The organism is Paenibacillus oceani, assembly GCF_014705615.1.
Taxonomy (GTDB): domain Bacteria; phylum Bacillota; class Bacilli; order Paenibacillales; family NBRC-103111; genus Paenibacillus_AB; species Paenibacillus_AB oceani.
The window spans coordinates 1-57,671 of sequence record NZ_JACXJA010000053.1 but is presented as its reverse complement, the minus strand read 5'-3'; the positions used below and the strand labels follow the sequence as shown (position 1 = coordinate 57,671).

Sequence of the window (57,671 nt, the reverse complement as noted above, 5' to 3'; positions counted from 1 at the left end):
AGGTCGCCTCCGGAGGCAGTCTCCTCGTGTACAACATTCTGTTCCATGCGTCCTTTCTCGAAAACGAGCTGCAAACACTTTCCCTCGTGACGCCGTTTGTCGACTTTTTCTACGTAGAGCCGTTTCTGCGCAAATCGGTTCAATTCCAGTCGCACCTGACGCTGGATACGCATCAGCGGATCGAGATGAAGCTGCTGCTTGACCGGCTGACCGCCGAATACAAGGACAAGAAGCTCGGTTATCGGATTCTGGTGAAAACCCGGCTGATCGAGCTGTTCGTTTACTTAAGCCGCTGCTACGAGCTGCAGCTGCACCGTCCGATGACGGCCATGGCATCGGAAAGCAAGGTGATGGAGCGGGTATGCGAATTTATCGAGCTGCATCATTCCAGTCCTCTGTCGCTCGCCCAGGTGAGCCAGATGTGCGGTATGAGCCAGTCCGCGTTCATCACCAAGTTCAAGCAATATAACGGCAAGACGTTTATCGAATACCGCAACGAGATCCGCATCCGCATCGCCAAGGAGCTGCTCGCCGGCACGGACGGCAAAATATTGCATATCGCCCAGGAGGTCGGGTTCGACGACCTGAGCTTCTTCAACAAGCTGTTCAAGCAGCTGGAAGGAGTCTCTCCGGGCAAATACCGTCAGCAGATCAGACGGTCCTGAACCGGCAGACATCCTTACTTTAGCTGAGCCGGACAATGGTAGGCATGGAGCGATTTCGCACTGTTATTAGATTTTTTACGTCCGGTTTTGAAATGCCCGGGGCGAGGTTCCTTCGAATTTTTTGAACACCTGATAGAAGTAAGCGTACTCCTTGTATCCGACCATTTCACCCACTTCGCCCACCTTGTACTTCGGGTCGCGCAGCAGCCGTTTGGCCGCTTCGATTCTCGCCTTGGCGACCAGATCGACGAACGTATCGCCCGTCTCCGACCGCAGGAGCCGGCTGACATAGCTCGGATTCAGTCCGCAATGATCCGCTACCGAGGTCAGAGTGAGATTGCCGGAAAAATGACTGTTGATGTAGTCCAGGAGGTGCCGGACCTGCAAGCTGTACTCTTTGCGCCTGCCGCTCAGCTTTATGCGTATTTCTTCCATCAGCCTGTGCAGGTAGGAGGACGCCTGGGCCAGATCCGGGAGCCCCTCGATATCGTCGAGCATTTTGTCGATGCTGCGATCCAGCCCGAATTCGTTGCCCGTCACCCGATAATAATGGCGCGCGATGGCGAGACACGCTTCGGCGATCAGCCCTTTTGCGACACGGATGCTGCCTTCGCTGTACATTCGGACCCGCTCCACGAACCGGTCGATCGGCTCGGTCAGCGGCTGGACGGCGGCCTGGCCCAGCATATGATGGAACTGCTCCAGATCGCGGATGATCGAGAACCGTTTGGCCTTGTCCTTGGCGCCCGGAATCGATTCCGGAAACAGCAGCTTACCTCCAGCGCCAAAAAAACCGGCGTCCAGCATCGCCTGCAATTGCTCGAAGGCGGCGGCCGTTTCGCCGATCCCTCTGTACGGGGCGGTGACTGCGGTTACGAAATCGAACGCTTACCACGACTCATCCCGTCCGCACAGCCCGCCGGCAAAGGCTGTGACGATCCGCCGCATCTCCCGCTCCGACGCGCCCTTCGGCAGCAGCAGGGCAATGATCAGATCCTCCTTCGAGCGGGCCTCCGCGAGATCGATCCCGTACTTCTCCTTCGACTGCTGCGCCTTTTGGGTGACCTGGGCGTACAGGTGATTGAGAAGCTTGCTTCGCTGAGCAGCCTGCAAAGTCCGGTCCAGCCGGCGGGGGCGCATGCCGAGCAGTTGCAGACGACCGTCCCTTAGCTCCAGCCGGGCCATCGCGTCCCGGGCTTGCTCGCCGGCCACTTCGCCCGTCAGCAGATCCGCTAGCAGCTTGCTGCGGAGGAACGGGATCGAGTCATGGATCTGATGCTCCAGCTCCCGGTACATCGTGGCGAGCTTTTCCTCCTCATGCCGCCGGGTTTGCGCAGATTGCAGCACCGTTACCGCCTTCCTGACGATCTGGGCCAGTTCCTCGTTGCGGATCGGCTTCAGCATAAAATCCAATACCCCCAGCTTCACGGCGCGCTGCGCATACTCGAATTGCTGGAAGCCGGTCATAAGAATCGTCTTGGACGAAGGAGACACCTGGTGCATATGCTCCGCCAGATCGAGACCGCTCGGTCCCGGCAGCTTGATGTCGGTTATTAAAATATCGGGACGAAGCTGCTCGATCAGCTTCTTTCCCTCAAAGCCGTTATCCGCCTGCCCGACGACCTCGCAGCTCAGATTGTTCCAATCCATCGTCTGAATAAGCGCTTTCCTGATAATCGCCTTGTCGTCGATTACGACCACCCGGTATGTCATAGCCGAAGCCCCCCTTGAATGCGCATTGGCAAACGGATTCGAATCGTCGTGCCTTCGCCCGGACGGCTGTCGATGACGAGGCCGAACGGATCGCCGCACAACATTTTGATTCGTTTGCTGACGCTGTTCACGCCTACCTGCGTATGTTTCGCCGGCTGACCGTCCTCCTGGACGCGGTCTTCCGTCTGCAGCAGGTGCCTGACGACTTCCTCCTCCATGCCGATTCCGTTATCGGTTACCTCAACGATCAAGTCTCTCGTGTCCGCCTGACACCGGACCCGGATGACGCCCTTGCCCGGTTTCGCCTCGATCCCGTGCACGATAGCGTTCTCCACAATCGGCTGCAGCACGAACCTTGGCACCTGAACGTCCATCAGCGAAGGGTCGATCTCGTAGAACACCTCGATCTTGTCGCTGTCGATCAGTTGGTGGATCGATAAATATTTACGGATATATTCGACCTCCTCCGACAAGGAAACGAAATCCCCTTTCTTCGCAATACTTTCCCGCAGCAGATTGCCGAGCAGGCAGATCAGCTCCCCGATCTCATCCTCCCCCTTCAGCTTCGCCATACTGTGGATCGATTCCAGCGTGTTGTACAGGAAATGGGGGTTCATCTGAGCGAGCAGCGCCTTGTATTCGAACTGCAGCGTCCGGTATTCCGCCTTCTGCTTCGACAGCTTCTCGGCGTAGACGGTATGGATCAGCTCGTTGATTTTCTCCGACATAAAGTTGAACTTCTCGGCCAGCATCGCCACCTCATCCCTTCCTTTGGGAACGACCGCCTTGTGCGTATAATCTCCGGAAAACTGCCTCATGCTCTGGAGCAGCCGGCGAATGTTCTCGGTAATGTTGCTCGCGAGAAAAGCAGCGATAAGGAACGCCAGGAACAGCGCGATTACGCAAGTCGTCACTGTCCAATAGGCGATCGCCTCCGTATCTTGGGTCAGCTCCTTCACGGAGATCAGGTGCAGCACCTTCCAGCGGTCGTTGGAGATCGAGATCATCGTCGATAGGAACGTGCCGCGCTCCGAGCGGATGCTCGTGTTGGCAGCGAAGTAGCGCTCCTTCAAGCTTTTCGTTATAAAAGCCGGATCAAGACCGTTCACGCTGCGGCTTGGAAGGAGCAGCTCGTTTTTCTCATTGACGATATAGATGTCCCCGCCGCTCAGCGTATCGATGCTGTCGTAGATTTCACGGATGTAGCCGTCGTAGACGCCCAGCACGAGCACGCCGAGAAATTTCGTCGACCGGACGTCGTACAGCGCTTTCTGCATGTAGACGATCCCGCTGTCTCCGGGAACCCACATCGCCCGGCCCCAGTTGTCCTGGACCTCCTGCGGGTTCAGCAAAGACACCAGCTCCTGCATCAGCGAGCCGTTGCGCTCGACGTAATTCGCCCTAGGACCGGCGGTCCCGGATGGGGTCCACAGGTAGGCGGAGTGGAGGTAAGGCTTTGTATGGATGAAATCGTTCAGAAAGTTCAACATCATCTTGCTTTCCATCACATTAAATCCGGCTGAGTCGCTCCCCTCCGCCATCAGCTTGTCGGCGACCTCCGACATCCGGAATTGATTAAAGGCGAAATCTTCAACGTCTTTTGTTTTTTTCTCCAGGTTATTGGCGATTTGTTCGATGAGATAGGAAGAGAAGTCGGTTATTTTGCTCTTGATGGAATTGACCGACGTATAATACGTAACTGTTCCGATGAGGAGAACCGTGAGGAGAATAAGCACAACATAAGTAAGCAAAAACTTGCTGCGAAGCTTCATGTTCAAAAACCGGTTCATCAAAAACGCCATAGCACCACCTCAAATTCATGTTAAGCGCTTTCAACGTTTATCGTAAAGCCTGCCGGCTTCCCGCTTTCAGTTTACCCCGAAGTCGGCTTCGGGACTTGGAGCATCTGCCAAACGGTTAAGGCGATCTCCCAAACGAGTATGGGGAAAATGCCGGAAAAGGCAATAAACCCGCACGGCGTCGCGCCGTGCGGGCTCCAGACTTTTTTTAAGTTATGTGTAACTTCGGCCGTCTGCGAAGGCGAATCGCCACCCGGGTCCGTACCGCTTCCGGTTTACAGTCACTCGGCAGCTCCAACCGAACACTTCTTAGAAACCGGCCTTGTTCCGGTACCGAATCCACTGGTAACGCACAAAACATCCGACGCAAAACCCCATTATCGCGACAATCGCAGCCAAAGCTACCATGGCTGTAAAGGTATAGGCAATCGCCGTCCATTGCAACGAATACGCAGCCAAGGCGATCAGCAGAAAGCTCGCCGCCAAAATCTGATTGAACCGCTGCTCGGCCTTATCCTCCGGAATATAGGCGGAAGCAGGTTTTCGCAAAAATAGCCTGGCCAGCCTCATGATCGGGTTGAAATCGAACAGCACGCCCAGCGCACCGGCCAGAAGCGGAATGACCAATATCCAGTACACTCCGGTGATCCAGGTTGCCAGGACCGACAATACGATCACCCACTGATTCGTCCGGACTAGCGGCCTCGGAATGAATTCGGGCTCATCGCTCATTCCAATCCCCTCTTTTCCACTCGGTTTATATGATGATTATACACCGATAGCGGATTTTTGGGAACACTCCATGCCGCCCTGAAGCCACTACATTAATCCCTTACCGCGGAGATCATAAGGAAAATCGGGCGGCGCATTTCATCCCGCATATCGGGGTTCGTCTCCAGCATTTCTTCGGTCGGCTTCGGTTCGGCCACGCTTCGAATCGAAAATCCCGATGCGATTAAAGTATTCATATACGTCGCTACCGTTCGATGGTATTTGATCACATCATGCTCCAGAAACCGCGCCTGCCGGGAGCCTTCCTGATGATAGCCGTCGACGGGCCAGTGCAATTTCTCGCCTTGCGGTCCGTAGTGCCAGTCTTGGGAGGCGAGCGCGGTGAAGACCGGGTGCTCGACCGACAGCACGAAAGCGCCTCCGGGCGCGAGAGCGTGATAAATGCGCCCGCAGAGGATATCCAGACGCTCGATGTAGTGCAGCGCCAGCGAACTGATCACCACATCGAATTCGCCCGCGCTAAAGTCGATATCTTCGATCGCCAGCCGCATATACTTGATCCCGGGATCGTCGGTCATCGCTCTGGCGCGCTCCAGCATATTCTCGGACAGATCCACGCCGACCACGGAACGGGCCTGCTGCTCCCGCGCATACCGGCAGTGCCAGCCGAAGCCACAGCCCAGATCCAGTACTCTTTTATCGTGCAGCTCGGGGAGCATCGCGCGAAGCTCCTGCCACTCTCCGGCCGCATTCAGTCCCCCGACCGAACGGGGCATCCGGCTGTAATTCGCAAAAAAATCGGATTCGTCGTATTTGTTCTGTTTCATGGTCACAGCATCCTAACGTTTATTTCTTGGTTAGGTATGGGGCTCTATAGCAAAATAAGAGGCTTTGGCACCTCCTATTTTCGGCCTATTCGAAAGAACGAAGCAAATACAGGCGGTTTGTACCCCTTATTCCATCCAACGGATGAGGTCTGCACGCTTTTCGCCGATATTAGCAGCTTCAAACCGCTCTTATTTCCCCATTTAAGCGGGTTTCGGACAAAATAAAAGCTGCAAACCACTCTTATCCGGCACCGTCGTCCTGCCTTGAAGCGGGCACAGGGCCGAGCAGGTACGCTCCATTCCGTTCAGCTGACCTTACTTTTCAGCCTGCGGATCTCATCGGCCAGAGCCAGATGCAGGGCGGCTTCCCCGTACTTGCTGGCCAAATGCAGTTTGCGGAAGTAGTCCTTCGCGTGGATGTGGTTCATTTGCTGGAACGCGAGGTTCAGCCCGCCGTTAATGACCGCCCCGGCCACCGGCACAATCATGCCAAGCTCCTTCTGGGTAATCACGACGCCCAGCCGCTCGGCCACCTTCTGAATGAGTCTGATCAAGCCCGGGCACGACTTCTCGGCAAGCTCGGCTGTTAATTCGCCCGACATGCCTTTGGCAAACTCCGTTACCGCCCGAACCTCGGCGAACGCCGCCGCTTTGGCGGACAAAAATCCTTCATCCGACGACGCAGCCGCAGGGGCCATCGCTGCCAGCACATGCGGGATATTCATCGAATCGACGGGCGTATAGCCGTACGAAGCCGCAATCTGGCATATATGCCGGGACATCAGCGTCATCGACGCGGTCACATCGGCCGCTACGGTCGCCGGGATGAGCACGCCTGCGGATAAAGTCGTCACCGCCCCCATAACGGCGCCCTCGGCCGTTACAAAAAAGCCGTTGCTGACCTCGAACGTATCCGCTACGATATCCATCTCCTTCAGAGACAGCTGCCGGATTTCTTCCATCTGCCCGATCTCGATCCGGTGGTTTTTGCGGTACTCCTTGCGAACGGCATCGTCGCTTGTCATTCGTTTAGCTATTTTAATCGTTCCCCGCAGCGACTTCTCTATCGTCGCATCAATCGAAGACACCGCTTTTACGACATATTTGTTCGTAGAGGAATGAGCCGCCTCCATCAGCTTGGCCACAGGTTTTCCCATCAGTTCAAGCGTTGCCTGAACGGGATTGGTCGAAATCGCGTTTCTCGCCATCTCTTGCAGCACGAACTGTTCATATTCATTGAAGGTTGTCGTCATTGGCGCTCCTCCATCCGTATGGTAGTTCTATCGTACTGATTTCCCGGCGTTTACACAAGAGCAAGCGCTATTGAAATCATGGAGTCATCATCCGGCGGTATAGCTAAGAAACTTGGCGATCGTTATCGGAGCCCCATGCGGACGTTTGAATTTGCAACGAACTCTTGTATCGTTATTCCCGCAGATCTGGTCGTTTTTTTCCGCTTTCGGCTCGATAACGATGCCCGGATTCGTTAGCCTGGAAAAACATCGCTTCTCCGCCCATAAGCACGATACGATTCGTTAGCCATCGAACCCCCTGAATGGACCGGGGCCCCAGTAACGACACTTTGCCCGCTTCTGAAAAGCCGCTCTCTGCTTGGATACATTAGCGAAGTTAAACAGTGAAACTACTTTTCTGTAACGCCGAAAAAGACTCCGGCGCTTTTCTGCCGCACCGGAGCCTCTCCCACCCACTCTATTCAATTTGCGGAAGCTATCCCGTCCATGCGTTCCCGGTCGATCCGGTACAACCGGTACCTTTCCATCGTTCCTTCCGGCACGCACTCCTGCGGACGGGATTGCGCCCACTTGTCATACGGCGTGTCCTTGACCGTAAACACATAGTCAATCCGCCTCTCGTCGAGAAATTGCCAAAATTCATTCTCCGACTGCATCCTTAGCTGGTACACGGTATGCTGGAACCGGTTGCCGAAGAACGGATAAGCAAAATCGCCAAACTTGATTGCAAACCGGGTCCCGTCCGGAACCTTGTCGATGAACGCGTAATCCGGATTAAACAACCGTCCGAACGTCCGCTCCTCCCGGGGCAGGCTGGCGGCCTGTTGAAGCAGCTCGGGGTTGTACGCCTGGTGCTGATAAAAAACCGATACGGCCACAACCGCCACGAGCGCTCCTTGCAGCAGGATGGCCGCCCACCGCTTCAGCTTTTCTGACAACAGGACGAACGAGGCTGCGCCCAGCGCGACGAACGAGATCGTGTAACGCGACCACCAGGCGGCCGGCTGGGTCACAAAAATGACGATCAGCGGGAGGCAGAGGAGCAGAAACGCCCGCTGCCGCTTCCAGGCGGCCAGTACCGTGAACAGCACCAGAGCCGGGAACAAAAAGACCGGCCACTGCAAGCCAAATCCGCCCAAATGCTGAGAGTAAACGACCGTCTGTGCGGGCTGCATCCAGGCTAACCAGATCTGCTCCCACCACGGGAGCCCGAGCAGCTCCGGCGGCGTATTCGGCACCATGATCATATCATGAACCGTCCCTTGTCCCGGGAACAGCGGATACCCGAGAACGTCGATGCGGAACGGGTGCAGCGGATTGCCGTAGGTCAGCCAAGTGCGGATATACCAGAAGCTCCCGAGCAGCACGATCGGCACTACCATAAGCAGATGTAGATGAACCGCCTGCTTGACGCTCATTCGTTTCCCGAACACTTCCCATACGCACCAGATGAACAAAATGAGTCCCGTTACTCCGACGCAAGCCAGCGCGGACGACTTGATCCCAAGGGCGATCCCCCCGGCAATGCCGGACAGCAGCAGATCTCCCCTATGCCGGCCGCGGATGAAGCGGAGGACGAACCAGAACGCCACGAGAAACATCGAGGCCAGCGCCGTATCGACATAATCGGCCGTTAACTGGGCGAGCACGATCGGCGTCGTGAGGAACAGACACGCGGCCCCGGCAGCCCCGGCCCGGCCCGCGCCAAAACTGCGGGTGATGCCGGCGACGGAGGCCGCTCCCGCTATGGCGAACAGAAACTGTCCCGCATCCACGATGATATCGTCCCGCAAGAATAAAACGAGCCACGTATAGATCAAATGCGCATTTTGCGGATATACATTCGTCCATACGGCGAACGGGGTGATCGTGATCTGCCGCTCCTGCATCCAGTAGGCCGGAGACACCAGATGATAAAACAAGCCGTCCCAGTCATTCGCAGGCAGCAGGCAGATCAAATAAACGCTCCATCCGAGCGCCCAAGCGGTGATCAGGATCAGGGCCAGCCATGCCGGGGCATGCAGAATTTCCCGGAGCAAGGAGCTCCACCACAGGTGGTTCACCGCTTGCTCCCGGTCTCCGATCCGGTAATAGAGGATGCCCGCAACCGCCGTTATTCCTGCATTAAGCAGCAGGACGACAGAAGGAACCAGCATTTCCAGAAAAACGCCGGCCGCGAGCAAGGAAACGATAATTTGCGCAAAGCCAAGCACCCACCAAGCCGCAAACTGACCGATCGCTCCCTGGATATGGAGACTTTTCATAAACCAATACGCGCCGAAGCCCACGATCAGCGTGGCCGCGATAAATAATCCGATAGACACAGGGGCACCTTCCAATGGCATCATTAGCAACAACCCATCCAAAGACCGGCGTTACTACTGCAAATAGCGGAGAATGACAAACACGGACAACCCGTACAGCAGAACCGTGATCAGCATGGGCTTGTCCTCGAGCAATATTTTTTCGGGGCTCCCGCCCTCATCCTTCATATAGATCAAGTACAGGTATCGGAAAATGCCGTACATGACAAACGGAATCGTCCACATCATATGGTAATTGCTGCCCGACGTAAAGGTAAACAACGAATAGCTGATGATCGTGGACGTCGTAACGATGCTGATCAATTGATCGAGCAGTTGCGTCGAATACAGCTTCAGCACTTTACGGCGGGAAGCTTTGTCCGGCATGCTGATAAATTCGTGTCTCCGCTTGCTGACCGCCAGAAACAAAGCGAGCAGCATCGTGCATACGAGAAACCACGGGGTCAACTGGACGCCGATAATCAGGCCGCCTCCTACCGAGCGCATCACGAACCCGGCCGCAATTATCATTATATCGAGAAGGACGACATGTTTGAGCCAGGCCGAATACGCTACATTCATCAAGAAATAGGCGATCAACAGCAGCCCGAACATGAGATTTTTGGAGAGCGCGAAGGCGAAGCTGGCTCCCAGCAAAATCAGACCGAATGTTAGAGCCGCGTTTGGAGGTATCCGCCCTGCCGCCATCGGCCGGAATTTCTTGACGGGATGGGCCCGGTCTTTCTCCAGATCGAACCAGTCGTTCACAATGTACACCACACCGGATGTCGCGCAGAACAGAAGAAATCCGAGGAACGCGTCCACTCCGGCAGATAGGCTGATCTTGTTCAGGGAGAAGAGGAACGCGGCGAGGACCAGCACATTTTTGGTCCATTGCTTCGGTCTCAGGCATTGGATGAACGGGATGATTGAATGTACCATGAAGAACGTAACGACTCCGTTTGCAGGGATATTTTGGTTGAACTTAATATAGACGGTTGATATCGACATTTGGTTACAAGCAATTGCAGAAAATTCATTATTCCGACAAACTTCGGAACACGGCAAAAACCCGCACACGACGGTGCGGGTTCCTCAGTCTTATTGCGTTTCTTACTCCGCGGCTACTAACGGCGCGTAACCGGCAGCCTGATAGATCGATTCGGTCAATTGGATGACCTTAAGTGCATACTCCCCCGGTACGAGCAGCTCCTCGCGTCCCAGTATGGCCGCGACGAAGTTCCGGTCCGGGTCGGTCGTCTCCGCAGGCAGTTCCGGTGTTACCGGCTCTTCTCCATTACGGCGCAGCGTGATTTTACCGTTGTCGTAGAAAATGCCTCCGTCTTCGCCGACAAACCCATACGTTTCCAGAAAGCTCCGTTTCGGCGCTTTGCCGATAATATTCAGGCCCGCCACCGGGCCCTCGGCAAACCGGATCGCTGTGAAGGTGTCGATCTCGACCGGCGAGTCCTGACAGCTCAACTGGGTGACGACCGATTCCGGCGTCAGCCCTGTCGTCCATAACAACACGTCGATAATATGACTACCCGAGTCCATCAGCATCCCGCCTCCGGATAAAGCCGCGTTTTGTCTCCAAGTACCCGTCTGCGCATCTTTCCAATCCTGGTACAGGGTAGCGGTTATCGAGGTAAGCTTCCCGATCTGTCCCGCGGCGATCGCGGAACGGATATACATGAAGTGCGGCGCACAGTGGCGCTGATACGACACCTGCAGCAGCTTGCCGGTTTCCTTCGCGTGAGCGATCAGCTCCTCGGCTTCATTCGATGTGCACACCATCGGCTTCTCGAGCAGCACGTGCTTGCCCGCCGACAACGCGTCCCATGCCTGCTCGAAATGAAGCGTATGCGGCGAGCAGATAATCACCGCATCGATATCGCCGCGCTTCAGCATCTCCGAATAGTCGTCGTATTCGTCCGCTCCGTCCAGCGCGAACTTCTCCTTCAGCGACTTTCTACTTCCCGCGCTCGGATCAGCCAGCGCTACGATAGCCGCTTCCTGGGCTTTTTTCAGCCGCGTGGCATGCGAGTGGGCGATGTTGCCCGTCCCGATCATGCCGATTCGGATTGTTGTCATTGTCAATTCCCCCATATCCTGTCGTACTGGTTTCTTCCTTGCCTCCAGTATAGGGGGGCCGCACCCGGGTGTATTTGGCATTTACGGTTGAAAAATTGTGCCATTCCGGTTTTTTACCCGTTCCGGCCGGCTCATTTATGCTGCGGCCGCTCGCACGAACGCACATATTCCGAAGGCGGGACGCCCATCGCCTTTTTGAAAGCCCGGCTGAATGTATGGATCGACTCGTACTGCATCATCGAAGCAATCTCCGTAATCGTCCGGCCGCCTTCCTCCAGCAGCCCGACCGTTTTATGCCATTTCCGTTTGGCATAATATCCCCTCAGGCTGTCGCCCGTCACTTTGGCGAACAAATGCGACAGATGAGACAAGCTGTAGCCGAGCGCGTCGGACACTTCCTTCAAATCCTTGATCGACAACAGCCGGTCGTCAATATAAGCGACCGCCGAATAGACAGCCCGCTGTGCGGAGCGTTCGCGGGATTCCCCCGGATAGTCGGCCTGCCAATCGGAGAAATAGTTCCGGTACGTCAGCACGAGGAGCTGCTCCAAATACATGCCGGTCATCGATTGCGAGTATTGGGCTTCGCCATTCAGTTCCTTCAGCGCATGGACGAATGGCACCGTAACGTCCAGCCGGTCCTTGCACCGCAGCGGCCCGGCATGCTCATCCATCGCCCGGCGGATCGGCAGCAGCGGATCGTCGACTCCCGCCGCCTCGTCAAACCGGAAGCCGAAATAATAATAACGGAACGGGTCGCGCCCGTCCACGCCGCCCTCGTGAATGTCGCCGGGCCGGCACAGAAACAGATCGCCCGCCTGCATCTCGTATCTTTTTCCGTTAACGGAAAACCAGCCTGCGCCCGATACGACGTAAGAGATCTCGTAGCACGACTGCTTGTGCGGATGCAGCGCAAATCCGGAGTCGCAGCTCAAGTCTCCGAGCTGATACAGGTGGATAGGACCGTACCGCTTCAGCTCCGGAGCATAGACATAATCATAATGAAAGCGCTTGAAACCGGGCTTGCTCGAAATGTTCGTCGACAAAGAACCGGACATGTTCGCCGCTCCCTTCAAGGCATATGAATCCCGTTCCTCTTATAAGCCGATAGGATATAGGTTGAAATCACTCGTCAATCAACCCGATTATAACACAGCGCCCCCTGACGGAATATCCGCGAAATCACGACAGATTCGCCGCTCCGGCAGCAAAAAAGCCGCGAAATGGCGGCTTTCTGCAGTCGGTCTGCACCCTATATGCGCTTGTCACGCCTCTGCCTCTGCCTTGCAAACTACCCCCGCTTCAGCAGGTCGTCCCTGAGCGGCGTGAAGGCGTCTAGCAGCGCGCTGGGCTCCAGCGCTTTGACTCCGTGCTTCGCCCCTCCGGGGATAATAATCGTATCGCCGGCGCGAATGACCGTTTTTTGCCCGTCGATCGTAAATTCGATCGTTCCTTTCAAACAATAAGACATCTGCTCGTGAGGATGACTGTGCACATAGCCTTCAGCCCCTTCCTCGAAATGCACTTCCATCATCATCAGCGCTTGGCCGGGCTCGAATATTTTGCGCTTGACGCCGGGCTCCGCCGGCTCCCATTCTCCGATCGGACTCATTATTGAAAAGCCTCCTCTGTCCAAAGGTTCGCACTTTCTCCAATCGTACCATACGATTCGACGCTTGTTTGAACTTATTTCGGTGCGCGATGTCCGGCCCCCAAAAGCTTACCTGCTCTTGATCAGCAGCTCCACCGCTTCCTGCACGAGCTTGCCCGTATCGTTGCCGGCTTCGCGTTCCTCCACGATACACTTCTCCAGATTAACCGCCACTACGTAGGCCATCGCTTTATCGACGGCGCTGCGAACGGCGGACAACTGGCTGACCACGTCCTTGCAGTCTTTCCCTTCTTCCATCATCTTCAGGATGCCGCGGACTTGTCCTTCCACCCGCTTCAGCCGCCGCTTGATATCGTCATCGTAATCCATCGCCATGAGCGCCAATCCTCCCAAAGTTTGTCCGGCCGATCAAGCATTGTCGGACACCCTGTTAGTAGTTATAGATCTATTATATCGGAATAGGAGGAATTCGTCGCATCGTAGTTATTCCGACATCCTCGATAGACGGCAGCTTATGGACCGGACAACTGAATTAGCGCGCCAGATTCAGTTTGAGGACGTGCCTGGCCCGTTCCTTCAACCGTTACGTTTACATCCTGCCGCTCGAATTCATAATCAATTGTGGGCGCCACACGTCGAGCTGTCACTGTCCTACATCGCAAGCGGCCCGTCCCAGGACGTAAGGCCGCCCGTCAGATGGGTTACGTCCGTATACCCTTGCTTGGCCAACACTTTGCCTGCTTGTTTGCTTCGCATCCCGCTCCGGCAATACAAAAAAACGGGCGTCTCCTTCGGAATATCCGCGAAGCTGCGCCCGAGCCGGCCGAGCGGAATGTTGACCGCACCCGGCAGATGGCCCTGTTTATATTCGTGCGGCTCTCTCACATCGATCACTTTCGAGCCTTTGGCCGCTTGGCGAAACTGCCGAGCATTCATATTCTTCAGCCCCTTCACTGGGGCAAATTGCTTATATACAAACCATACCGCCAGAGCAATGATGATCACATATCCGATCTTATCCATCCCGGATCAGCTCCTTACCTGCTTTTGATTAGCAAATCAACGGCTTCCCGGACGAGTCTGTCCGTATCGTTGCCGGCTTCCTTCTCTTCAATGATGCATCGCTCCAGATTCGTCGCTACGATATAAGCTATCGATTTATCGACCGCACTGCGTACGGCCGACAGCTGGCTGACCACATCCTTGCAATCCTTCTGCTCTTCGATCATACTCAGCACGCCGCGGACTTGTCCTTCTACACGACGCAGCCGTTTCTTGATCGCATCGTCATACATCGCGTCCCCCTCCTACTACATATATGTGAACGGCGCCCTGGAACATGCCCTTCCTAATAATCGGCAGCCTCCCGGATATCCACCAGCTTCATTCATCGCCCGTATTCGGTAAAGATTGCATATCAGATAACGCTACATACGTAAGACCGGGAACCGGCCGTAATCTCCAAAATAATAAGCCAACTACGACGATTACCATTCCGCCAAACCCGTATACCAACCGGATCGCCTCTCTCCTCTACAGGGGGACCAGGGAGGAACGCTTTTGCATTCCTCCCTCCCGTCCCGTTCGGTTATCCTTTTCTTACGAGAAACGTAAACACTCCGTTATTTTCCTTCGCTTCGACCATTTCGTTTTTCGTTTGGCTTACCCAAGCCTGGAAGTCGTTCATGGAACCTTTGTCCGTCGTTTCCAGTTGCATCAGCTGACCCGGCTGAAGCGAGTCTATCGCTTTCTTCGCTCTGACAATCGGCATCGGACAAGCCAATCCTTTTGCATCAACTACGATATCCGCCATGATGTATCCCTCCCCTCCCTTACTAGTATTTTCGCGCTAATGGAGATTAATCTCGCTCCGTAGAACCCTGCCACCCCGACATGCCCGGCACGACATTGTATACGTTCGCGAATCCCCGCTCCGTTAGCGTCTGGCATGCCGCATCGCTCCGGTTGCCGGTTCTGCAGACGATGTAATACTCCTGATTCGGATTCAGTTGATCGAGACGCCGCTCCAGCTCGCCGATCGGCAGGGAGATCGCTCCCGGAATGCGTCCAAAGGCGTATTCCGCGGGCTCGCGAACGTCCAGCACCTGCACGTTGCCGCCGGATACCAGCTTCTCCAGCAGCTGTTCGCTGCTGATTACACGGGGATATTTGACCTCCGGCTTCGTCTCCTTTTCGTTAGACTTCCGGATGAAATGCCGGTATACCCCCTGATCTTCCTTCATGCCGACGTATTGGTGGCCCGTACGACCCGCCCAGCTTTGCAAATCCGCTACAGATCCTTTGTCGGTAGCCCGCACCTCAAGCACTTCGCCGGCTTGCATCTCTTCCATTGCTTTTTTGGTTTTCACGACCGGCATCGGACAAGCCAGACCTTCGCATGCCAGCACGCGGTTGGAATGAATGTCAACAGTCATAACTGCGCAGCCTCCCTTGTTTGTTTGATAGACCTCTGAAATCCTGCTTTACTTTCCGTACTCTACCTGTCCGTCCCAGCTCATCATGCCGCCCTGCATATTGATCACGTTGTACCCGATCGACTCCAGAAACTCGCAAGCCAACCCGCTGCGGTTGCCGCTTCGGCATACGATAATCGTCTCCTGCTTGGTGTCGAGCTCTTGATGTCTTTCGTTCAAAGTCCCCAGCGGGATGTGCCTGGCCCCCGGAATATGCCCGGACTCCCATTCGTCCTGCTCGCGCACATCGATGATGGGGAAGCTCTCCCCTCGCTCCAGCTTTTGTCTCACTTCGTGCGGTAAAATATCCTTCGAATATTGACCTGCCATAATAGAATCACTTCTCCTTCAAGTTATAAGGTTCACGTCCGCATTCCATTCCTCTTTGGAAGCAGCGGTAACGTCATTCATCTAAAGCTGCGGGTGCCTCTTGCTGATTAAACTTCCCCGTCCGTCCGCCATACATGCCTGCGCATTAGGAAACGACCAGGTTATTTATCGTGTACGGCGCACCGGTTCGGTCCAAGCTCCATGTTCTGCTGCTCTTCCTCGCCAGGAGTCAGCCTCCCCATATTCGTCTGCCGGATTTCCTGATACGCGTTCGGCTGCGGCGGCAAATGCTTCGTAACCGCCGCGCGGAACAGCTCGTCGTCCTGTACGTTCAGACCGGGGTTGGAGCGGTATAAATCGCCCAAACGGGCCGAAACGACTCCATTCTCTCCAAGCTCCGTCATTTTGCCGAAGTGAGCCGGAAGCACGATAAGCTCCTCCGGAAGCGCCCGGTAAGTCGTATACAGCGAGGTCCGCAGATCCCCCACCCAATCCTCCGCTTTGCCGGCGAGATCGGGACGGCCTATAGATTCGACAAACAGGATATCACCGCTTAACAAATACTTCCCGTCGACGATCAAAGACGTGCTGCCTATTGTATGTCCGGGTGAATAGATCGGCTGGATCGCAATTTCCGTGCTCCCCACCGTAATCGAACTTCCCTCTTCGAGGGGAACGTAATCGAACGTTACTTCCGTCGCATCTTTCGGGGGAAGCCAGTAGGCAGCCAAAGCGTTAATCGCAAGCTTTCTCCCTCCGGATATATGATCCGCGTGGAGATGCGTGTCGATCGTATGCTTGATGACAACCCCTCTTTCCTTCGCATACCGCTCGAACACATCGGTCATTCGCACGGCGTCGATGACAGCCGCCTCCCCGCCCGAGATCACCATGTACGAAAGACAGCCTTTTCCGATCCGCACGAACTGGATCAGCTCGCCGCCGTCCTTCAGATCCCCTACCTTAACCGGCTCCAAATACTCGCTCCAGGCTTTCATCCCGCCTTGCAAATACGAAACGCCAGTCCTCCCCGCTTCGATAAGCTGCTCGGCTACATAGATCGAAGAGCCTTCCTTGGCGCATACGACCAAAAGCTCTTTTCCCGGCGGAATAAGCTCAAGCGCCGGCTCGATGCTGTCCAGTAGATCGAAATACGGGATGTGGACAACTTCGACCCGCCCGCCTTCGATCCGCCAGTTCTCATAGTCGGAAGTATTGCGGACATCGAGGATCATCAGCTCCTCCCGATCTAAAATCTTCTTCGTCAACTGCTGTGCTGTCATCGCTGTTAAGGATGATGTTGTCATCTCTTATATCCCTCCCTGAATGGATCCCGTTTTAAAGGTCATATTCAATATCCAATACCCATGGGGGTATTGATTTGAGTAAAAATATATACCCTTACAGGTATACGTATATATTAATCGTTTTGAATCGGGATGTCAACCTTGCGGGAAGCTTCCAACAGTTTCTTGCATGTGCGGCAGGTTCGTTATGAAAACTAAGGAAAAACAAAAAAACCGGCATCGCCGTTTTTGGATATCAAGACGGCAACCCGGTTCCCTATACCTCTATAAACGATTCCAAACGAAACGGCTGCCCGCTCTTTTATTGCCGGCTGAAATATTAGCTGCCCGTCCGGTCGCCAGCCTGAATTAATATCGATTTCATCCTGCTCATATGCTCATTAAGCTCCATAAGCTCGTTTTCATCCAGCAAATTCAGCATGCTCTTGATCCGGTCGGAGATGATCCGGTGGTATTCGGCACACACTTGATCTCCGGCCTCGGTTATTTCCACGTATACGGAACGGCGGTCGTTCAAGCATGGAAGCCGGGTAATCAAGCCTTGCTTCTCCAGCCGATCCAGAAGAGGGGTCATATTCGGCCTCGAAATGTTCAGCTTCTCCGACAGCTCGGATACGATGGAACGCCGGACTTCGCGCAGCAGCACAATAATATGGATGCTGGAACCGGATAACTGGATCTGGGGCATATCGCATTTCGGAAGCGGATCGAAAATTTTCCTTTTCAGCAACGGCATCAGCAACATGAAGTTTTCTACAAAATGCTCAAGCAGCAACTCTCTTTCTCTCATGACCGCACCTTCCTTATAATTATAGTTTACCATAACGGTGCCCACTTTTCGATTGAACGGAATTAGTTATTATTTTATAATTACCACGTATATAGATAAAGGAGGAGAAGAGAAATTGAATTCCACTGCTGCTTCAAGCCCTGCGGCTCCCGTGGATGTGGGGAACGTCAAGAGGCTTCCTATCTTGATTTCGCTTATTATCGGGGCATTTTTCTCGATTTTAAATGAAACATTGCTGAACATCGCCTTCCCGCAGCTGGTGATCGAGCTGAATGTGTCGCCGTCGACACTGCAATGGCTGGCCACCGGCTACATGCTAGTGGTCGGAGTGCTCGTGCCCGCCTCTGCCCTGCTTGTGCAATGGTTTACGACCCGGCAGATGTTCCTTGGGGCGATGATCTTGTTCGCAATCGGTACGCTTATATGCGGGATCGCGCCGGGGTTCTCGTTCCTATTGGTCGGCCGTCTGCTGCAAGCGGGCGGAACCGGATTGATGCTGCCGGTACTGATGAACACCATCCTCGTGCTGTACCCTCCGGAGAAGCGGGGAGCCGCTATGGGAAGCATCGGGCTGGTTATTATGTTCGCCCCTGCCATCGGCCCGACCTTATCCGGACTTATTCTGGAGTCGCTGCAATGGCGCTGGCTATTTTTTCTCGTATTGCCGTTTGCCATATTTTCGATCGTGTTCGCATTTATTTATTTGAAAAACGTATCGACGCCTACGAAACCGAAGGTGGACGTCCTATCTATCGTCCTGTCTACGCTCGGCTTCGGCGGCATCGTATACGGGTTCAGCAGCTCCGGCGAAGGACACGGCGGCTGGTCGAGCCCGCAAGTGTACGGCACCGTTCTGGTGGGCGCGGTCGCTCTGCTGCTGTTCGTATTCCGTCAGCTGCGGGTGCGGGAGCCGCTTATGGACCTTCGGGCATTCCAGTTCCCGATGTTCTCCCTGACCACCGTTCTGCTGATCATCATGATGATGACCTTGTTCTCGACGATGTCTTTGCTGCCATTCCTGTTCCAGGGCGCTTTAGGTCTCACCGTATTCGCTTCGGGCCTGCTCATGCTGCCGGGCAGCTTGCTGAACGGATTAATCTCGCCGCTCACAGGCAAACTGTTCGATAAGTTCGGGCCGCGGGCGTTAGTTATTCCCGGAACGGCTTTCCTGGTCGTGATTATGTGGTTCTTTACCCAAGTGTCGGTGGAAACGCCCAAGACGACGTTCCTGATCCTGCACATCTGCATGATGGTCGCCATCTCGATGATTATGATGCCTGCCCAGACGAACGGCCTCAACCAGCTGCCGCCTCGTTATTATCCGCATGGCACGGCGATTCTGAATACGCTGCAGCAAGTCGCCGGCGCGATCGGCGTCGCATTTTTCATCAGCGTCATGTCTTCGGGGCAGCGGCGTTTCCTGGAGCAGTCGGCCAATCCGACCTCTCCCGCACAGGTGGCGGAAGCGATGGTGGCCGGCGTCCACAACGCCTTCATGATCGGCTTCGGCTTCGCCGTCGTCGCGCTGATCCTGGCTTTGTTCACGAAGCGTACTCAAGCGCCGAAGCAGTAACAGCCTGCGGCCGCAACAAAAAGAGGTCTTCCCGCATTTGGTGCGAAAGACCTCTTTTAACGTTCGCCTGACGCTAAGCTTAGCGGCACACGTTGCTCGTCGAACCTGATTCAAGAGCGATTGCCCGGGTCCTGACGCTGCTCTTTAAGCAAGTCCCGGATCTCGGCGAGCAACTGCTCCTCCTTGGACGGGGCCGGCGGCGCAGCCGGCTTCTCCTCTTCCTTGCGCTTGAGCAGGCTGAGTCCTTTGATGAACATAAAGATCGAGAACGCTACGATCACGAAATCGATGACCGTCTGCAGAAACGCGCCATACTTCAATTCCGCTCCGCCAAATTTGAAATGGAGTGCCGATACATCAAGCCCTCCGAGCAACAGTCCGAGCAACGGCATCAACAGATCGTTAACAAGAGAGGCCACAATTTTGCCGAACGCTCCCCCGATAATGACCCCGATCGCCAGCTCCATAATATTCCCTTTGAGAGCGAACTGTTTAAATTCCTTCATCATTGCCCGCACGCCACATGCCTCCGCTTCTAATCTCGCTTACACCGCTTCGGGAGGTACGTTCCGGCTCAAGACCGTGCTTGTCCGGCTCCCCCCGCTGCGATGCTTTTTTTTGCGAATAATCCGCTATATCGTGAAGCATACCATAAAAACAGACGATTATGTATACCCGAAAATAACTACGTTTGCATGCCTCCGGTCTTGTCAGCCCTGCTTTCCGCGGCCCAGCGAACTCCGTGATGAACCTGCCGCCGCCGGGTTTATTGACAGGGATCGCAATCTCAATCCGATACTTGCGGCAGGTCCGTGCGCTTCTTCACCCTGTACCAGTACGTGTAGATTTCCTGAAAGTTCAGCTTCTCGTATAGCCGAACCGCCGGTAGATTTTGCTGCACCACGAGCAGATAGCACCTTGCAGCGCCCTCTCTCCTGGCCCATTGGAGCATGTGCAGAATCAACTGCTCCCCGTACCCTTTATTCCGTTCATTCGGGTTCGTGACGATATCATACAATCCGATGTCCCCCTGCTCGATCACGCCAAGGCCGCAGGCAACCGGCTTCCCTTCCTTGTAGAGCGTAAAAAACCCTTTCTTCAAACAAGAGGGTTGCAGCAGCCGGGCCGTGATGCCTTGATTCGTCTCGGACAAATGCTGAAAAGCCGCCATCGTCCGCAGCCAGTCCGTGCTTAACGTTTCTTCGATGCGAATCTCCGGCAGGCTTGGTTCCCTGAGGCCGGTTAGCGGGGCCGTCTTCACGCTGGTGGGATCAACCCGCTCGTAGCCGCGTTCCTCCAGAAACGGGTCCAGGTCGCCGGGAGTAATGAACGGAGTTATTTTGAAAATCGTATCCAACCCCGCACTGGTGTACAGACTCTCGCACCGCCGCACTTTCCCGCTTATAGAACCGGATTGCATCTCCGGAGCATACAGAGGCTGGATCGAATTGGATCTCTTCGTGTATCCGTCCGCGAATCTCAGCAGCCAGCCGTCGTACAGAAATGTTTGTAGGGCGGGCCAGGCGTTCAATGAACGTTCTTCGATTTGCTTATGCATGGACGTACTCCTTTCCGTTAATGAATTTAAGAGTTAATATACATAAATATGAATATTTATTCAATATGTTTTATAAAATCGTCCTCTATCCGCGTCCGCGCCTCACCGTTTCTGTGGCCTTTCGCTCCTCTTATCCCTCTTTCTGTACCGGTACAGATTCCGATTTTCCATAGCGAACGGCTCGTTAAAAACAGGTACAATGAGGGTATCGCACTCCACTACGAAAAGAGGTACTTCCCATGACAGCGAAACGAAATGCCTACATCGCCGCGATCGTGTACGCCATGATCATCGGCCTGTCCTTCCTGTTTGTCAAACAAACGCTCACCGTCGCCTCACCGCTCGATACGCTGGCACACCGGTTCTCGATCGCATGGCTGGCGGCCACCGTCTGGCTGCTCGCGACGAAGCAATCCGTACGGGTGACGAAATCAGATTTGCGGACGATCGCTCCTTTAGCGGTTTTATATCCAGTCCTCTTTTTTGCGTTTCAAGTATTCGGCTTGCTGTACAGCTCCTCTTCGGAGGCCGGCATTATTTTGGCGACCGTCCCGATTTTCACTCTCGTATTCGCGGGACTTGTATTAAAGGAGACTTCCACACCGAGGCAAAAAATCGCGATCGGCCTGTCCGTGCTCGGCGTCATTTACATTTTGTATATGAACAGTGCGGGAACCGGCACAAGCGGCAGCATACTCGGAAGCGGACTGCTCGCCCTGTCGGCCGTCGTCGCCTCGCTGTACAACGTGCTGGCCAGAAGACTGACGCAGCGTTATTCCTTATTTACCTTAACGTATGTGATGTCTTTTTTCGGATTTATCACGTTTAACGTACTGGCGCTCTCCGATCATCTGATTCGGGGCACCGTCCATCAGTTTTTCCAGCCTTTCCTGCACGCCGATTTCGTCGTTGCGGCCCTGTATTTAGGGGTGCTGTCCTCTCTCTTGACGTCCTACTTGTCGAACTTCGCCTTATCGCGGCTGCCCGCGTCCCAAATGAGCGTGTTTAGCAATTTGGCTACCCTCATTACGGTGATGGCCGGGATCGTGTTCCTGCAGGAGGCGTTTCATTATTATCACGCCATCGGCGCCGGCATGATTATAGCCGGGATTATCGGCGTCAACTATTTGGCGAAGGCGAAACGGGAGCGGGAGGAAAAACGTCCGTCCAACTCCTGACATCCCGAGGCCCCCAAGGGGAAAAAGAAGAGGAGGCATCCGCCCCCTCTTCCGATCCGTTTTATACCGGCTCCAACAGCCGTTTTTCCAGACAAGTTGCGATGGAGAGCGCCTTCTCGGTTTTTTCGAACCGGATATGAATCCGCTCCCGATTCACCCTGACAATCGTACCGCGCCCGAACACCCGATGCTTCACTTCCAGACCGGGGGCCAGCTCCTTTTGGTTCGTGATGGCGTTCGGATTAAAAGCTTCCGGAACCGCTGAATTCCATCGTTCCCCCATTTGCCCGGGCGACTGCTTATACCCTCTCCCGGAAGACGCAGCCGCCGGTTTCCTTTCGAATGTTGCAGGCGGCTTCGGAGGATTCAGGATGGTCATGACCGCAGTGACGAAACGCGACGCCGTTGTTTTCTCTGTGTCCCGTTCCTTATACGTAAGAAGCTCCAGATGCTGCTTCGCCCGGGTCATCCCGACATAAAACAGCCGGGTGGCCTCCTCGATCAGAGAGGCGCCTCTCTCAGGCGAGCCGGTTTTGAGATCTTCCGCCGAAGGGATGATGCCCTCCACCAGATCGATCATATATACCTGCTCGAACTCCAGCCCCTTCGCACTATGGAAGGTCGAGAAGGTGACCGCATTTTGCCCCTTTCGCGACTTCGCGGTTTTCAGAACCGACTCCAAATACTTAAGCCGGCTTGCGAATTCCTCCATCGTTTGCAGCGTATCGGCGATTTCCTCCAGCGTGTTCAGAATGCCCAGCAAATATTCCTTGCGGAACCCGAGCCGCTCGCACATCTTCTCCAGCGCTTTCTCGTACCCCAGCCGCTCGCGGATCACTCGGATCGCCGGACGCGGCGGCATCCCCCGCATTTGCCGAAACGTCTCTTGGCTTGCCTTCAAAGGTTTGATCTGGTACTCATTTAACTGAACCCGATCAAGCAGCGTATCGAATACCGATTCGTTGGTATGGAACGCTTTGACGGCCGCCATCTGCTGCTTCGTGATATATCCGTTAAACTTCGCGTAGATTTTCTCCAGAAGTTCGGGACGCCTGTCGGTATAGGTCATCCTCATGAAATTCAAAATATCTTCAACGACCCAATGCGAGAAAAACCGGTTGTCCGCATCCTTCATATAAAACGGAATACCGGCCCGGTCAAACTCGTTCATCAGCGGGATCGAGGACGAATTGTTGCGGTACAGCACCGCCACCTCCGTCAAGGTTTCCACCTTCTGAATCTCCCGTACCAAATATTTGGTCTGATCGGCGAAATGCGCCAGGCTCCGGACCCGGATCGGCTTCCCTGCCGGGTTTCGGGTAAACATGTTTTTGTTGTACCGGTCTTTGTTGCGCTTGATGAACTGGTTCGCCACGCTCACGATATCTTTGGTCGACCGGTAATTTTGCTCCATCAGCAGCGTAACCGCCTTCGGATACACGCGCTTGAATTGAAGCAAATACGAGGGCTCCGCCCCTCTCCAGCTGTAGATCGACTGGTCGTCGTCCGCCACCACGCATAAGTTGCCGTGCCCCTTCACCAGCTTCTCGATGATCGCATGCTGCACGACCGACGTATCCTGGCTTTCGTCCGTCAGCACGTAATCGTACTTCTGCTGATAGCTGCGAAGCAGCCCCTTCTCCCGCTCCAGCGCTTCGTTAGCGATCGTCAGCATGTCGTCGTAATCAACCAGCAGCTTCGGGCGGCTAGAGCGTTTGAACGCCTCGTATTCGCGCAGAATACGCTCGGCTTGCTTGACGTCGGTCTTCACGGCGTTCCACCGTTCTCCGGGGATCATCTTGTTTTTGATATAGCTGATATAGGTCGTTAGCTCATCCATCTGGTCGTCGGTGATGTTCTCCCCGTTGATCGTCTGGAACAATCTCCGTAAAATGATCTTCTTGTGCAGCGGCAAATGTTCTGCGCCGGGGTCTCCCTGATCTGGCTCTTGCTCCTGCTCCTCCGGATCGACGTCGCCTTCTATGATCTGGAACGGGAGTCCTTTTCGGTGCAAGTAGATACGCATCACTTCAAAAGCAAGGCTATGAATCGTCGAGAAGTCGACCGGTGGGAGGTTCGGGAAAAACCGTTTGAACCGTTCCTTCATATCGCTTGCCGATGCCCGGCTGAACGTGACCGCCTTAATTCTGGAAGGGTCTACTCCTTTCCCTTCGATCAGATGGCCGATCCGCATAATAATCGTCGTCGTTTTCCCCGATCCGGGCGATGCCAGCAGCAGCAGAGGGCCTTCCGTCTGCAGAACCGCCTTTTGCTGCACTTCATTCAAGGCAACGCCCAGTTCCCGCTGCTTGCGGGCCAAAAAAGCATTCCCTGCACTCATAGTTCGACTACCCTTTCCCTTTGCCAACTACCGTTTCATTCCGATACTATCATTATAGCATTTCAATCATTGAATAATTCATCCAGCACTCTGGCGCGGTTCTCGAGAAAACGCCTTGTGATGATGTAATGCAGCGTCTCTTCATACCGGATCTCCGAGACCGGCAAAACGTCAAAATTCAAAATTTGCGCATCCGGGTATCCGAGCAGCACCGGAGAATGGGTGGCGATAATAAACTGGGCTTCACTCTCCAGATCCTTCATGATGCGCATAAGCGCCAGCTGCCGGGCCGGCGACAACGCCGCCTCCGGTTCGTCCAGCAAATAAATCGCCTTCTTGCCGAAGCGATGCTGGAAGAGAGATAGGAACGCTTCCCCGTGCGACTGCTTGTGCAAGGAGCGACCGCCGTAATATCTCAAGCTTTCGGGCATCGTATCCAGATGAGAGGCGAACTGATAAAACGTCTCCGCCCGCAGAAAAAAGCCGTTCGTTATTTTCGGCATCCAGGAAAGCCGGATATGGTCGCCCAGCGCGGATTGGGAAGCGTCTACCTCGTATCGATTATTTTTGCCGCCGCCAGCCGTATGGAACCCGCATTGATAGGCTATCGCTTCGAGAATCGTCGACTTCCCCGACCCGTTCTCCCCTACGAAAAACGTAACGTTCGATTGGAACGACAACCGCTCCAGCGCATTCACGGCCGGGATCGAGAACGGATATTGGCCCGGATCGATTTGCGCGTTTCTCAACACTTCAAGACTTCGCAAAAACATCGAAATCAACTCCTGCCTGCCGAATGAATATGGGACTGTTTGCGATAATCGGTCGGCGACATTCCTTTCCACTTCAGAAAAGAACGGGAGAACGTCTGAAACGACCCGAAGCCGACCTCGTAGGCGATTCGCGACACCGGCAGCTCGGTCGAGGCGAGAAGCCCGCAAGCATGACGAATTCGCAGTCCTTGCACAAAGGGAACGAAATTTTGCCCGGTTCGTACCTTGAAGCACTCGCTCAAGTGGGAGGCGTTGTAATGAAACTGCCGGGCTAACCGCTCCAGCGTCAGCTCTTCCCGGTAATGCCTATGAACGTAACGGATCATTTGCCAGAAGCCGGCCTTTGCGGACGGGGATTCTTGCCTGCCATCACAGGCGGTCTCCGAACCGTCCACATGCCGACTGGATCTCCACCGTTCAAACCATACCAGCGTCTCAAACAGCTTGGACTTGATCAGGATGCTGCGCATCCGTTCGTCCCCGGCCGCCTCCCGCCTCATATCGTCGAATAGGCCTGTTGCCTGCGCCATCTCCCGTTCATTCAGTTGAATATACGGCGGGAGCCGGTCAGAGTCGTCCAGTACGATCGCGGCCAGTCCCTGATCCCCTTCCCTGGAATCGAACAGCAGTTCGAGATCAAAATTACATATGTACAAATGCAGACACGACCCGGGATCGCTCCGGATCGAATGAAACTGATACGGAAGCAGGAAGATCAGCGTACCCGGCTTCATCGGATGCTGAAGTCCGTTGATCGTTTCGGTGCCGCGGCCTTCCAGGACCAGGATAAGCTCCAGAAAATCATGACGATGCGGAACGACCGACTCGACCTTCTCGATTTTGAGACTGAACGGAAACGAACTGTTCATGTTCGGATAATCCGTCAAATAGATCGGATTCACGGGCATACCTTCCCTCCCGGTTACGTCGTCTGTTGGTGTTCCCATTATACCAAAAAAATGAGATAGGTTGCCGAACGGATGGAATGTGATAAAGGGGTCCTCTCTCTATAATGGAGACAGAAAACCGCCTGAGGAGGGATCTGGCGAATGATCGAAAGAAGAGGGATCGTACTCGATTTGGACGACCTGCACGACGAGTGGCCTGGCCTTCTGCATCAGGCGAATCTGAACGTGCTCGGACTGCATAATTGGAGCCCCGAACCGGAGATTCGCTCTAAAATCGATGCAATGATCCGTTTTTTCGAATCCGCAGAAGGTTTCAGGCTCGCTAACCGGTTAAACAATCTGAGCATTGGGCTGGAATTCGAGCTGCATGCGATGTGCTGGCTGCTGCCGGGTGAATATTATCGGAGGCATCCTCACTGGTTTCGGATGGATGAGAGCGGAGAAAGAACGCCGCACGACAACTTTTGCCCGTCCAGCGAAGATGCGCTCGAAGTAGTCAGGGATCATGCAATCCGGCTCGCCCGGAAGCTACAGCCTACGACCGGCCGGTATTACATGTGGCAGGACGACAACAAGCCGTGGTGCCGCTGCGAGAGCTGCCGGACGTATTCGGACAGCGATCAAAATCTGCTGGTCATGAATGCGATTCTCGAAGCGGTCCGGACGGTGGATCGTCATGCCAAACTCTCGTACCTCGCCTACATGGCCACACTGGAATCGCCCCCGGCGAAAGTCCGGCCGCATGAGGGGATTTTCCTCGAAATTGCGGGGCCCGGCATCCATCGGATGAATGAATCCGGAGCGCGGGGAGCGGCCGGCGACGAGTTATTCCAACAGGCGCTTGCCCGCAATTTATCTATTTTCGGTACGGAGGACGCACAGGTGCTGGAATATTGGCTGGACGTCTCGCTTCAGTCCAGATGGCGGAAGCCGGTAAGCAAACTGCGATTCGAGGAAGCGGCAGCCGCCAGGGATATCGCCTATTACAGATCACAAGGCATTCGTTCCATCACGAGCTTCGGCGTGTTCCTCGATGAATCGTATTTTCAGAGACATGGCATTCCGCCGGTTGAAGCTTACGGGCGGCGGCTGGAGTGAGAACGAAAGGGATGTAAATATCCAAAAAAACAGGTTACCCTGTTACGCCGTACTAGCGGCATTTACCAAGGTAACCTGTGCTCGTTTCTTATAACCTAAATCAAATCCGAAGATTTTAACAGCCGCTCCACCATAACCGCAACCTCAGCACGAGTCACGAAGGCTTTTGGCGCCAGCAGGCCTCCGTCTCGCCCCGTCACAATTCCGGCCGCTATACTTGCCGAAATGCCATGAGCCGCCCAGCCGGAAGTCTCCGCAGCATCGGTGAACCCGTATAGCGCACCGTCTGATGCATCCGCTGCCAGTCCTGTAATGGACATCGCTTTCGAAACAATGACCATCGCTTGCTCACGGGTAATCCGTTCGTTCGGGCGGAACGTGCCGTCCTCGAAGCCGTTGATCAAGCCGTACGCATACGCCGTCCCGATCACACCGCTATACCACTCCGATGCCTGCACATCCGAGAAAGCTGCAGACCCGTCCTCAGGTTTCAACCCCAGGCCCCGGACTATAATCGCAGCAAACTCGGCCCGTGTAATATTTTTGTCGGGACTGAATACGCCGTCGCCTGTCCCGTTAACGATTAACCGTGAGCCCATATTGTTAATCTGATCCTTGGCCCAGTGACTCCCTGCATCAGCAAACTCCAGCGGATGCCAGATTACCGAATACGTACTGTTGGTCAAACTGTTGATTTTGGCCGTATATCTCCCGTCTACAACCCCAATCCTGGTCGGCACATGGCGGACGGTTCCGTCCGGTTCCACAACCACACCTGTTGTAATTCGATTCGGGTTTGTGCCGTCCGGCATAACGATGGTGCGTTCGACATACGTATTGAATTGGCTGACTTCAACTGTCCGCTCCCCGTACACCGCATAGATTTTGAATTCAAGCGGAGGAGCGGCGAGCTGCCATTCCCCTTTTGCCGCCGCGGTTTCAACCAGACGCAGCGTATTTGCCGATGGCACGGCAATTTCAATATGAATGCTGATATCCCGGAGGTCGGCATCTTTCCCGATTTCCTGTGCAATGGAATCTATGCTCATTTGCTGTACAGGTATGGTGTAGGCAGCCTGACCGGTGCGAAGCACGAAAATTGCTTGTTTCATTTCCATTTGCTTGGCTATGCTGCCGTTAAGCTCGGCGATAACTACGTCGCTGGCATTTGTCACAGAAACCGTGATGACGGCCCCCTGATCTTCGCTCTCCAGGCGCTGCCGCAGCTTGTTCTCATCTACAGCAATCGACAGAACTTGCCGGCCGTTCACTTCCTTCACCGTTGCCGTACCCGCACTTTCGGCTCGACCGTTCACGAGTACATTCACGCTGGCGGTTCCCGGCGAATCCGTTTGTCCGGCCGGGCCCTTGCCGCTTGCCGAGCCGCTGCCGTCAGAGGAGCTTTCGTCGTCTTCGGACGAAGCCAACGGATAGACGGCATTGGATTCCGCCGACCATTCGCTTTGGCCGACCGCATTGATAGCCGCCACCTTGAATGTATACCTTTTTCCATTGGTTAGGCCGGTTAGCGAAATCGGGCTTGATGTTCCGCTCACTCTAATATTGTCGGGCAAGGCAATGACCTCATACTCCGTAATGGTGCTTCCACCATTGTCGGCTGGAGGTGTAAAACTGACGACGGCTTGCCGATCCCCGGCTGACGCCGTTACATGCGTCGGTACGCCCGGAACTGATGGGAGCGTCACAAAGCTGCTATTCACGCTGATCACACCCTGGATGCTCTGGATCACATAATACGTATTGCCCGCTGTCAGGCCGCTGAATCGCCATACGCCGCCGCTCTGATCCGAAGGACTGTCCGAAATCACATGCCCGTCCGTGTCATATAGTGTGATCGTGGCCCCTGACAATACGTTGCTCACATCGACTAAACCAAGTCCAGCCGAAGCCGTCGGGGTCCTTAAAGTCACACCGACAAAGGTGGAGTTCTCGCTCTCCTCGCCGCCCACCGTCTGCGTGGCATAAAAGCCGAGACTGTTCGGCACCACACCGGTGAACGCGTAAGTCGCTCCCGTTACACTCGTCGCTGTCGCTACCAACGTGCCATTGGTCAAGTACAGCTTCAAGGTTGCGCCCGCAGTGAAACCGCTGATGCTGATACTCTCCTCGCCGCCGGTCGCTGCAGGGGAATCCGGAATGTCCGGCTGTACCGTCACGAAACTGCTGTTCGCGCTGGTTACGCCGTTGATGCTTTGAACCACATAGTAGGTCTTCCGGGCGGTCAAGCCGCTGAATCGCCATACGCCGCTGCCTTGATCGGACGGGGAATCCGAGATCAGGCTCCCGTTCTCTTCGTGCAGCTTCACCGTTGCACCGCTCAGCACGTTGCTTACGTCCACGTAATCAAGCCCCGCCGAGGCCGAAGGCACCCTTAACGTAACGCCGACAAAAGCGGAGTTCTCGCTCTCCTCGCCGCCTACCGTCTGTGTGGCATAAAAGCCAAGACTGTTCGGCACCACACCGGTGAACGCGTAAGTCGCTCCCGTTACACTCGTCGCTGTCGCTACCAACGAGCCATTGGTCAAGTACAGCTTCAAGGTTGCGCCCACAGTGAAACCGCTGACGCTGATACTCTCCTCGCCGCCTGTCGCTGCAGGGGAATCCGGAATGTCCGGCTGTACCGTCACGAAACTGCTGTTCGTGCTGCTTACGCCGTTGATGCTTTGAATCGCATAATAGGTCTTCCGGGCGGTCAAACCGCTGAATCGCCATACGCCGCTGCCTTGATCGGACGGGGAATCCGAGATCAGGCTCCCGTTCTCTTCGTGCAGCTTCACCGTTGCGCCGCTCAGCACGTTGCTTACGTCCACGTAATCAAGCCCCGCCGAGGCCGAAGGCACCCTTAACGTAACGCCGACAAAAGCGGAGTTCTCGCTCTCCTCGCCGCCTACCGTCTGTGTGGCATAAAAACCAAGACTGTTCGGCACCACACCGGTGAACGCGTAAGTCGCTCCCGTTACACTCGTCGCTGTCGCTACCAACGTGCCATTGGTCAAGTACAGCTTCAAGGTTGCGCCCGCAGTGAAACCGCTGACGCTGATACTCTCCTCGCCGCCTGTCGCTGCAGGGGAATCCGGAATGTCCGGCTGTACCGTCACGAAACTGCTGTTCGTGCTGCTTACGCCGTTGATGCTTTGAATCGCATAATAGGTCTTCCGGGCGGTCAAACCGCTAAACCGCCATACGCCGCCGCCTTGATCGGACGGAGAATCGGAGATCAGGCTCCCGTTCTCTTCGTACAGCTTCACCAGTGCGCCGGTCAGCACGTTGCTTACGTCCACGTATCCAATTCCTGCCGTTGCCGATGGGGTTCTCAGGCTAACCGGGACAAAATTGGAGTTCCAGCTTTCATCGCTGGCTACGGTCTGAGTGGCATAGAAATCGAGACTGTTCGGCACCACACCCGTGAAAGTATACGTCGCATCTGTCACACTCGGCGCTGTCGCGATCAGGATGCCATTGGTCAAGTAAAGCTTCAGAGTCGCCCCCGCGGTGAAACCGCTGACGCTTACACTCTCTTCCCCGCCTGTTGCTGCCGGAGGATTCGGAAGCCCGGCGGCTGACACGGGAATCGGGTAGCCGCCTACGCTCAAGACAATTGCCAAAAGCGCGATAAGCGCAACAGATCTTTTAATTCGGGCGAATATCTGGTACAAATTATTTTCTGCGTGTCTCCATTGTCTACTGTCGTTCATGACGGGTTTCTCCTCGATAGCAAAGTAAAAAAAGTTTCATTCCCAAAAATGAGTTGAATCCCTCCTTGAGTCCATCCATTTTGACGCTGTCCCCAGTGCACCGTTTATTAGCGAAACCAGCGTCATATACAAGAAGAATTACATTCGACAACATACACCTGATTCCTGCATATTTACGACAAAATTACATGTTTTACGATAAGGAATGCCATGCTGGCGGAGGAGATATTTCCGGAGGGTAACAAATGCTAGTAGCCCCCAAGCGATTGCCCACCATTTGACCGCCGTGATAAAATCGACTCGAACGTTACTAAACGAGTGGTGGGGTCGTATGACGGAAACGGCGAAAGAACGCGTGATCGAAGGGCGGAGCCGGTACGAGCTGCAGCGGGAGTTTTCGATCGACCGGCTGTACACGTTCCACTACTACGAGCTGTCCAAAAGCTTTTACAGCACCGGGGAAAAGCACGACTTCTGGGAAATGCTGTATGTGGACAAAGGGGCGCTTGAACTGTTTTTGGACGGCTGCCGCATTGAGCTGACCCAAGGCGACCTGATCTTCTACGAGCCGAACGCCTTTCACTCCGGAGGAGCCAAAACGGCGACCAATGTGATGATCGTAACGTTCGACGCTTCCGCTCCGTGCATGTCCCAGCTTGGCAACCGGCTGTTTCGTCTGGAGAAAGACGAATTGTACATCCTGACGGAGCTGCTGAAGGAAGGCTTCGAAGCGTTCGACCCGCCGATCGACACGTTGTTTTATCCGCAACTGGGCACAAACAAGCAAGCTCCTTTCGGCTGCGAGCATATGATCATCGCGTATCTGGAGCTGTTCCTGATCAAGCTGCTGCGCCGCGTTAATGCCGTCGCTCCAGCCGGGGCGCTGAAAGCGTTGATGGCGGCAGGGGAGAATCAGAAAGGCAAGCTGATCGAAGACATCGTCGGCTACATGAAACGAAACGTGGCCGCGAACTTGACGCTCGACGAGATTAGCGAGCAGTTCTTCATCAGCAAAACCCAGTTGAAGGTGCTCTTCAAGCAGGCGATGGGAATCGGCATCATGCACTACTTCAGCTTGTTGAAAATCGACGAAGCGAAGGAGGCCATCCGCGAGGAATCGTACAATTATACGGAAATCGCGCAAAAGCTGGGCTACAGCAGCGTCCATTATTTTTCAAAATGCTTCAAGCGGGCGACCGGCATGACGCCGACGGAGTATGCGAAAACCGTCCAATCCAACATTCGCCGCAAGCAGCCTTCGGGTTCGCGGCAGCTTTCGGATTTTTCCGAGCGGGGTGAACACATGTAAAGGGACCGTCAGGGCGATTTGCCCGACGATCCCTTCTCACTCGCTGTGACCAACCCGTTGTTCCTTCGGGCGTTCCCTAATCGCCGATCATCCTGTCGGCCTGCTGTTCCAATTTCACCTTCAGTTCCGGCGGAATGCTTTGCGGTTGTGCCTGATTCAGATGATTCAAGAAATGGTCCATCTGGAGTCTGGACTGCTCCAAGCGGTTGCGCAGCTGCATATACAACGATTGTTCGATCGTTCCCGCGTTATGAGCTTGCTCCATTAGCTTCTGCAGCGAAGAAAACGACACGAGCGCGCTGAAGCTGATACGCTTCTCGGTCACATTGCCGGCAGCATCCGTCACCGTTGCCACAACGGTATGACTGCCCGGGGAAGCTTCCCAGGCGAGGCTGCCGCCTTCATGGGAAGTTCCGTCGATGGTAAGCGCAGTCCGGGCAATACCGGACAGTTCGTCGGCCGTCACAGACTCGATCAAATAGTGCTGGCCTGCCTCCAGGTTGATCCCTTCCTCAAGCGAGCTGCCGTTTAACAGCAGATTCAGACTGGGCGCCGTCCGATCGACACGCAGCCAGGCCGTTTTTTCCTCCTCCGCATTCCCCAGCACGTCTACCGAACGATAAGTCAGACCGTACACGCCATCCGTCACAACGATCGGGGACGTATATCCGATATATCCGTCCGTTACCGGCCGGGTACCGCCGTATACTTGATCGACTACAGACAGTTTGTACTGGGTGGCGGCAACAGGGAAATCGCCGTTTTCTGCTGCAAGCGTGACGGTGACGGTCTCGACGTGCCAGCCGTTGTCCCCCTGCCGTCCTGCAGCATTCATCGTCGTCGTCGGCCGCCCGGTCGGCACGTGGGTGCCGTTTCTGTAGATGCCTATATCCCATACATTCCCTCTCGGAACCCCGTCATAATCTGCGGAAATGTCGATCGTTCCCCCGCCCAGCAAGGCGAATCCCGGGATCGCATTACCGCTGCCGATGGCCGGGCTGCCCTCTTTCAAATGCCAGTTCCGTTCATCCGGGTCGACAAAGTACGGATTGTCATATACGCCGTTGGGCTCGGTTAACGCAGGCAATCTGGCATTGTTGTAGTACAGGTTGTAATCATGCACCAGATTGATCGGCTGCCTCGTCCCGGCAGAAATAACCGCATTGTCCGTTGTATTCATGATGATATTGTTCATAAACACCGGATTGATGTTGTCCGGGTCCCAATCCCAGCCGACAGTGGGCGCCGTGTTGCGCGGGTTGATTAAATAGATGCCGTTTCTCGTGCCGATCACGATATTGTTGTACGCCGCGCTGTCCTTGCTGCCCGCGAATGCGATACCGTTGTTGATACTGGAAGTTCCGTTCAGGCTTTCAGCCACAACGATATTATTGAACGCGACCATGTTCCAAGCTTCGAAGCCGTTTACGCTATAGTCGCGTGTCGAGTTATAACCGGTCGCGCCGCCCAAATAAATCGCACCGGTCGACATATTCACATTGCGGTTGTGGATGTAATTGTTGTAGATCCGGATGTCCGACGAGCCGCCCTTGGCCAGCAGACCGACGCGTCCGACCTCGTAAATCTCGTTGTTACGGATCGTGCTGGACGAGACATTGACGAAATCGATGCCTTCGTGATCCATATCGTAGATGATGTTTCCTTCGACCAAATAATCCGAGACCAGATACCCTTTGACCCCTTCCTCAAAGGCGTTATGAATTTTGTTGCCGATGACGTGCACGTGATGCGAACCTTCCCGCACCTGGATGAAAATATCGGAGGTGTCGGTCCCGCGCCGGTTTTGCGTCATCTCAAAATCTTGAATCGTAATATAAGGGGTATCGATCAGGACGACCTTCCTTGACGGCAAATCGTGGAAGCGGATCACAGCTTGATGCTTGTTGCGCGCTTTGAACACGATTCGTTCGTTCTCTCTGCCGCCTTGCGTAAAAACGGCCGGACTGGTCTCGATATAGACGCCATCCTCAAAAATAACGGTATTCCCCCGCTGCGCCAACTGCGCCGCTCTCGCCATCGTCCGCCACGGCTTCTCTTCCGTCCCGGGATTCATATCGGACCCGGTCGGGGAAACATAATAGGTGCCGCCGGGTTCGGTACTCGGTCCCGGGTCGCCCGACCCTGCGGGAGCATCGATCTTGGCTACGCTTATATCGTCAATCCGGATATCTGCCCGGTAAACCGCCGCTGCAATCGCTCCATTCTTCAGTTGACTGTCCGAACCGCTCAACTCCAGCTTGCCGTTGACGAACACTTGAATCTCCGTGCCGTTTACGACGAAGCGTATATCGATCCATTCGCCGACTGGAGGATACCAGTTCGTTTTCTCCTGCAGCGGAGTGACCGTTCCGGCCACCTTTTTCTTCAGCCCGATATAGCCCTTGTCCGGGCTCCCCTGAATCTCCAGCAAATAGTAGTTGTTAATGTTCGTATACCGGGTGTACAACGTTAACCAGCCCGTCGGATAATGAAACTGGTCAAACTTCACTCTCGTGTCCATCTGATAGCTTATCCAGTCCATGGAGCCGGCATAGGAACGGGAGATTCCGCTTGCGGAAGAAGCATTCGGGTCGGTAAACACGTTGTTGCCGCCCGGGGTTTCCTCGACAATCCGCATCGTTCCGGTCTGTTCCGTCCAGGCCCCGTCGCCGTTCTCATAGTTTTCCGTGAACAAAACCTCTCCCACCTCTGGCAAAGCGTATGCGTATATCCCCATGTTCACCTTCTCCGTTCGGATCATTTCGTCGTAATCCAAGTAGACGTCCATCAGCTCGCCATAAAATCCGGATACGTTCAAATTCGTTCCCTTGCCTATGGCCGGGCTGTCCGACTGCAGATGCCAGTCACTTAGCCGGTCTACAAATAACGGATCTCCGGAAACCCCATTCGGCTCGACCGGTACATTCGCACAGCTGTGATACAGGTTGTAGTCGTGCGAGTAGCCGGCCGGCGTGGTGACCAGGCTGACGGCGCCGGCCGTGCAGCCCGAGAAAATATTGTTGTAAACCTTCGACGAAGTCGGGACCGGCGCCCAACCCGCCGTCGATCCGCCGCCTTTCGTGAAGCGAACCCCGTATGTGGCGTCGACGACTACGTTATGGTAGAAACCGCTGTCCACGCTTCCGGCGAACGATACGGCTGTATGGATCAACCCCGGCTGCTTGGCAACAATGATGTTGTTCCAGGCAGCCGCGTTGTACGTCTCGTATCCGTTCGGATCATACGCCACTGAAGCGGGGTAGCTTCCGCCCAGCGTGATGGCAGTTTGCATCGATTTCTCGGCGGCGACAATGCGGTTGTTGTAAATTTGCGCGCTGCGCGTGCCCGCCGGCACCAGAATGGCCGTACTCACCTCGCTTATTTCATTGCCCGCGATGACCGGACGGTCGATGTTGGCCAACACCACCGCAAAGTTGACAAAATCGTACATTTCGTTGCCCACAACCGCGATATGGCTTCCTCTTAACGCTTGAACGGCTTTGCCGCCGGCGCCGTGGATCGAGTTCCCGCTAATGGTGCAGCCCAAGCAGTTGTTGATGCTGATGAAAATGTCCCCGCTCGATGTTCCGCTCACAGCTTGCGTGATCTCAAAATCGGCGATCGAGATATATTGCTTATTGGTCAAATCAAACTTGGATGTCGTGTTCAAATTGGAAAACATCAGCTTCGCGTTCTGTTTATTTCTCGCCTTGATCGTGATCGGCGCTCCGTCCGCACCGTTGTTTCCGAACCTGATGGTCTGGCTGATCTCGTACACGCCGTCTTCGAAGACAGCTGTATCGCCGGCCTGAAGCGATGCCGCCGCCTTTGTGAGTGTTTTCCAAGGTGCTGCTTCCGTGCCCGGATTCGTATCACTTCCGGCGGGAGAGACGTAATACGTCTGGCCTGCCGCGTAGGCAGTCTGTGTGCTGCTGATCGGAACGTTCGGGAACAAGCTTGAAACCAATGCAAGCAACGATAACAGGCAAATCGTCTTGATCCGAAATATCTTCATGAACAGAGCCTCCTTGATTAGGAATTGGCGCTACCACACGGTTATCCGATCCGACCCTTGTCGTCATGCCGGACCGGCAGTCAGCGGCCCCGCTTCACTTCGGCGATCGTCTTCTCCGCCGCCTCCGCCGCTTCGCGCAGCGCCGTGTTCAGATCTTTCTTGCCGAGCATCACATCCAGCGGAACGGTATTCAGAATGCTCTCCACCTTCAGATGGTATCTGGAGAATTTGGCCATCGGCGCGTATTGGTTGTAGAAAACCGCGCTCCAGTTTTTATCCTTGAAATCGGACTCTTTGCCGTACGCCTTCTTCACTTCCTCGTCGTTGATAACCGGCATGATCCCCCGCTTGGAATAATCGAGCTGATTGTCCCGGGACACCAAATAATCAATCGCCTTTATCGCCGCTTCTTTGTTTTTCGACATCGAAGTCACCGCCATGGTGAACGGCGTCGCTGCCGAGCCGATCTTCGGCTTCTCCTTTAAGACCGGCAGCGAGACGAGATCCCACTGCACCTTCCCGATATCTTTCGGCACGGTGAATGGGAACTGCGAGTTGTACACGAACATGCCGATCTCCTGCGTGTCGGTAAATTCTCTCCAGGTCGGAAGCCGGTTCAGCCCGCTCACCCGGCTCTTGTAGCCTTCGTCCGAGCCGGGATTAACGAAAAACAGCTGAAGGAGCGATCTCCATGCGTCGTCCTGAAAGGTCGGCTTGTCGGTAGCCGGGTCGAGATACGGCTTCGAGAGCTGGTTGCCGCGCAAAATATGGGCCGGAGAAGAAGCGAAGCCGAGCATTTGCTTCCCGTCGTCCTTCCGTGTCAGCTTGCGGGAGATATCCATCGTCTCGTCCCACGTCATCCCGTTTTTGGGGTAAGCGATTCCATATTTGTCGAAGATCGATTGATTGTAATACATGACCTGGACCATATTTGTAACTGGAAGCGCATACATTTTACCGTCTCCAGACGCCCGGATTCCGTCAATCAGCGTCGGCTCGAACTTGTTCAGATCGACTCCCTGCTTCTTGATCAACTCGGTCATGTCATACTGCAGCTCCGAGTCCATCAGCAAACCGAAAATGTAAGGCGCGGAGGCGAACAAAATGTCGATCGTCTGGTTTTGCGCCAGCAGTTCCGGCAGCGTCTGCCCCGCTTTTTGCTGGATATATTTGATCGTGTAATTCGGAAACTTTTTGCGCAGCGCGTTTCCGAACAAGCTGTTGAACGCATCCTCCGAATCGCCGTTATTGGAATGAAAGACGAGTTCAGCCGGCTCGTCCGCACGTACCTCGGGAACGTTCGGCTTGCCTCCCTGGTCTGCTTGTTGTCCGTTATTCGTGCTGCAGGCCGTAAGCGCTACGGCGACAACCAGCGGCAGTACGGCCAGCCGGATTCGCCGGTTCGCGGCGGAAGGCTGTTCTCCTGACATTCGAGCTACTCTTGGCAATTGACGTTTCAATGCAGCCACCCCTTTTTGATTGATTCGAGTCTCGAGCTCAGCTATAGCATAAAGGAGAACCGCTTCGTTTTCTTTGTCAGATACGTCAGTATCTGTGCAAGATCGGTCGAAGCTCGTTTGGCCGTGCAGGCTGGCGCGTTGACGCGCCCAGTTTTGAAGTCATTGCTCATATTGCTTATATACAAAAAATAGAGGAGGTTAGCTCATATCATGAACTAACCATCCTCTATTTCCGTTTCTACAATGAACCCCCGGTATTAATAATAAGAAGACATCTCGGAAAACATGCTGCCCAAAATAAGCACAAAAACGACGACGTAAAGTACGATTCCGATGGCCACCCAGATTAAAGCCGCTTTTGCATAATTGGCTTTGCTCGGATTCGTATTGCCTCCGAAACCCCAAACGAATAACATTACGATGTTTACAATCGGAATTGCCATTAACAAAATGGTAATCATCCAGTCTTTAAAAGATACGACCGGCGCGGTTTGGTTGCCAATAGCAACGTTTTGTTGCGTATGGCTCATTTGCGGCTCCATGAAAAACGCTCCCTTATTAATCCAAATTTCTAAGCAGCAGGACAATAGCTTGATTATTCCTCAAACTAAAGCCCAACTTCCTTTTAACATTTCAAATAATAGTCGAAATTTGGAAGAAAAGCAAGAAGGAATTGAAAAATATAACAATTGGGGTCAATCCCGGAAAAATTCCACTTTCGGATGCCTTAAGATTTCCGGAATGATATGGGCCAATACTAGGACCCCTACGTACTATGAGCCGCGAGGAATGAAAAAACAGCCCTACATATGCGGGCTGCTTTTTGGAAGCAAGCATTACGATTTTTTCAGCAAGTCGCTGATTTCATTCAGGTTTTCCGCAAAGCCAACAAATACCTTGCCGCCAATAACAATCGTCGGCACGACCTGTTTCCCGGTGAGGTTCCAAACTTCTTCCGGATATTTCGGGTCTTCTTCGCAGTTATAATCGGTATAAGAAATGTCATTTTCCTTAAAGTAGCGTTTGGCAAAGTTGCAATCACTGCATGTTGGGATCGTATTAATTTTTACCGGTTCGTTCATCTTTATATTCTCCTTACATGGTGAACTTACATCTATCTATGCCTCAACGTTATATCCTTTTTTACGAATGACTTCCTGAATGTCGGAAATCTGAACTTTCGATTCGTCAAACCGGACATCGACGGTGCCTTGTTCAAAATTAACGCGGCCTTCCGCTCCAAGCGCGTTGATGGCTCCTTCAATTCTCGGAACACAAGAACGGCAAGACATGCCTTGTACTTTAACGGTTGCCTCTTGCATGCTGTTCACCTCCTTTCTTGGCGCGTCACGCCGATGCTGTGATTTGGTGCAACTGCTCCAGGGTCACGCGGTCTACGAACTTGCTGAACTTCTCTTTGCCTTTGGCATGTTCCTTATAGAAGTCAATGATGGCGATGACTACAGGAACCAATTGTTCTTCTTTCAATCCGGAATGAAGCCGTTTCGCAAACGCGGGCTTCAGCCCCTTGGATTCGCCGCCCACGTACAGATCGAACGTATCGCGCATTTTAATCACGCTGATGTCCTTAATCAGCGGCTCACTTGTCCCTAACGCACAGCCAGCATATCCGATTTTAAGCGGCACAGGTGTCGATATACCAGCGGTCGCTTCGTTTAAAGCTTTGGCTGCCGCCAGCCCGGCTTCTTCAGCGCCTTTACAAAAATTGCAGGCGATCAGGCTTTTGGTGACAAAGCCCGCAGGATTAACTTCCAGTCCGCTTTGCTCCAGTTCGGCCTGGATCATATCACGCTTCTCCACCGGCACTTCCGCATACAACTGTTTGAACGGCGTCATTTCCACTTTGGCTTCCGCTCCGAGCAGATGACTGATGAGTCCAAGCTGTTTGGGTGTGAACAGGCTGCCGCCAAGCTGCACCGGAGCGCTGATTGCAATTTTTACGATCTCTCCCATTCCCGATCGCCCCTTGCTTTATTGAATTTCCACGACATAAGGAACCGTAAAGACTTTGCCTTGGTGCTGGAATTGCCCCCAAATTTTATAGGTGCCCGGATTCGGGAAGGCGGTCATAAATTCTGCAGCCGGTCCGGATGCCTTCTCGTTGGCGGGATGCACATGGAGGTATTGCTCCGCGTCCTCCGAAAGAACGACGACGTGTCCGACCGCACCGAGGTATTGCTCCAGATTGCGGATGCCTTCTTTCGTTTTTTCATCTTTGACGGTAAACGTCAACGTAGTCTCATCCTTTGCTTTTGCGCTGCTTAAAGTCAGTGTGACTTCTTTGCCATCAACAACTTTCACGAGCTCCGCATCCGCTTTGACTTTTTCCTGCGGCTTTGTTTCTCCTTCTACCTTCACCCACTTACTAAGGGTGGTGCCCGATCCGCCTTTCGGAACAAAATCCGCAAAAACTTTATATTCTCCGCCTTTCGGAAACGAGGTTTCTACCGTAAACGTCCCCTTGCCGTCCCATTCGGGATGGATGTGGCTGAAGTAGGATAGATCCTTATTCACGATGATGATATGCATCAGTTTTTCATGGTTCCATTCAAAATCATGAATAGCTTTGCCATTGGTGTCTGTTACTTGAACGTTCAGCTTCGTGTTCTCGGATGCTTTAGCTGTTCCTGATGCAAACGTAAAGGTTGCTTTATAGTTATCTGCTGCATGACCGCCTGTATCTTGACCGCCATGGTCCCCATGTCCGTTATCGTTAGCTAGGGCATTTATTGCTCCGCCTTGATGGGTACCGCCGTGTCCGTCCGCACCCTCCTTGGGCGTACCGCAAGCGGCCAGCAAGCCGACAGCCAAAGCACCGGTTAACATAAGCATCATCCTTTTTTTCATATTAAGGTTCTCTCCATTCTAACGATCTGATTAATGGCGTACTTTCACACGCTGCAAGCGAAGCGCATTAAGGACAACCGATACCGAACTTAACGCCATCGCTGCGCCTGCCACCCACGGGGCTAGCAAGCCAATCGCGGCAATCGGGATGCCGAGCGTGTTATAGCCCAGCGCCCAGAACAGGTTTTGCTTAATATTGGCCATCGTCTTGCGGCTCATGAAGATCGCATCGGGAATGCTCGACAGATCGCCGCGCATCAGGGTCACATCCGCTGCTTCCATCGCAACATCCGTTCCGGTGCCAATCGCCATGCCGATGTCCGCTGTCGCCAGCGCCGGCGCATCATTAATGCCATCGCCAACCATCGCCACTTTTTTGCCTTGAGCCTGCAATTTCTTCACTTCCTCGGCTTTGCCTTCAGGCAGCACTTCCGCCCGGACATGGTCAATGCCGACTTGGGCTGCAATCGCTTTGGCGGTCCGTTCGTTGTCGCCAGTAATCATGATGACCTCAATGCCCATTTGCTTCAGGCGGCTCACCGCCGCTTTCGACGTTTCCTTGATCGTATCGGCTACCGCTACCATACCGGCATAACGATTGTCGATTGCGACCAGCATAGCGGTTTTGCCTGCTTCCTCCAGACGGGACATCGGTTCATAGGCCGCCTTCGCATCCACGTTATATTTCTCCATCAAGCGGCGTGTACCGACAAGCAGCTCCCGGCCTTCTACCACGGCTTTGATGCCGTAGCCCGGAATAGCTTCAAACGATTCGGTTGCCGGCAGCTCGATCTGTCTGGCTTGAATGCCGGCCACAATCGCTTCTGCCAGCGGATGTTCCGAATTTTTCTCGGCTGCGCCGACGAGCCGGAGGAAATCCGCTTCGTTGTCTTGCGTTATCACATCGGTCAGCTCCGGCTTGCCTTTTGTGACGGTGCCGGTTTTGTCCAGAATGATTGCATTGATCTTGTGCGTCTGTTCCAAATGCTCGCCGCCCTTGAACAGGATGCCCAGCTCCGCCGCGCGGCCGGAACCGGCCATAATCGAAGTTGGCGTAGCCAAACCGAGGGCGCACGGGCAAGCAATAACGAGAATCGCAATGGCAATTTCGAGTGCATGGGCAAAGTCGCCAGGCGTAATGAAGAAGTACCAGACCAGAAACGCCGCAATCGCAATCCCTACAACAATCGGAACAAATATGCCGGAGATGACATCGGCTACCCGCTGAATCTGCGCCTTGGAACCTTGCGCTTCTTCTACGACTTTAATGATTTGCGCCAGCGCCGTTTCTTTGCCGACTTTGGTAGCCTTGATGCGCAGGACGCCGTTTTTGTTGATAGTAGCCCCGATAACCGCATCACCAGCCTTCTTCTCGACCGGAAGGCTTTCGCCCGTCAGCATCGATTCATCCACCGATGACACGCCTTCCAGCACTTGGCCGTCCACCGGTACTTTATCGCCAGGACGAACCAGCACGACATCCCCCACAATAACATCTTCCACCGGGATCGTTAATTCCTGGCCGTCCCGAACGACCAGAGCCGTCTTCGCTTGCAGCCCCATCAGTGACTTGATCGCTTCCGAAGTGCGTCCCTTGGCCAGTGCTTCGAACAATTTGCCCAATATGACCAAGGTAATCAGCACTGCGCTGGTTTCGTAGTAAAGCGATGGGCCATGATGCATTTGATCCCCCGCGATGTACCAGTCGATGGTCATATACAAGCTGTAGAAATACGCAGCTGATGTTCCAAGCGCAATCAGGACATCCATGTTTGCGCTGCGATTGCGCAGCGCCTTGTACGCGCCGACATAAAACTGCTTCCCGATATAGAACTGTACCGGTGTGGCCAGCAGGAGTTGAACCCAAGGATTCATCAGGAAATCCGGCATGTAAATCCACGAAGTAAAGGAGAAGTGACCTACCATCGTCCACAACAGCGGAAAAGAAAGGATGGCCGAGATCAGTAATTTCCGCTTTTGTCCGCGAATCTCACGAACACGATGGTCGCCCGCGTTCTGGTTTTCCTGCTTGACCAGAGCTTTGTAGCCCAGCTTTTTGACTTTTTCCTGCATGTCCTCAACCGTGATTTCACCCGCCGAATATTCGACGCGGGCCGTTTCCATCGCAAAGTTTACGGTTGCGCTCGTTACGCCAGGCAGCTTGCTAAGCCCTTTTTCAATTTTGTTGGCGCAGGCTGCACAGGTCATACCTTCCAGATTAAACTGCGCCACTTCCGTAACCGTGCCATATCCGAGCTTCTTGATCGTATCTTCCAGGTTTTGTACATCGACCTTGGCCGGATCGTAAGTGACATTCGCTTTTTCCAGTGCAAAGTTGACATTCGCCGTGTTCACGCCATCCAATTTAGTAAGTCCTTTTTCAATCCGATTGGCACAAGCGGCGCAAGTCATGCCTGTTATTTGAAAAGACGACTGTTTCGTCTTAGCTGCTGAAGTTTCCATCATGCTTCACTCCCTTGTCGAATCGCTTATCCTACGTCATATCCCTGATCTTCAATAGCTTCCTTGATCTGATCCAGGGAAACCTTCTGCTCATCGAACGACACCTCTACCGACTCGGCCTTCAGGTTTACTTTTCCGCTTACGCCGATTTCCTTCAGCGCACCTTCAATAGAGTTCACGCAATGCTGGCAGCTCATGCCTTGTACATTCAATGTCACGTTTTTCATGTTTGTTCCGTCCCTTCACGAACTAATTAGTGACCTTTCTAATCTTGCCCTTACAACTTGCTTTCGTAAGTAGTATACCCCCGTACCCTATAATAGTCAAATATTTTTTTATCGCTTTTACATTCCCCTTTATTTCATGAGCTTATTCATAGTACACAGCAGTTCCGTTATGGCCGTTTCGTCACTCTGTTGGACGCGCTCCACAATGCAAGTTTTCAGATGATTTTCGAGCAGCAGCTTCCCCACTCCTTTTAAAGCGGATTGCGCGGCGGCAATCTGATTCAAGACATCATCGCAATACGTATCCTTGTCAATCAGCCCTTTGATTCCTCTAATTTGTCCTTCAATACGATTCAGTCGATGGGTTAAGCTGCTTTTGGCTTTTTCGGAATGATGACTTTTTCGGATTTCACCGGTTGAACAACAGATTTGATGACTAGCCTGATCTTCGATCTTCAAGTTCATGCTCATGAGACTCGCCTCCTTCATCCTATATATACTATACCCCCTCACCCTATTATAAGTCAAAACCTTTTACTTGACATTCATTTTTTGATACATCTATAATAAGGTCAATAACACATATGAATATATGTTCATATATTAGTGTTTGGAGGGATTTTTATGTCGGAACATCATCACTCTCATGGACACGACCATGAGCATACCAACAACAACAAGAAGATTTTGCTGATTTCATTCGTGATCATCACAGCGTATATGGTCATCGAAGCTGCAGGCGGGTTTATTACGAACAGCTTGGCTTTGTTATCCGATGCCGGCCATATGCTGTCGGACTCCTTGGCCTTAGCCATTGCCTTGCTCGCCTTCAAGTTTGGCGAAAAAGCGGTGAGTACAGGGAAAACATACGGGTACCGGCGCTTTGAAATACTGGCGGCTACGCTCAATGGATTAACCCTGATCGGCATTTCCCTGTATATCTTTTATGAAGCGATTGAACGTTTTGCCAACCCGCCGGAAGTCGCCACGGTCGGCATGCTCATCATCAGCACCATCGGGCTGCTGATTAACATTCTGGTTGCCTGGATTATGATGCGCGGCGGCGATACGGAGCATAATTTAAACATGCGTGGCGCCTTCTTGCACGTCATCAGCGACATGCTGGGTTCTGTAGGTGCCATTGCGGCCGCTCTGGTCATGATGTTCTTTGGCTGGGGCTGGGCTGACCCGCTGGCCAGTGTGATCGTCGCTGTGCTCGTACTTCGCAGCGGATATTTCGTGAGCAAGTCCTCCCTGCATGTATTAATGGAAGGCACTCCGCGCAATATGAAAGTGGAAGACATCGCGCAAGCGATCCTGAAGATCGAAGGCGTGGAAGGTGTGCATGATCTGCATATTTGGTCGATTACTAGCAACATGCATGCCCTGACCGCCCATATTGTAGTGGATGGGAACAAGACGGTATACGAAACGGAAGCCCTGTTGCACAAAGTAGAACATATGCTGGAGCATAAAGACATCCGCCACGTAACCTTACAAGTGGAATCGGAAAAACATAACCATGAGAACAACCTCTTATGCAGCATTAAAGCGAGTCCGCCCGATGCACACGCCCATCACAATCATTAATGGAAAAACTATCAAAACATATTGAAAAAGCCGAAACAAATCCAGGAGCTACTCCTGAAATCTGTTTCGGCTTTTGTATGAGAGTTACAATCTTTTTTTATTCAGTTACAAAGTATATTGTTCAGTTATGCATTCAGCCCGACATCCCCCGCCCAACCTCACTCCACCGTAACCGACTTCGCCAGGTTCCGGGGTTTATCCACATCATTGCCGCGCGCAAGCGAAGCATAATAAGCCAGCAATTGCAGCGGAATGACTGACAAGGCCGGTGTTAACAACGGCACGGTACGGGGGATCTCAAAGACGAGGTCGACCGCTTTGTGCAGCTCTTCATTGCCTTCCATCGCGATACCGAACACTTGTGCGCCGCGTGCTTTTACTTCCTTGATGTTGCTAATCGTTTTCTCCAGCAGCTGCTCTTGCGTACCCAAAGCGATCACCGGGATGCCTTCCTCGATCAAGGCGAGCGTCCCGTGCTTCAGCTCTCCAGCCGCATAGGCTTCGGAGTGGATATAGGAGATCTCCTTCAGCTTCAGCGACCCTTCCAAAGCTACCGCATAATCCAGCCCGCGCCCGATGAAGAACAAGTCGTTATGCTCCGCAATCTGTTCGGCATACTGCTTTATTTCCTCCACGCGGCTCAAAATCGACTCCACCTGCTCCGGCAGCTTTTGCAGCGCATCCAGCGTCACCGCAATATATTCCGCTTCACGGGTACCGAGCGTCTGAGCCAGGTGCAGCCCCAGCAAGTAAAAGGCGATCAGCTGGGACGTATACGCTTTGGTGGAAGCCACTGCAATCTCCGGTCCCGCCCAAGTGACGATCACATCGTCGGCCTCGCGCGCTACCGAGCTGCCCACCACATTCGTAATCGCGATGACATGGGCACCGCACCGCTTCGCCTCGCGAAGAGCGGCAAGCGTATCGGCCGTCTCCCCCGATTGACTGACGACGATAACGAGCGTATTCGCATTGATAATCGGAGAGCGGTACCGATACTCTGAAGCTACATCGGTCTCCACCGGGATGCGCGCCAGCTGCTCGATGACCGATTTCCCGACAAGGCCGGCATGATAAGCGGTTCCGCACGCCACGATATGAATGTTATGAATGTCCCAGATTTGCTGTGCGGTAAGCCCCACTTCGTTCAAAACGACTTGCCGGCCCGAGGCGTCGATCCGGCTGCCCATCGTATCCCGGTACGCCTTCGGCTGCTCGTGAATTTCTTTCAGCATAAAGTGATCGAATCCGGCTTTTTCCGCCGTCATCAGATCCCAGTCGACATAAAACGTTTCCCGGGAAATAAAATTCCCCTCAATCGTCCGTAAATCGACACCATCCCGTGTCAAAACAGCCATTTCCCCGTCGTTTAAAATATAGACGTTTCGCGTATATTCCAAAATAGCCGGGATATCCGATCCGATGAAATTTTCCCCTTCGCCTACGCCGATAATGAGCGGGCTGGCCAGGCGAACCGCAACCAGCTTCTCCGGTTCGTACTCGGTCAATACGCCGAGCGCAAAGGCACCGGTCATTTTTTTAACCGCCTGCTGAACGGCTTTCACGATATCGCCATCATAGAGATCGGCGATCAGATGCGAGATAACCTCCGTATCCGTTTCCGAGACGAACTGATGTCCCTTGGCGGTCAGATCTTCTTTCAAGCTCATATAATTTTCAATAATGCCGTTATGAACGACAGAAAATTTGTTGGAATTGTCCGTATGCGGATGGGAATTAACGTCCGACGGTTTGCCGTGAGTCGCCCACCGGGTATGACCGATCCCGATCGTCCCGTTCAGCGGCTCCTGCTCGAGTCTCGATTCCAACACGGCCAGACGCCCCTGCGCCTTCTTGACCACCAGTCCGCTTCCTGTAAATACGGCAAGTCCGGCCGAATCATATCCCCGGTACTCCAGCTTTCTTAAGCCGTCGATCAAAATACGCTGCGAATTCCGCTTGCCCACATATCCAACAATACCGCACATAGGTATCCTACCTCCGATGAATGGATGAATTCAACCTGTGCGCTCTTTATATCCAGCATCCGAGCATGACAAATAAACGTACGCACGTCCATTTTTTAGCAAACGTATTCTGTTTTCAAAGAGCGCCTTCAGGCTGTGAGTTGTCATACTATTCCGTAGCGGACCGCAGGAAACCAGACCTCCCTATTTCCGTTCATGGAGGCGTCCCCGCCGGTCCGTTGTTTATATTCGTATCTCGCATCTTGCGGAAGCTTTGTGAGCCCGGTCGCCCAAGCTTTTTCCATTTCCGCTTACGGCCTGATGCTGCTGCCGAGAGGTCCCCGCCGATTATTCCGAACACCTCTACCTCGTCCGCTCGCCTGTTGCTCGGCACGCCCTCATCCGTTCCGGCGACCGCAGGCAAGCGCAGGCGCTTGTACCGCGTACAACCTCCGCCCACCTTTCCCTTTCAAAGTGATAGTAACATCATATTCAATTTGACGGTTTAGCGCAACCTGCAAAAATCGCAGATTTCCGGGATAAATGAATAAAAATCCCCCGGAAGCTCGTCCGGAGGACTCATTTTAATGATACATAATGTATCAGATAATGGCATTAAACCAGTTCTTTCTGAACAACTTCGACAATTTCCGCTACATACGATTCTACCGTCACTTTGTCCGGTCCTTCGGCCATGACCCGAACGAGCGACTCTGTGCCCGACGGCCGAACGAGGACACGCCCGTTGCCTGCGAAACGCTGCTCGACATCGCGGATCGTCTGCTCGATTGCGGCATTGCCTTTCAGCTTGCTCTTATCGGCGACCCTCACGTTGACGAGGACCTGCGGATATTTACTCATCAGGCTTTTGAGCTCGCTCAGCCGCTTACCCGACTCTACCACCGTCTGTACGAGCTGCAGCGCGCTCAGAATGCCGTCTCCGGTCGTATTATAATCGAGGAAGATCATATGGCCGGACTGCTCGCCGCCGAGGTTGTAGCCGCCTTTGCGCATCTCCTCCATCACGTACCGGTCGCCGACCGCCGTCTGCACCGCATTCATGCCAAGCTGCTCGACGCCTTTGAAAAAGCCGAGGTTCGCCATGACCGTCGTCACGATCGTGTCGTTCTTGAGCGTTCCCGCCCGTTTCATCGCTTCTCCGCAAATACTCAGCATATAGTCCCCGTCGACCTCTTCGCCCGTCTCGTCGATAGCGATCAGACGATCCGCGTCGCCGTCGAACGAGAGGCCCAGATCGGCTCCCAGACGCAGCACTTCGCGCTTCAGATCTTCCGGATGCGTAGATCCGCAGTTATCGTTAATGTTACGGCCGTTCGGCTCCGCGCCGATCGTATGGACGCCCGCTCCCAGATCGCGGAATATCGCCGGAGCGAGCTCGTAGGCCGCCCCATGCGCGCAATCGAGTACAATTTTCAATCCTTGGAAGGAACGGGAGATCGTCGTCTTCAAATAATCCGCATACCGGAACTTCGCTTCCGAATCATCGCTGACAGTGCCCAGATCGCCGCCTACCGGGCGCGGCAGTTCATCCGTCGCCGCATCAAGCAGCCGCTCAATCTCCAGCTCCGTCTCATCGAACAGCTTGAATCCGTCGCTGCCGAAAAACTTGATCCCGTTATCTTCCACCGGATTATGGGAAGCCGATATCATAACACCGGCGTCCGCTCCGGACGTTCTCGTCAAGTAAGCGACTCCCGGCGTCGAGATGACGCCCAGACGCACGACATCCGCCCCGATCGACAACAGGCCGGCTACAAGCGCAGCCTCAAGCATCGGTCCGGAGACGCGCGTATCGCGCCCGATCAGCACAACCGGCTTCTCCGCATGCTGGGTTAAGACAAAACCGCCGCAGCGGCCGATTTTATAAGCAAGCTCCGGAGTCAGCTCTTTGTTCGCTATACCCCGAACCCCGTCCGTTCCAAAATATTTTCCCATTCGACTAGTTCCTCTCCTTTGGTTGCACCGGCTTATCTGTAGTTTCTAGGCTTCGGCGTTTTCCTTCGTCAAATCACGGTCGATCGCGCAGCGGAGATTACTTTGCGGTAATCTCCACTACAGCTTTCGTATCCTGTTCCACCTTTTTGACGAATTGCGGCAGATTCAGGTTTACGTTCACCGTATGCTCGCCCGGAGGCAGGTTGCTTACATCGACGATCGCCTGGATGTCCTGGGCCTTCAGCTTCGCAAGCGTCGCCGGCGAGCCCTCCACCGTTATATTCAACGTACCGCCTTGCGGCGTTTTGATTTTCGTGTCGAAATTGTTGTTTTGCCCGATAATCGTAATCGGTACCTGCTCCAGCGTCTTTTTATCGGACGGCACAATTTGAACTTTAACTTCCACTTTGGTCGGATCGAGCAGCGTGATTCTCGGCTTCAGCGGAATATCAAGAGTGAAGTCTTTGTTTTCCTTCAGCCCGTTCAAATCGATCGGCGGTCCTTCATAGAAATCAAGCGTATTGAGCAGCTCCTGCGGCCCATAGACCGTAATCTGGTCGATCGAAGACTGGAATACGGAGACGCTGTACCCCGGCGCCGGTTCGCCGACGATTTTGAGCTGCAACGGCATCTTCTTGAACGGCTGGGTAATCGGCACCTCTACATCGACGACAGGCGGACTGATCGAGACATTCAGCTCCTTGCCGTTTTTATCGAGCGCCACCAGCTTCACCTGCTTCGTGACTGCGGATTGCGCGTTGTCGACATTAACCTCGGCCTTAACCGTGATTGCTTCGTCCATAAGCCCGCTCGGCACGGTGAGAATGACGCGCCCCGGCTTCGCTACCGGCTGGCCGGCCTTGAATCCGTTAGCCGGGTTGCCGATCAGATCGACCTGAACCGGCACTTCCTTCATCTGCTTCTCTTCCAGTGCGACTCTCGCGTACGGCGGGAATATCGATACTTTGACGCCCGACGGAAAATCTTTGGCCACCAGCGACACCGTATTCTCCCCGACCCTCGCATTAGTCAGATCAAGTACGATCTGGTAAGGCGTGGCGGCTATTTTCTTAAGCGCGGCTTCCTTGCCCTGCACCCGGATCATAACCTCCGTAGGGTCCATCGATTCGATATGCAGCTTGTTCCCGTCGAACACCGGGGTTACTTTGACATTGTAAATTTCTTTCTCCTCGGCAGCGGAGAAGCCTCCGCCGGTCGTAGACTTACTATCCAGATGTACGACGGCCCACAGCAGGATGCCCAACATGAGCGCGATCACTTTTACGACATTCGTATTGCGAAGCCATTTATCCATCATGCTGCGTATCCCCTCTCTTCCGCTTCCAGAAAGGAGTTTTCTCCTTGGCTTTGGCCTTCGGCTTCAATTCCTCGAACAGCTTCGAGACGAGCGATTCCTCCTTGATATCCCGCACGATCTGGCCGTTGAGGGCAAGCGAAACTTGACCCGTCTCCTCCGAGACGACCACCGAGATCGCATCGCTCACTTCGCTCATCCCGATCGCCGCACGGTGACGCGTCCCAAGCTCCTTGCTGATGAACGGATTTTCCGATAAAGGCAAGTAACAGCCTGCGGCCATAATGCGGCTTTTCCGGATAATGACGGCTCCATCGTGCAGCGGTGTATTCGGAATAAATATATTGATAAGCAGTTCGGAAGTGATCTGCGAATCCAACTGAATACCCGACTCCACATAATCGTTCAACCCGGTTTCCCTCTCGAATACGATCAGCGCCCCGATTTTGCGTTTGGACAAATAATTGACCGCCTTCAAGATCTGCGAGATCCGGTGCGTCACCTCATGCTCCTCGTCCGTGGAAGAGCGGCTGAACAGCTTCCCCCGCCCGAGCTGCTCCAACGCCCGGCGCAGTTCCGGCTGGAAGATGATAATAACCGCCAACACCCCGAAGGTGAACATCTGGTTCATCATCCACTGGAGCGTATTCAAGTTAAACCATATACTGAGCGCCCAGGCGAGGACCACGACGACGATCCCCTGCAGCAGCTGGATCGCGCGCGTCCCCCGCATAAGGAGGATTAGCTGATAGATGACGTAGCTGACGATCAGGATATCGATTATATCTTTAATTCGGATTTCCGTTAATAGTTCCATCCCAGTTCCCCCATGGGCCCACAGGAGCCTCTCTATGTCTGTTCGCAGTCCGGCTGGCGGACCGATGCCGCGGGATTTTGCAATTTGTCGCGTCATTTTAAATCATACCATATTTTCAGCAAAAAACCTCTCTTTCCGAAAAACTTGAAGACTCGAATGTAAGCAGCATGTCTATAAATGAGCGGCAGCGCGAATCGTGCAGCGCGAGGCGTCAAGCCCTGATCGGACTTGTCCGGATCTTGCATGACGCTATAAGCCCGGTAACAATTAAAACGCCCTGCTTGTCCGGCCTGTTCATAAAAAAAACCGCATGCCGGCGGCGAATTGGAGCTCGCTGCAGCATACGGGGTTATTTCGTAAATAACGCTATCATTTGATTCACCTTGTACCAGATCCATTCCGCCGCCTGGTTGACACTCGTAATATCGCCGGATATTTGAGCGGTGGAGGCAAGGGCGTAATTGCCGTCAATGACGGTCAAATTGCCGTTGATCTTGCCGTTTACTTCGACCTGCCCGTTCTCTATGATCAGATTGCCTTGTACCGTCTTGCCTTCCGGAACGACGACGGTATGTCCTCTGATGACGAGCTGTTCCATGTCACCGTGTACGACAAGCTCTGTATTCTGGTTCCACATCGAGAGGAAGCTGCCGAGCATGACCACGAAGAAGATCGCAGCAACCGAGGCTGCCGGATGCCGACGAACCCACTTCATCCAGACGATGCGTTTGGCCGGAGCGGGCAAGCCCTGCATGATGAAGGCGGTGGTCAAATGACTGGGTGGAGGTACCGGCTTCAAGGAGGAGACGAGCGCTCCCGCCTTGTCGAGCTTCGCATAACGCTCGCGGCAGCCCGGACATGTTCCCAGATGCTTCTTCAATTCCGCCGCTTCAGGACCGATCAGGTTTCCGTCCAGATGGTCGTGCATCAAAAGGATGGCTTCTTTGCAGTTCATCGTTTCGTGCCACTCCTTTCCTTACATTTTAGTGCATAACGAATCGTATCGTACAATACGTGACTGCTTCGTAATCGTTTCAACAATTTCTCCAGAAACCCATAATTATTTATCGGACCTACAGCAGCGAATCTTTCTCCAGCCGTTCGCGTAAATATTCGCGCCCCCGATGAACGCGGGTTTTCACTGTCGTAACCGGCATATTCAGCACTTCGCCGATCTCTTGCAGCGACATATCGTGTAAATACCGGAGGATCACCGCCGACTTGTACTTCTCCGGCAGCGCATCGATCGCCTTGCGCACCTGCTCCTGCGTCTCCGACAGCAGCAACTCCCCTTCAGGCGTCCGCTCCCCGCTCGCCAGCATCGAGTACCAATCGGTTCCTTCGCTGTCGCTGACTTCGGCATCGAGCGAATACGACGCCTTGCGCTTCCGCAGACGGTCGATGCACAGATTCGTTCCGATCCGGTAAATCCACGTCGAAAATTTCTGCGTATCGTCAAAGCGGTTCAAATTCGTATATACACGCAAAAACGTCTCCTGAACCACATCCTCCGCTTCTTGCACATTATGCAGCATCCGGTAGGCCAGGTGATAAATTTTATCTTTATAAAGGTCGACCAGTTCGGCAAACGCCCGACGGTCGCCATTGCGAGCCAGCTTCGCCAGCCTCGTTTCCACAAAATTCACCGACATGCCCCCCATCCCGGCTCACGCCCCGCTCCTTCGCTCACCCTGGCTGTTCAGCCCCGGGAAGAACAAAGATTCGGAAACGACGATTCCGAGAAGTATGAAAACAACTCCCGCCCACTGGACGGGCATTCCCGGTTCGCCCACAGAAGACCATCTGGTCTCTACCGTGAACCAAGTACCGCTCCTTAACTAACACTGCCGCAATAACTGATATAAAGTCGGGAGCCCCGGGTATATACCCGCTCCATCACAATCGTTATCTACCCACGTAAATTGAAACTTATAACCCAATTAAGCAGCGCTGAGCCGGACGTTCGTCAATCCTCGGTGGCACGCCATCTTGACATACAGAGACAGCATCACCTAACAGGATGCGCCGAACGGTACGAGCATGATGCGCTCCAGCACCATGCAGGATGCTGCACCTGATCAGCCGATTCACTCTCTCCCGCAGGCGGACATACCGCTCTCTTATCACTTTACATTTTTTCATGAAAAAAGTCGAGAAACGTCTCTGTTCAGAAACGTTCCCGACTTTGCGACTCGTCATCCGATGGTAAAAGCTCTCAATCAGCCTGTATTTCTCAAGCCGGCTGCAATTCCGTTAATCGTCAACAGCACTTCGCGCAGCAATTCCGTAGTCTCGCTCGAATTGTCAGGCTGCGAGCGAAGCTCGGTCAGCAGTTGCACCTGCAAGTAGCTTAACGGATCTACGTAAGGATTACGGAGCTTGATCGACTCCTGAATAACCTGCTGGTTGTCCAGTATTTCGTTCTGGCCAGTAATTTGCAGAATTAGCTGGGACGTCAGCTCATATTCGTCGTTAATTTGATCGAAGATCCGTTTCGCAGCGTCCTGGTTGCTGGACATTTGCGAATATTCCTTGGCGATCAGCAAGTCCGCCTTGCCAAGCGCCATCTGCAGATTATCGATCATGGAGCTGAAGAACGACCAGCTCACATACATCTGCCTGAGCGTCTCCAGATTGTCCGGCTTGCCCTGATAAAAGGTTTGCAAGCCCGATCCCGCGGCATACCAGGCTGGAAGCAGGTACCTGCTCTGGGTCCAGCCGAACACCCATGGGATGGCGCGCAAATCCTCGAACCGGTCGCTGCCTTTCCGCTTGGCCGGACGAGAACCGATGTTAAGCTCCCCGATCTCCGGCAGCGGCGTAGATTCTTTGAAGAACGTATAGAAATCGGGATCGCGGAAAATCAGATCCTGGTATTTCGTTTGCGCCTGCTCGGAGATTGACTTCATAATGACTTCGTAGTCGTGCTCGTTGCTGTTCACCTGCTCGTGCTTCGACAGATGGGCGCTAGCGATCAGCGCCGACGTAGCCTGCTCCAGGCTGCGGTAAGCGATGCCTTTGAGCGCATAACGCGAAGACAGCACTTCACCCTGCTCGGTAATCTTGATACCGCCGCCGATCGTTTCCGGAGGCTGGGCCAGAATGCTCCGGTTCAGCGGCATACCGCCGCGTCCGAGCGCTCCGCCGCGTCCGTGGAAAAACTTAAGCTTCACCTGATGGCGCTTGGCGACCTTCGTGATCTCCTTAAGCGCGACACGCAGCTCCCAGTTGGCCGTAATGACGCCGCCGTCCTTGTTACTGTCGGAATAGCCCAGCATTATCTCTTGGATATGATTAAAATCAGGGATGCTATTCCGGTACGCCGCAATGTTAAAGACCGTCTCCATAATGCCAGGCGCCGCATGCAGGTCGTCGATCGTCTCGAACAGCGGAGCAGGCTGCAGCGTGCAATGGACCGTACCGTCTGCCTCCCGGCGATACAAGCCGACTTCTTTGCCGAGGACCATAACCTCCAGCAGATCGCTTGCGCCCTGGGTCATACTGATCAGATACGTCGTAATACATTTGCGTCCGAACTCGGCTTGTGCAGCCTTGATCGTTTTGTACACATTTATCACTTCGAGCGTCGATTCCGAATATTCCAGGTATGGAGACATCAGTGGACGCGGGTCCAGCAAAAGATCGCTAAGCAGCTTGATTTTCTCCTGTTCGGAGAGCGCCGCGTAGTTGTCGACGATGTTCATTTTGGCTAAAATCTCGCTCATCGCAGCTTCATGTTCCTTGCTGTGCTGACGGACGTCCAGACCGGCCAGGTGGAAGCCGAACAACTCGACCTGACGGATAAGCTTCCGAATGTAAATATCCGCTGTATACCCCGCGTAATGGCTTCGCAGACTGCGATCGATCAGCCACAAGTCTTCGAGAAACTGCTCGGGAGTCGTGTATTTGGCCTGACTGTTCTTAGTACCGTGAGACTGTGCGTTGATAATCTTCTCAACCATATACTTCAGCTTGATCCGATACGGCTCGTTATCGTTACGCCATACGTCCTCGGACTTCAGGCGGATGTGCTCCTTGTCGCTCTCGATCGAGGCAAGCAGCTCCGGAGTCACCTTGACAATGTTCGTGCTGAAGCTCAGATGGTTCATCAGTTCGTCGAGCTGCTGCTCGTACTTCTGGAGAGCGAGCTGCCGGTGCATCGTCAGCGTCTCCCAAGTAATCTGCGCGGTTACGGACGGGTTTCCGTCACGGTCGCCGCCGATCCAGGAGCCGAACCGCAAAAACGTAGGAACGTGCCAGTCGACATCCGGGTAATATTTATTCAAACAGCGTTCGAGCTCCTGATACACTTCCGGGAGTACATCGAACAGCGTCTCATCGAAATAATACAGTCCGTTGCGGACTTCATCGAGTACAGTTGGCTTGCGGTCCCGAAGTTCATCGGTTTGCCATAGGGTAAGCACTTCGCTGACGAGCTTCTCGCGAAGCTGTTCTCTTTCCCTGTTCGTCAGAGACGGGTTGTCCAGCTTCATCACATCGCTTGCAATCCGCTGGTGAATCTCCAGAACGACACGCCGCGTCGCTTCCGTCGGGTGAGCCGTCATTACGAGCTCAAGCGAGATCGTTTGCAAAATATCTTGCAGTTCCGAAGGAGGCACGTTATCCTTATGAAGCTCGGCGATGATTCCTTCGATCGATTCACGCTGAATCTTCTCGCCCGCGGAACGCTCGTAATCGCGCTTGCGGCGAATGCGGTGGTTCTGCTCGGCAATATTCACCAATTGGAAATAAATCGCAAAAGCGCGAATGACGTTATGCCGGTCTTCCGGACTGAGCGAACGGACTACGGTTTTGAAATCTTGAAACAAAGCTTGCTCGTAGGAAGCTCTGAGCGTTTTGCTCATCTCGCGGATTTGTTCGACCAGGCTAAGCAGCTCCTGGCCGCCCTGATGGATCAACACTTCCCCCAGTATGGTCGTTAGAAAGCGCACGTCCCTGCGCAGCAGATGATGGCTCGAATTGCCTTGATTCGGTTCGATCGTTACTTCCGTCATCATGTTTCCCTCCATCCCCTAGGTCATTCGGCAATTATCACGGCATAACTGCTATCACGCAGTAATAACCCGATTTCCCGATGTAGAAACATCGGAGCACCCGGGCACACGCAAAAAAAGACCTCACCGGTCACGATTTCACACCCAACTGCCGAATGCCTTTTACGTACCGCCACTCAAACAACTATGTCCTTTCTATCTTATTGGTTAACGGGCGATAATTCAAGTGCAAAATCCGACAAGATGCTTGTTCCCGGTATCCATTTCTTGCACTTCAGGCATACTTTACCCACGTTAGAAATCTATATCCAAGTGTTAAGGTAGTTTTTGGGGAGACCAACGTTCGAACGCGCTTGTCTCATGCGAGTCCAATTCAGAATAATGAAGCAACATTCCCATGCCGGGTGAACATACGCTTCTTCTAACTTCGATGGACGACTTATGTACAATGAAAGCAAAATTCTAACGTCTCAAACAACAAAAAAAGCTCTGATTTCTCAGAGCTTTGTCGGCGAAATATGAAAGCGGGTGATGGGAATCGAACCCACGCTACCAGCTTGGAAGGCTGGAGTTCTACCATTGAACTACACCCGCAAAAAGAAAAGTCGGGACGACACGATTTGAACATGCGACCCCCTGGTCCCAAACCAGGTGCTCTACCAAGCTGAGCTACGTCCCGATACCAAGCTATGTGATTAAAAATGGCGTGCCCTGAGAGATTCGAACTCCCGACCTTTTGATTCGTAGTCAAACGCTCTATCCGGCTGAGCTAAGGGCACATCATATATGGAGCGGACGACGAGATTCGAACTCGCGACCCTCGCCTTGGCAAGGCGATGCTCTACCACTGAGCCACGTCCGCGTATGAAGAAAAGATGCGCGTGGAGGGACTTGAACCCCCACGGTCGCCCGCTAGATCCTAAGTCTAGTGCGTCTGCCAATTCCGCCACACGCGCTTAATTAAATGTGAGCCATGTAGGACTCGAACCTACGACACCCTGATTAAAAGTCAGGTGCTCTACCAACTGAGCTAATGGCTCTCATGAAGGGAATACTGGGGATCTAGGATTCGAACCTAGGCATGACGGAGTCAAAGTCCGTTGCCTTACCGCTTGGCTAATCCCCAACGTACTGAGATGGTGCCGCCGAGAGGACTTGAACCCCCAACCTACTGATTACAAGTCAGTTGCTCTACCAATTGAGCTACAGCGGCGAAATATGGTGGACGCTGACGGGATCGAACCGCCGACCCTCTGCTTGTAAGGCAGATGCTCTCCCGGCTGAGCTAAGCGTCCTCATCAGTAGATTTGCCATAAAGTAAGCCCATTATGTAATCATCGGTAACATTACTTTATGGAAAACAATGACCCGTAGGGGATTCGAACCCCTGTTACCTCCGTGAAAGGGAGGTGTCTTAACCCCTTGACCAACGGGCCGTGTGTCCCCCGCATTATGCGAGAGAAGCTTCCAACCGGGATCGAACCGGTGACCTCATCCTTACCATGGATGCACTCTACCTACTGAGCTATGGAAGCATGGCTCCCCGAACAGGACTCGAACCTGTGACAACTCGGTTAACAGCCGAGTGCTCTACCAACTGAGCTATCAGGGAATATGTGTGAATC

Annotated in this window: 48 protein-coding genes and 12 tRNA genes (1 of these 60 running past the window's edge); 6 read left to right on the top strand and 54 right to left on the bottom strand. The window is 53.8% G+C overall.

Annotation, left to right across the window (positions count from 1 at the left end; translation table 11 throughout):
• Window positions 1-665: the 3' portion of a helix-turn-helix transcriptional regulator gene (locus IDH45_RS29760; RefSeq protein WP_190931788.1), read on the top strand. Its footprint begins 226 nt before the window's first position; the window shows 665 of its 891 coding nt (coding positions 227-891); its start codon lies off the left edge, out of view; it ends in the stop codon at window positions 663-665.
• Window positions 666-740: 75 nt separating this feature from the next.
• Here the strand turns inward: IDH45_RS29760 and IDH45_RS29755 are convergent, their stop codons facing one another.
• The 19 genes from IDH45_RS29755 to IDH45_RS29665 all read right to left on the bottom strand — a co-directional run bounded on the left by IDH45_RS29755 (window position 741) and on the right by IDH45_RS29665 (window position 17,899).
• On the bottom strand, window positions 741-1,472 hold the full coding sequence (locus IDH45_RS29755; RefSeq protein ID WP_190931787.1) for a helix-turn-helix transcriptional regulator: 732 nt from the start codon (window positions 1,470-1,472) through the stop codon (window positions 741-743).
• An 81-nt stretch (window positions 1,473-1,553) separates the two neighbouring features.
• Complete coding sequence (locus IDH45_RS29750) at window positions 1,554-2,378, bottom strand: response regulator (protein ID WP_190931786.1); 825 nt, start codon at window positions 2,376-2,378, stop codon at window positions 1,554-1,556.
• Entirely contained in the window at window positions 2,375-4,180 is a 1,806-nt protein-coding gene (locus tag IDH45_RS29745; RefSeq protein WP_190931785.1) for a cache domain-containing sensor histidine kinase, read from the bottom strand. The genes IDH45_RS29750 and IDH45_RS29745 overlap by 4 nt, the downstream gene beginning before the upstream one ends.
• 306 nt (window positions 4,181-4,486) lie before the next feature.
• Entirely contained in the window at window positions 4,487-4,909 is a 423-nt protein-coding gene (locus IDH45_RS29740) for a DUF4395 domain-containing protein (protein ID WP_190931784.1), read from the bottom strand.
• Between the two features lie 92 nt (window positions 4,910-5,001).
• On the bottom strand, window positions 5,002-5,736 hold the full coding sequence (locus tag IDH45_RS29735; protein ID WP_190931783.1) for a class I SAM-dependent methyltransferase: 735 nt from the start codon (window positions 5,734-5,736) through the stop codon (window positions 5,002-5,004).
• Between the two features lie 305 nt (window positions 5,737-6,041).
• The gene (locus IDH45_RS29730; protein WP_190931782.1) at window positions 6,042-6,989 is read right to left on the bottom strand and encodes an EcsC family protein; all 948 of its coding nucleotides are present in this window, start codon (window positions 6,987-6,989) and stop codon (window positions 6,042-6,044) included.
• 461 nt (window positions 6,990-7,450) lie between these two features.
• Window positions 7,451-9,313 carry a glycosyltransferase family 39 protein gene (locus IDH45_RS29725; protein ID WP_190931781.1) on the bottom strand — a complete coding sequence of 621 codons (1,863 nt, stop codon included), beginning with the start codon at window positions 9,311-9,313 and terminating at the stop codon, window positions 7,451-7,453.
• A gap of 54 nt (window positions 9,314-9,367) precedes the next feature.
• Window positions 9,368-10,234: a decaprenyl-phosphate phosphoribosyltransferase gene (locus IDH45_RS29720; protein WP_190931780.1), complete on the bottom strand. Its 867-nt coding sequence runs from the start codon at window positions 10,232-10,234 to the stop codon at window positions 9,368-9,370.
• Between the two features lie 171 nt (window positions 10,235-10,405).
• The gene (locus IDH45_RS29715; RefSeq protein ID WP_190931779.1) at window positions 10,406-11,386 is read right to left on the bottom strand and encodes a Gfo/Idh/MocA family protein; all 981 of its coding nucleotides are present in this window, start codon (window positions 11,384-11,386) and stop codon (window positions 10,406-10,408) included.
• A gap of 131 nt (window positions 11,387-11,517) precedes the next feature.
• The gene (locus IDH45_RS29710) at window positions 11,518-12,444 is read right to left on the bottom strand and encodes an AraC family transcriptional regulator (protein ID WP_190931778.1); all 927 of its coding nucleotides are present in this window, start codon (window positions 12,442-12,444) and stop codon (window positions 11,518-11,520) included.
• Between the two features lie 233 nt (window positions 12,445-12,677).
• Window positions 12,678-12,998 (bottom strand): cupin domain-containing protein, encoded by a 321-nt coding sequence (locus IDH45_RS29705; RefSeq protein WP_190931777.1) that lies wholly within the window; start codon window positions 12,996-12,998, stop codon window positions 12,678-12,680.
• A gap of 108 nt (window positions 12,999-13,106) precedes the next feature.
• On the bottom strand, window positions 13,107-13,373 hold the full coding sequence (locus IDH45_RS29700) for a metal-sensitive transcriptional regulator (protein WP_190931776.1): 267 nt from the start codon (window positions 13,371-13,373) through the stop codon (window positions 13,107-13,109).
• Window positions 13,374-13,649: 276 nt separating this feature from the next.
• Window positions 13,650-14,021 carry a rhodanese-like domain-containing protein gene (locus IDH45_RS29695; RefSeq protein WP_190931775.1) on the bottom strand — a complete coding sequence of 124 codons (372 nt, stop codon included), beginning with the start codon at window positions 14,019-14,021 and terminating at the stop codon, window positions 13,650-13,652.
• 14 nt (window positions 14,022-14,035) lie between these two features.
• Entirely contained in the window at window positions 14,036-14,293 is a 258-nt protein-coding gene (locus IDH45_RS29690) for a metal-sensitive transcriptional regulator (RefSeq protein ID WP_190931774.1), read from the bottom strand.
• 293 nt (window positions 14,294-14,586) lie between these two features.
• Complete coding sequence (locus tag IDH45_RS29685) at window positions 14,587-14,811, bottom strand: sulfurtransferase TusA family protein (RefSeq protein ID WP_190931773.1); 225 nt, start codon at window positions 14,809-14,811, stop codon at window positions 14,587-14,589.
• A 46-nt stretch (window positions 14,812-14,857) separates the two neighbouring features.
• Complete coding sequence (locus IDH45_RS29680; RefSeq protein WP_190931772.1) at window positions 14,858-15,433, bottom strand: sulfurtransferase TusA family protein; 576 nt, start codon at window positions 15,431-15,433, stop codon at window positions 14,858-14,860.
• 48 nt (window positions 15,434-15,481) lie between these two features.
• Window positions 15,482-15,802 (bottom strand): rhodanese-like domain-containing protein, encoded by a 321-nt coding sequence (locus IDH45_RS29675; RefSeq protein ID WP_190931771.1) that lies wholly within the window; start codon window positions 15,800-15,802, stop codon window positions 15,482-15,484.
• 161 nt (window positions 15,803-15,963) lie between these two features.
• Window positions 15,964-17,109: an MBL fold metallo-hydrolase gene (locus IDH45_RS29670; protein WP_190931770.1), complete on the bottom strand. Its 1,146-nt coding sequence runs from the start codon at window positions 17,107-17,109 to the stop codon at window positions 15,964-15,966.
• Window positions 17,110-17,428: 319 nt separating this feature from the next.
• On the bottom strand, window positions 17,429-17,899 hold the full coding sequence (locus IDH45_RS29665) for a MarR family transcriptional regulator (RefSeq protein WP_190931769.1): 471 nt from the start codon (window positions 17,897-17,899) through the stop codon (window positions 17,429-17,431).
• A gap of 151 nt (window positions 17,900-18,050) precedes the next feature.
• Here IDH45_RS29665 and IDH45_RS29660 point away from each other — a divergent pair, with 151 nt between their 5' ends.
• Entirely contained in the window at window positions 18,051-19,472 is a 1,422-nt protein-coding gene (locus IDH45_RS29660; protein WP_397327116.1) for an MDR family MFS transporter, read from the top strand.
• Between the two features lie 110 nt (window positions 19,473-19,582).
• Here IDH45_RS29660 and mscL read toward each other — a convergent pair whose 3' ends face one another.
• Together mscL and IDH45_RS29650 are read right to left on the bottom strand one after the other, a co-directional pair.
• Window positions 19,583-19,981, bottom strand: a complete 399-nt coding sequence (mscL, locus tag IDH45_RS29655; protein ID WP_190931795.1) for a large conductance mechanosensitive channel protein MscL — start codon at window positions 19,979-19,981, stop codon at window positions 19,583-19,585.
• A 278-nt stretch (window positions 19,982-20,259) separates the two neighbouring features.
• Window positions 20,260-21,030, bottom strand: coding sequence for a GNAT family N-acetyltransferase (locus IDH45_RS29650; RefSeq protein WP_190931767.1), 771 nt, complete (start codon window positions 21,028-21,030; stop codon window positions 20,260-20,262).
• 239 nt (window positions 21,031-21,269) lie between these two features.
• Between IDH45_RS29650 and IDH45_RS29645 the strand changes: the two genes are divergently transcribed.
• Window positions 21,270-22,208 carry a DMT family transporter gene (locus tag IDH45_RS29645; protein ID WP_190931766.1) on the top strand — a complete coding sequence of 313 codons (939 nt, stop codon included), beginning with the start codon at window positions 21,270-21,272 and terminating at the stop codon, window positions 22,206-22,208.
• Between the two features lie 61 nt (window positions 22,209-22,269).
• On the opposite strand, the gene IDH45_RS29640 is transcribed toward IDH45_RS29645, so the two are convergent.
• From IDH45_RS29640 to IDH45_RS29630, 3 genes are all read right to left on the bottom strand, one after another.
• The gene (locus tag IDH45_RS29640) at window positions 22,270-24,549 is read right to left on the bottom strand and encodes an ATP-dependent helicase (RefSeq protein WP_190931765.1); all 2,280 of its coding nucleotides are present in this window, start codon (window positions 24,547-24,549) and stop codon (window positions 22,270-22,272) included.
• A gap of 62 nt (window positions 24,550-24,611) precedes the next feature.
• On the bottom strand, window positions 24,612-25,322 hold the full coding sequence (locus IDH45_RS29635; RefSeq protein WP_190931764.1) for an AAA family ATPase: 711 nt from the start codon (window positions 25,320-25,322) through the stop codon (window positions 24,612-24,614).
• A gap of 5 nt (window positions 25,323-25,327) precedes the next feature.
• Window positions 25,328-26,230, bottom strand: coding sequence for an AraC family transcriptional regulator (locus IDH45_RS29630; RefSeq protein WP_190931763.1), 903 nt, complete (start codon window positions 26,228-26,230; stop codon window positions 25,328-25,330).
• A gap of 141 nt (window positions 26,231-26,371) precedes the next feature.
• On the opposite strand from IDH45_RS29630, the gene IDH45_RS29625 reads away from it, so the two are divergent.
• Window positions 26,372-27,328, top strand: coding sequence for a DUF4838 domain-containing protein (locus tag IDH45_RS29625; RefSeq protein WP_190931762.1), 957 nt, complete (start codon window positions 26,372-26,374; stop codon window positions 27,326-27,328).
• 95 nt (window positions 27,329-27,423) lie between these two features.
• Here the strand turns inward: IDH45_RS29625 and IDH45_RS29620 are convergent, their stop codons facing one another.
• Complete coding sequence (locus tag IDH45_RS29620) at window positions 27,424-31,044, bottom strand: S-layer homology domain-containing protein (protein WP_190931761.1); 3,621 nt, start codon at window positions 31,042-31,044, stop codon at window positions 27,424-27,426.
• A gap of 331 nt (window positions 31,045-31,375) precedes the next feature.
• Between IDH45_RS29620 and IDH45_RS29615 the strand changes: the two genes are divergently transcribed.
• Window positions 31,376-32,353: an AraC family transcriptional regulator gene (locus IDH45_RS29615; RefSeq protein WP_190931760.1), complete on the top strand. Its 978-nt coding sequence runs from the start codon at window positions 31,376-31,378 to the stop codon at window positions 32,351-32,353.
• 76 nt (window positions 32,354-32,429) lie between these two features.
• Here the strand turns inward: IDH45_RS29615 and IDH45_RS29610 are convergent, their stop codons facing one another.
• From IDH45_RS29610 to IDH45_RS29565, 10 genes are all read right to left on the bottom strand, one after another.
• Window positions 32,430-36,368, bottom strand: a complete 3,939-nt coding sequence (locus IDH45_RS29610) for a right-handed parallel beta-helix repeat-containing protein (RefSeq protein WP_190931759.1) — start codon at window positions 36,366-36,368, stop codon at window positions 32,430-32,432.
• Window positions 36,369-36,448: 80 nt separating this feature from the next.
• Window positions 36,449-37,798 carry an ABC transporter substrate-binding protein gene (locus IDH45_RS29605; RefSeq protein WP_190931758.1) on the bottom strand — a complete coding sequence of 450 codons (1,350 nt, stop codon included), beginning with the start codon at window positions 37,796-37,798 and terminating at the stop codon, window positions 36,449-36,451.
• Between the two features lie 287 nt (window positions 37,799-38,085).
• Entirely contained in the window at window positions 38,086-38,370 is a 285-nt protein-coding gene (locus IDH45_RS29600; protein ID WP_223837116.1) for a hypothetical protein, read from the bottom strand.
• 294 nt (window positions 38,371-38,664) lie between these two features.
• The gene (locus tag IDH45_RS29595) at window positions 38,665-38,910 is read right to left on the bottom strand and encodes a glutaredoxin family protein (RefSeq protein WP_190931757.1); all 246 of its coding nucleotides are present in this window, start codon (window positions 38,908-38,910) and stop codon (window positions 38,665-38,667) included.
• A 36-nt stretch (window positions 38,911-38,946) separates the two neighbouring features.
• A complete protein-coding gene (locus tag IDH45_RS29590; RefSeq protein WP_190931756.1) occupies window positions 38,947-39,150 on the bottom strand; it encodes a heavy-metal-associated domain-containing protein in 204 nt (67 codons plus the stop codon).
• Between the two features lie 25 nt (window positions 39,151-39,175).
• On the bottom strand, window positions 39,176-39,802 hold the full coding sequence (locus IDH45_RS29585) for an NAD(P)/FAD-dependent oxidoreductase (protein ID WP_190931755.1): 627 nt from the start codon (window positions 39,800-39,802) through the stop codon (window positions 39,176-39,178).
• 18 nt (window positions 39,803-39,820) lie between these two features.
• Window positions 39,821-40,696: a hypothetical protein gene (locus IDH45_RS29580; RefSeq protein WP_190931754.1), complete on the bottom strand. Its 876-nt coding sequence runs from the start codon at window positions 40,694-40,696 to the stop codon at window positions 39,821-39,823.
• Window positions 40,697-40,726: 30 nt separating this feature from the next.
• Window positions 40,727-43,159: a heavy metal translocating P-type ATPase gene (locus IDH45_RS29575; protein WP_223837114.1), complete on the bottom strand. Its 2,433-nt coding sequence runs from the start codon at window positions 43,157-43,159 to the stop codon at window positions 40,727-40,729.
• Window positions 43,160-43,185: 26 nt separating this feature from the next.
• Entirely contained in the window at window positions 43,186-43,386 is a 201-nt protein-coding gene (copZ, locus tag IDH45_RS29570; RefSeq protein WP_190931752.1) for a copper chaperone CopZ, read from the bottom strand.
• Between the two features lie 129 nt (window positions 43,387-43,515).
• A complete protein-coding gene (locus IDH45_RS29565; RefSeq protein ID WP_190931751.1) occupies window positions 43,516-43,857 on the bottom strand; it encodes a metal-sensitive transcriptional regulator in 342 nt (113 codons plus the stop codon).
• A 153-nt stretch (window positions 43,858-44,010) separates the two neighbouring features.
• Between IDH45_RS29565 and IDH45_RS29560 the strand changes: the two genes are divergently transcribed.
• Window positions 44,011-44,976 carry a cation diffusion facilitator family transporter gene (locus tag IDH45_RS29560; protein ID WP_190931750.1) on the top strand — a complete coding sequence of 322 codons (966 nt, stop codon included), beginning with the start codon at window positions 44,011-44,013 and terminating at the stop codon, window positions 44,974-44,976.
• Between the two features lie 158 nt (window positions 44,977-45,134).
• On the opposite strand, the gene glmS is transcribed toward IDH45_RS29560, so the two are convergent.
• The 19 genes from glmS to IDH45_RS29465 all read right to left on the bottom strand — a co-directional run bounded on the left by glmS (window position 45,135) and on the right by IDH45_RS29465 (window position 57,658).
• Window positions 45,135-46,964 (bottom strand): glutamine--fructose-6-phosphate transaminase (isomerizing), encoded by a 1,830-nt coding sequence (glmS, locus tag IDH45_RS29555; RefSeq protein ID WP_190931749.1) that lies wholly within the window; start codon window positions 46,962-46,964, stop codon window positions 45,135-45,137.
• Window positions 46,965-47,558: 594 nt separating this feature from the next.
• Window positions 47,559-48,899 (bottom strand): phosphoglucosamine mutase, encoded by a 1,341-nt coding sequence (glmM, locus tag IDH45_RS29550; RefSeq protein ID WP_190931748.1) that lies wholly within the window; start codon window positions 48,897-48,899, stop codon window positions 47,559-47,561.
• Window positions 48,900-48,996: 97 nt separating this feature from the next.
• Window positions 48,997-50,217 (bottom strand): CdaR family protein, encoded by a 1,221-nt coding sequence (locus tag IDH45_RS29545; protein WP_190931747.1) that lies wholly within the window; start codon window positions 50,215-50,217, stop codon window positions 48,997-48,999.
• Entirely contained in the window at window positions 50,207-51,031 is an 825-nt protein-coding gene (cdaA, locus tag IDH45_RS29540) for a diadenylate cyclase CdaA (RefSeq protein WP_190931746.1), read from the bottom strand. The genes IDH45_RS29545 and cdaA overlap by 11 nt, the downstream gene beginning before the upstream one ends.
• Before the next feature lie 349 nt (window positions 51,032-51,380).
• A complete protein-coding gene (locus IDH45_RS29535; protein ID WP_190931745.1) occupies window positions 51,381-51,986 on the bottom strand; it encodes a zf-HC2 domain-containing protein in 606 nt (201 codons plus the stop codon).
• Window positions 51,987-52,104: 118 nt separating this feature from the next.
• Entirely contained in the window at window positions 52,105-52,677 is a 573-nt protein-coding gene (sigW, locus tag IDH45_RS29530; protein WP_190931744.1) for an RNA polymerase sigma factor SigW, read from the bottom strand.
• Window positions 52,678-53,250: 573 nt separating this feature from the next.
• Complete coding sequence (gene ppc, locus IDH45_RS29525) at window positions 53,251-56,046, bottom strand: phosphoenolpyruvate carboxylase (protein ID WP_190931793.1); 2,796 nt, start codon at window positions 56,044-56,046, stop codon at window positions 53,251-53,253.
• 523 nt (window positions 56,047-56,569) lie between these two features.
• Window positions 56,570-56,640, bottom strand: a tRNA-Gly gene (locus tag IDH45_RS29520).
• An 11-nt stretch (window positions 56,641-56,651) separates the two neighbouring features.
• A tRNA-Pro gene (locus IDH45_RS29515) sits at window positions 56,652-56,725 on the bottom strand.
• Between the two features lie 23 nt (window positions 56,726-56,748).
• Window positions 56,749-56,825: transfer RNA gene (locus IDH45_RS29510), tRNA-Arg, on the bottom strand.
• An 8-nt stretch (window positions 56,826-56,833) separates the two neighbouring features.
• Window positions 56,834-56,908, bottom strand: a tRNA-Gly gene (locus IDH45_RS29505).
• 14 nt (window positions 56,909-56,922) lie between these two features.
• Window positions 56,923-57,002, bottom strand: a tRNA-Leu gene (locus tag IDH45_RS29500).
• 11 nt (window positions 57,003-57,013) lie between these two features.
• Window positions 57,014-57,086: transfer RNA gene (locus tag IDH45_RS29495), tRNA-Lys, on the bottom strand.
• Window positions 57,087-57,100: 14 nt separating this feature from the next.
• A tRNA-Gln gene (locus tag IDH45_RS29490) sits at window positions 57,101-57,172 on the bottom strand.
• Between the two features lie 11 nt (window positions 57,173-57,183).
• Window positions 57,184-57,259, bottom strand: a tRNA-Thr gene (locus IDH45_RS29485).
• Window positions 57,260-57,265: 6 nt separating this feature from the next.
• Window positions 57,266-57,341: transfer RNA gene (locus IDH45_RS29480), tRNA-Val, on the bottom strand.
• A 69-nt stretch (window positions 57,342-57,410) separates the two neighbouring features.
• A tRNA-Glu gene (locus tag IDH45_RS29475) sits at window positions 57,411-57,482 on the bottom strand.
• Window positions 57,483-57,508: 26 nt separating this feature from the next.
• A tRNA-Thr gene (locus IDH45_RS29470) sits at window positions 57,509-57,581 on the bottom strand.
• 1 nt (window position 57,582) lies between these two features.
• A tRNA-Asn gene (locus tag IDH45_RS29465) sits at window positions 57,583-57,658 on the bottom strand.
• Window positions 57,659-57,671: the final 13 nt, after the last annotated feature.

What these genes read in the sequence shown, in the direction of transcription:
- IDH45_RS29755 (WP_190931787.1), bottom strand. Translation starts at nt 1,472, where the DNA reads ATGCTGGACGCCGGTTTTTTTGGCGCTGGAGGTAAGCTGCTGTTTCCG.
- IDH45_RS29750 (WP_190931786.1), bottom strand. Translation starts at nt 2,378, where the DNA reads ATGACATACCGGGTGGTCGTAATCGACGACAAGGCGATTATCAGGAAA.
- IDH45_RS29745 (WP_190931785.1), bottom strand. Translation starts at nt 4,180, where the DNA reads ATGGCGTTTTTGATGAACCGGTTTTTGAACATGAAGCTTCGCAGCAAG.
- IDH45_RS29740 (WP_190931784.1), bottom strand. Translation starts at nt 4,909, where the DNA reads ATGAGCGATGAGCCCGAATTCATTCCGAGGCCGCTAGTCCGGACGAAT.
- IDH45_RS29735 (WP_190931783.1), bottom strand. Translation starts at nt 5,736, where the DNA reads ATGAAACAGAACAAATACGACGAATCCGATTTTTTTGCGAATTACAGC.
- IDH45_RS29730 (WP_190931782.1), bottom strand. Translation starts at nt 6,989, where the DNA reads ATGACGACAACCTTCAATGAATATGAACAGTTCGTGCTGCAAGAGATG.
- IDH45_RS29720 (WP_190931780.1), bottom strand. Translation starts at nt 10,234, where the DNA reads ATGGTACATTCAATCATCCCGTTCATCCAATGCCTGAGACCGAAGCAA.
- IDH45_RS29715 (WP_190931779.1), bottom strand. Translation starts at nt 11,386, where the DNA reads ATGACAACAATCCGAATCGGCATGATCGGGACGGGCAACATCGCCCAC.
- IDH45_RS29710 (WP_190931778.1), bottom strand. Translation starts at nt 12,444, where the DNA reads ATGTCCGGTTCTTTGTCGACGAACATTTCGAGCAAGCCCGGTTTCAAG.
- IDH45_RS29705 (WP_190931777.1), bottom strand. Translation starts at nt 12,998, where the DNA reads ATGAGTCCGATCGGAGAATGGGAGCCGGCGGAGCCCGGCGTCAAGCGC.
- IDH45_RS29700 (WP_190931776.1), bottom strand. Translation starts at nt 13,373, where the DNA reads ATGGCGATGGATTACGATGACGATATCAAGCGGCGGCTGAAGCGGGTG.
- IDH45_RS29695 (WP_190931775.1), bottom strand. Translation starts at nt 14,021, where the DNA reads ATGGATAAGATCGGATATGTGATCATCATTGCTCTGGCGGTATGGTTT.
- IDH45_RS29690 (WP_190931774.1), bottom strand. Translation starts at nt 14,293, where the DNA reads ATGTATGACGATGCGATCAAGAAACGGCTGCGTCGTGTAGAAGGACAA.
- IDH45_RS29685 (WP_190931773.1), bottom strand. Translation starts at nt 14,811, where the DNA reads ATGGCGGATATCGTAGTTGATGCAAAAGGATTGGCTTGTCCGATGCCG.
- IDH45_RS29680 (WP_190931772.1), bottom strand. Translation starts at nt 15,433, where the DNA reads ATGACTGTTGACATTCATTCCAACCGCGTGCTGGCATGCGAAGGTCTG.
- IDH45_RS29675 (WP_190931771.1), bottom strand. Translation starts at nt 15,802, where the DNA reads ATGGCAGGTCAATATTCGAAGGATATTTTACCGCACGAAGTGAGACAA.
- IDH45_RS29670 (WP_190931770.1), bottom strand. Translation starts at nt 17,109, where the DNA reads ATGACAACATCATCCTTAACAGCGATGACAGCACAGCAGTTGACGAAG.
- IDH45_RS29665 (WP_190931769.1), bottom strand. Translation starts at nt 17,899, where the DNA reads ATGAGAGAAAGAGAGTTGCTGCTTGAGCATTTTGTAGAAAACTTCATG.
- mscL (WP_190931795.1), bottom strand. Translation starts at nt 19,981, where the DNA reads ATGATGAAGGAATTTAAACAGTTCGCTCTCAAAGGGAATATTATGGAG.
- IDH45_RS29650 (WP_190931767.1), bottom strand. Translation starts at nt 21,030, where the DNA reads ATGCATAAGCAAATCGAAGAACGTTCATTGAACGCCTGGCCCGCCCTA.
- IDH45_RS29645 (WP_190931766.1), top strand. Translation starts at nt 21,270, where the DNA reads ATGACAGCGAAACGAAATGCCTACATCGCCGCGATCGTGTACGCCATG.
- IDH45_RS29640 (WP_190931765.1), bottom strand. Translation starts at nt 24,549, where the DNA reads ATGAGTGCAGGGAATGCTTTTTTGGCCCGCAAGCAGCGGGAACTGGGC.
- IDH45_RS29635 (WP_190931764.1), bottom strand. Translation starts at nt 25,322, where the DNA reads ATGTTTTTGCGAAGTCTTGAAGTGTTGAGAAACGCGCAAATCGATCCG.
- IDH45_RS29630 (WP_190931763.1), bottom strand. Translation starts at nt 26,230, where the DNA reads ATGCCCGTGAATCCGATCTATTTGACGGATTATCCGAACATGAACAGT.
- IDH45_RS29625 (WP_190931762.1), top strand. Translation starts at nt 26,372, where the DNA reads ATGATCGAAAGAAGAGGGATCGTACTCGATTTGGACGACCTGCACGAC.
- IDH45_RS29620 (WP_190931761.1), bottom strand. Translation starts at nt 31,044, where the DNA reads ATGAACGACAGTAGACAATGGAGACACGCAGAAAATAATTTGTACCAG.
- IDH45_RS29615 (WP_190931760.1), top strand. Translation starts at nt 31,376, where the DNA reads ATGACGGAAACGGCGAAAGAACGCGTGATCGAAGGGCGGAGCCGGTAC.
- IDH45_RS29610 (WP_190931759.1), bottom strand. Translation starts at nt 36,368, where the DNA reads ATGAAGATATTTCGGATCAAGACGATTTGCCTGTTATCGTTGCTTGCA.
- IDH45_RS29605 (WP_190931758.1), bottom strand. Translation starts at nt 37,798, where the DNA reads ATGTCAGGAGAACAGCCTTCCGCCGCGAACCGGCGAATCCGGCTGGCC.
- IDH45_RS29600 (WP_223837116.1), bottom strand. Translation starts at nt 38,370, where the DNA reads ATGGAGCCGCAAATGAGCCATACGCAACAAAACGTTGCTATTGGCAAC.
- IDH45_RS29595 (WP_190931757.1), bottom strand. Translation starts at nt 38,910, where the DNA reads ATGAACGAACCGGTAAAAATTAATACGATCCCAACATGCAGTGATTGC.
- IDH45_RS29590 (WP_190931756.1), bottom strand. Translation starts at nt 39,150, where the DNA reads ATGCAAGAGGCAACCGTTAAAGTACAAGGCATGTCTTGCCGTTCTTGT.
- IDH45_RS29585 (WP_190931755.1), bottom strand. Translation starts at nt 39,802, where the DNA reads ATGGGAGAGATCGTAAAAATTGCAATCAGCGCTCCGGTGCAGCTTGGC.
- IDH45_RS29580 (WP_190931754.1), bottom strand. Translation starts at nt 40,696, where the DNA reads ATGAAAAAAAGGATGATGCTTATGTTAACCGGTGCTTTGGCTGTCGGC.
- IDH45_RS29575 (WP_223837114.1), bottom strand. Translation starts at nt 43,159, where the DNA reads ATGGAAACTTCAGCAGCTAAGACGAAACAGTCGTCTTTTCAAATAACA.
- copZ (WP_190931752.1), bottom strand. Translation starts at nt 43,386, where the DNA reads ATGAAAAACGTGACATTGAATGTACAAGGCATGAGCTGCCAGCATTGC.
- IDH45_RS29565 (WP_190931751.1), bottom strand. Translation starts at nt 43,857, where the DNA reads ATGAGCATGAACTTGAAGATCGAAGATCAGGCTAGTCATCAAATCTGT.
- IDH45_RS29560 (WP_190931750.1), top strand. Translation starts at nt 44,011, where the DNA reads ATGTCGGAACATCATCACTCTCATGGACACGACCATGAGCATACCAAC.
- glmS (WP_190931749.1), bottom strand. Translation starts at nt 46,964, where the DNA reads ATGTGCGGTATTGTTGGATATGTGGGCAAGCGGAATTCGCAGCGTATT.
- glmM (WP_190931748.1), bottom strand. Translation starts at nt 48,899, where the DNA reads ATGGGAAAATATTTTGGAACGGACGGGGTTCGGGGTATAGCGAACAAA.
- IDH45_RS29545 (WP_190931747.1), bottom strand. Translation starts at nt 50,217, where the DNA reads ATGATGGATAAATGGCTTCGCAATACGAATGTCGTAAAAGTGATCGCG.
- cdaA (WP_190931746.1), bottom strand. Translation starts at nt 51,031, where the DNA reads ATGGAACTATTAACGGAAATCCGAATTAAAGATATAATCGATATCCTG.
- IDH45_RS29535 (WP_190931745.1), bottom strand. Translation starts at nt 51,986, where the DNA reads ATGAACTGCAAAGAAGCCATCCTTTTGATGCACGACCATCTGGACGGA.
- ppc (WP_190931793.1), bottom strand. Translation starts at nt 56,046, where the DNA reads ATGACGGAAGTAACGATCGAACCGAATCAAGGCAATTCGAGCCATCAT.